Origin of the sequence: Corynebacterium drakensteinense, from assembly GCF_041224285.1 — a bacterium.
Lineage (GTDB): Bacteria > Actinomycetota > Actinomycetes > Mycobacteriales > Mycobacteriaceae > Corynebacterium.
The window spans coordinates 57,672-115,342 of the sequence record NZ_JAXOFP010000008.1 but is presented as its reverse complement, the minus strand read 5'-3'; the positions used below and the strand labels follow the sequence as shown (position 1 = coordinate 115,342).

51 protein-coding genes (2 of these 51 cut by a window edge) are annotated in these 57,671 nt (G+C 57.4%); 41 read left to right on the top strand and 10 right to left on the bottom strand.

Annotation, left to right across the window (positions count from 1 at the left end; genetic code table 11):
• From qcrA to U1140_RS06355, 10 genes are all read left to right on the top strand, one after another.
• Window positions 1-214, top strand: partial view of a cytochrome bc1 complex Rieske iron-sulfur subunit gene (qcrA, locus tag U1140_RS06400; RefSeq protein WP_369846701.1) — the final stretch only. 1,007 nt of this gene lie to the left of the window's left edge; 214 of the gene's 1,221 nt are visible here — the last part of the coding sequence; its start codon lies off the left edge, out of view; it ends in the stop codon at window positions 212-214.
• A complete protein-coding gene (gene qcrB / locus U1140_RS06395) occupies window positions 214-1,839 on the top strand; it encodes a cytochrome bc1 complex cytochrome b subunit (protein WP_369846700.1) in 1,626 nt (541 codons plus the stop codon). The genes qcrA and qcrB overlap by 1 nt, the downstream gene beginning before the upstream one ends.
• 687 nt (window positions 1,840-2,526) lie before the next feature.
• Window positions 2,527-3,132, top strand: coding sequence for a C40 family peptidase (locus U1140_RS06390; RefSeq protein WP_369846716.1), 606 nt, complete (start codon window positions 2,527-2,529; stop codon window positions 3,130-3,132).
• 86 nt (window positions 3,133-3,218) lie between these two features.
• Window positions 3,219-4,256 carry an NlpC/P60 family protein gene (locus tag U1140_RS06385; RefSeq protein WP_369846699.1) on the top strand — a complete coding sequence of 346 codons (1,038 nt, stop codon included), beginning with the start codon at window positions 3,219-3,221 and terminating at the stop codon, window positions 4,254-4,256.
• A 207-nt stretch (window positions 4,257-4,463) separates the two neighbouring features.
• Window positions 4,464-5,426, top strand: coding sequence for an ROK family protein (locus U1140_RS06380; protein WP_369846698.1), 963 nt, complete (start codon window positions 4,464-4,466; stop codon window positions 5,424-5,426).
• 42 nt (window positions 5,427-5,468) lie between these two features.
• On the top strand, window positions 5,469-6,209 hold the full coding sequence (locus tag U1140_RS06375) for a lysophospholipid acyltransferase family protein (RefSeq protein ID WP_369846715.1): 741 nt from the start codon (window positions 5,469-5,471) through the stop codon (window positions 6,207-6,209).
• A gap of 30 nt (window positions 6,210-6,239) precedes the next feature.
• Complete coding sequence (locus U1140_RS06370; RefSeq protein WP_369846697.1) at window positions 6,240-7,337, top strand: acyltransferase family protein; 1,098 nt, start codon at window positions 6,240-6,242, stop codon at window positions 7,335-7,337.
• A 46-nt stretch (window positions 7,338-7,383) separates the two neighbouring features.
• Window positions 7,384-7,542 carry a hypothetical protein gene (locus U1140_RS06365; protein ID WP_369846696.1) on the top strand — a complete coding sequence of 53 codons (159 nt, stop codon included), beginning with the start codon at window positions 7,384-7,386 and terminating at the stop codon, window positions 7,540-7,542.
• 54 nt (window positions 7,543-7,596) lie between these two features.
• On the top strand, window positions 7,597-8,112 hold the full coding sequence (locus tag U1140_RS06360; protein ID WP_369846694.1) for a polyadenylate-specific 3'-exoribonuclease AS: 516 nt from the start codon (window positions 7,597-7,599) through the stop codon (window positions 8,110-8,112).
• 32 nt (window positions 8,113-8,144) lie between these two features.
• Window positions 8,145-9,533 (top strand): class II 3-deoxy-7-phosphoheptulonate synthase, encoded by a 1,389-nt coding sequence (locus U1140_RS06355; protein WP_369846693.1) that lies wholly within the window; start codon window positions 8,145-8,147, stop codon window positions 9,531-9,533.
• Here U1140_RS06355 and U1140_RS06350 read toward each other — a convergent pair.
• On the bottom strand, window positions 9,530-10,837 hold the full coding sequence (locus tag U1140_RS06350) for a protein kinase domain-containing protein (protein WP_369846692.1): 1,308 nt from the start codon (window positions 10,835-10,837) through the stop codon (window positions 9,530-9,532). The two genes, U1140_RS06355 and U1140_RS06350, sit on opposite strands and share 4 nt — an antisense overlap.
• A gap of 83 nt (window positions 10,838-10,920) precedes the next feature.
• Here U1140_RS06350 and U1140_RS06345 point away from each other — a divergent pair, with 83 nt between their 5' ends.
• Entirely contained in the window at window positions 10,921-11,304 is a 384-nt protein-coding gene (locus tag U1140_RS06345) for an Rv2175c family DNA-binding protein (protein WP_369846691.1), read from the top strand.
• Here U1140_RS06345 and U1140_RS06340 read toward each other — a convergent pair.
• The 3 genes from U1140_RS06340 to U1140_RS06330 all read right to left on the bottom strand — a co-directional run bounded on the left by U1140_RS06340 (window position 11,273) and on the right by U1140_RS06330 (window position 14,762).
• The gene (locus tag U1140_RS06340; RefSeq protein WP_369846690.1) at window positions 11,273-12,925 is read right to left on the bottom strand and encodes an alpha-(1->6)-mannopyranosyltransferase A; all 1,653 of its coding nucleotides are present in this window, start codon (window positions 12,923-12,925) and stop codon (window positions 11,273-11,275) included. The genes U1140_RS06345 and U1140_RS06340 overlap by 32 nt on opposite strands.
• Entirely contained in the window at window positions 12,925-14,070 is a 1,146-nt protein-coding gene (locus U1140_RS06335; RefSeq protein ID WP_369846689.1) for a polyprenyl synthetase family protein, read from the bottom strand. The genes U1140_RS06340 and U1140_RS06335 overlap by 1 nt, the downstream gene beginning before the upstream one ends.
• Before the next feature lie 122 nt (window positions 14,071-14,192).
• On the bottom strand, window positions 14,193-14,762 hold the full coding sequence (locus U1140_RS06330) for a GNAT family N-acetyltransferase (protein ID WP_369846688.1): 570 nt from the start codon (window positions 14,760-14,762) through the stop codon (window positions 14,193-14,195).
• A 128-nt stretch (window positions 14,763-14,890) separates the two neighbouring features.
• Between U1140_RS06330 and U1140_RS06325 the strand changes: the two genes are divergently transcribed.
• The 20 genes from U1140_RS06325 to U1140_RS06230 all read left to right on the top strand — a co-directional run bounded on the left by U1140_RS06325 (window position 14,891) and on the right by U1140_RS06230 (window position 37,517).
• Window positions 14,891-15,400 carry an SAV_6107 family HEPN domain-containing protein gene (locus U1140_RS06325; protein ID WP_369846687.1) on the top strand — a complete coding sequence of 170 codons (510 nt, stop codon included), beginning with the start codon at window positions 14,891-14,893 and terminating at the stop codon, window positions 15,398-15,400.
• Window positions 15,401-15,660: 260 nt separating this feature from the next.
• Entirely contained in the window at window positions 15,661-16,116 is a 456-nt protein-coding gene (locus U1140_RS06320; RefSeq protein ID WP_369846686.1) for a DUF3040 domain-containing protein, read from the top strand.
• A 434-nt stretch (window positions 16,117-16,550) separates the two neighbouring features.
• Window positions 16,551-16,985, top strand: a complete 435-nt coding sequence (mraZ, locus tag U1140_RS06315) for a division/cell wall cluster transcriptional repressor MraZ (protein WP_018120494.1) — start codon at window positions 16,551-16,553, stop codon at window positions 16,983-16,985.
• 231 nt (window positions 16,986-17,216) lie between these two features.
• A complete protein-coding gene (gene rsmH, locus U1140_RS06310; RefSeq protein WP_369846714.1) occupies window positions 17,217-18,254 on the top strand; it encodes a 16S rRNA (cytosine(1402)-N(4))-methyltransferase RsmH in 1,038 nt (345 codons plus the stop codon).
• A gap of 2 nt (window positions 18,255-18,256) precedes the next feature.
• Window positions 18,257-19,195, top strand: a complete 939-nt coding sequence (gene ftsL, locus U1140_RS06305) for a cell division protein FtsL (protein ID WP_369846685.1) — start codon at window positions 18,257-18,259, stop codon at window positions 19,193-19,195.
• 106 nt (window positions 19,196-19,301) lie between these two features.
• Window positions 19,302-21,245, top strand: coding sequence for a peptidoglycan D,D-transpeptidase FtsI family protein (locus tag U1140_RS06300; protein ID WP_369846713.1), 1,944 nt, complete (start codon window positions 19,302-19,304; stop codon window positions 21,243-21,245).
• Between the two features lie 16 nt (window positions 21,246-21,261).
• Window positions 21,262-22,929 (top strand): UDP-N-acetylmuramoyl-L-alanyl-D-glutamate--2,6-diaminopimelate ligase, encoded by a 1,668-nt coding sequence (locus U1140_RS06295; protein ID WP_369846684.1) that lies wholly within the window; start codon window positions 21,262-21,264, stop codon window positions 22,927-22,929.
• Window positions 22,926-24,431 carry a UDP-N-acetylmuramoyl-tripeptide--D-alanyl-D-alanine ligase gene (locus U1140_RS06290; protein ID WP_369846683.1) on the top strand — a complete coding sequence of 502 codons (1,506 nt, stop codon included), beginning with the start codon at window positions 22,926-22,928 and terminating at the stop codon, window positions 24,429-24,431. The genes U1140_RS06295 and U1140_RS06290 overlap by 4 nt, the downstream gene beginning before the upstream one ends.
• Before the next feature lie 63 nt (window positions 24,432-24,494).
• On the top strand, window positions 24,495-25,592 hold the full coding sequence (gene mraY / locus U1140_RS06285) for a phospho-N-acetylmuramoyl-pentapeptide-transferase (protein WP_369846682.1): 1,098 nt from the start codon (window positions 24,495-24,497) through the stop codon (window positions 25,590-25,592).
• Between the two features lie 56 nt (window positions 25,593-25,648).
• Window positions 25,649-27,115, top strand: coding sequence for a UDP-N-acetylmuramoyl-L-alanine--D-glutamate ligase (gene murD / locus U1140_RS06280; protein ID WP_369846681.1), 1,467 nt, complete (start codon window positions 25,649-25,651; stop codon window positions 27,113-27,115).
• 2 nt (window positions 27,116-27,117) lie between these two features.
• Window positions 27,118-28,650 carry an FtsW/RodA/SpoVE family cell cycle protein gene (locus U1140_RS06275; RefSeq protein WP_369846680.1) on the top strand — a complete coding sequence of 511 codons (1,533 nt, stop codon included), beginning with the start codon at window positions 27,118-27,120 and terminating at the stop codon, window positions 28,648-28,650.
• A complete protein-coding gene (murG, locus tag U1140_RS06270) occupies window positions 28,623-29,738 on the top strand; it encodes an undecaprenyldiphospho-muramoylpentapeptide beta-N-acetylglucosaminyltransferase (protein WP_369846679.1) in 1,116 nt (371 codons plus the stop codon). The genes U1140_RS06275 and murG overlap by 28 nt, the downstream gene beginning before the upstream one ends.
• Window positions 29,739-29,909: 171 nt before the next feature.
• Window positions 29,910-31,421 (top strand): UDP-N-acetylmuramate--L-alanine ligase, encoded by a 1,512-nt coding sequence (murC, locus tag U1140_RS06265; RefSeq protein WP_369846712.1) that lies wholly within the window; start codon window positions 29,910-29,912, stop codon window positions 31,419-31,421.
• Between the two features lie 2 nt (window positions 31,422-31,423).
• Window positions 31,424-32,080: a cell division protein FtsQ/DivIB gene (locus U1140_RS06260; protein WP_369846678.1), complete on the top strand. Its 657-nt coding sequence runs from the start codon at window positions 31,424-31,426 to the stop codon at window positions 32,078-32,080.
• A gap of 314 nt (window positions 32,081-32,394) precedes the next feature.
• The gene (ftsZ, locus tag U1140_RS06255; RefSeq protein ID WP_369846677.1) at window positions 32,395-33,645 is read left to right on the top strand and encodes a cell division protein FtsZ; all 1,251 of its coding nucleotides are present in this window, start codon (window positions 32,395-32,397) and stop codon (window positions 33,643-33,645) included.
• 98 nt (window positions 33,646-33,743) lie between these two features.
• On the top strand, window positions 33,744-34,433 hold the full coding sequence (pgeF, locus tag U1140_RS06250; protein WP_369846711.1) for a peptidoglycan editing factor PgeF: 690 nt from the start codon (window positions 33,744-33,746) through the stop codon (window positions 34,431-34,433).
• Between the two features lie 56 nt (window positions 34,434-34,489).
• On the top strand, window positions 34,490-35,254 hold the full coding sequence (locus U1140_RS06245; RefSeq protein ID WP_369846710.1) for a YggS family pyridoxal phosphate-dependent enzyme: 765 nt from the start codon (window positions 34,490-34,492) through the stop codon (window positions 35,252-35,254).
• Window positions 35,255-35,359: 105 nt separating this feature from the next.
• A complete protein-coding gene (locus tag U1140_RS06240; RefSeq protein WP_369846676.1) occupies window positions 35,360-35,929 on the top strand; it encodes a cell division protein SepF in 570 nt (189 codons plus the stop codon).
• Window positions 35,930-35,996: 67 nt separating this feature from the next.
• Window positions 35,997-36,287, top strand: a complete 291-nt coding sequence (locus tag U1140_RS06235) for a YggT family protein (RefSeq protein WP_369846675.1) — start codon at window positions 35,997-35,999, stop codon at window positions 36,285-36,287.
• A 153-nt stretch (window positions 36,288-36,440) separates the two neighbouring features.
• Window positions 36,441-37,517, top strand: coding sequence for a DivIVA domain-containing protein (locus U1140_RS06230; RefSeq protein ID WP_369846674.1), 1,077 nt, complete (start codon window positions 36,441-36,443; stop codon window positions 37,515-37,517).
• 173 nt (window positions 37,518-37,690) lie between these two features.
• On the opposite strand, the gene U1140_RS06225 is transcribed toward U1140_RS06230, so the two are convergent.
• The 4 genes from U1140_RS06225 to U1140_RS06210 all read right to left on the bottom strand — a co-directional run bounded on the left by U1140_RS06225 (window position 37,691) and on the right by U1140_RS06210 (window position 42,270).
• Window positions 37,691-39,178, bottom strand: coding sequence for a sodium/glutamate symporter (locus U1140_RS06225; RefSeq protein WP_369846673.1), 1,488 nt, complete (start codon window positions 39,176-39,178; stop codon window positions 37,691-37,693).
• 178 nt (window positions 39,179-39,356) lie between these two features.
• Window positions 39,357-39,992 (bottom strand): LutC/YkgG family protein, encoded by a 636-nt coding sequence (locus tag U1140_RS06220; RefSeq protein WP_369846672.1) that lies wholly within the window; start codon window positions 39,990-39,992, stop codon window positions 39,357-39,359.
• Window positions 39,992-41,467 (bottom strand): LutB/LldF family L-lactate oxidation iron-sulfur protein, encoded by a 1,476-nt coding sequence (locus U1140_RS06215; RefSeq protein WP_369846671.1) that lies wholly within the window; start codon window positions 41,465-41,467, stop codon window positions 39,992-39,994. The genes U1140_RS06220 and U1140_RS06215 overlap by 1 nt, the downstream gene beginning before the upstream one ends.
• Window positions 41,467-42,270, bottom strand: coding sequence for a (Fe-S)-binding protein (locus U1140_RS06210; protein WP_369846670.1), 804 nt, complete (start codon window positions 42,268-42,270; stop codon window positions 41,467-41,469). The genes U1140_RS06215 and U1140_RS06210 overlap by 1 nt, the downstream gene beginning before the upstream one ends.
• A 247-nt stretch (window positions 42,271-42,517) precedes the next feature.
• On the opposite strand from U1140_RS06210, the gene U1140_RS06205 reads away from it, so the two are divergent.
• A complete protein-coding gene (locus U1140_RS06205; RefSeq protein WP_369846669.1) occupies window positions 42,518-42,670 on the top strand; it encodes a hypothetical protein in 153 nt (50 codons plus the stop codon).
• A 435-nt stretch (window positions 42,671-43,105) separates the two neighbouring features.
• Window positions 43,106-46,258, top strand: coding sequence for an isoleucine--tRNA ligase (gene ileS / locus U1140_RS06200; protein WP_369846709.1), 3,153 nt, complete (start codon window positions 43,106-43,108; stop codon window positions 46,256-46,258).
• Window positions 46,259-46,284: 26 nt separating this feature from the next.
• Here ileS and U1140_RS06195 read toward each other — a convergent pair whose 3' ends face one another.
• Both U1140_RS06195 and U1140_RS06190 read right to left on the bottom strand, forming a co-directional pair.
• On the bottom strand, window positions 46,285-47,655 hold the full coding sequence (locus U1140_RS06195) for a D-arabinono-1,4-lactone oxidase (protein ID WP_369846668.1): 1,371 nt from the start codon (window positions 47,653-47,655) through the stop codon (window positions 46,285-46,287).
• Complete coding sequence (locus tag U1140_RS06190; protein WP_369846667.1) at window positions 47,652-48,779, bottom strand: alanine racemase; 1,128 nt, start codon at window positions 48,777-48,779, stop codon at window positions 47,652-47,654. Before U1140_RS06190 ends, U1140_RS06195 begins: the two co-directional genes overlap by 4 nt.
• A gap of 75 nt (window positions 48,780-48,854) precedes the next feature.
• On the opposite strand from U1140_RS06190, the gene U1140_RS06185 reads away from it, so the two are divergent.
• From U1140_RS06185 to U1140_RS06150, 8 genes are all read left to right on the top strand, one after another.
• On the top strand, window positions 48,855-49,943 hold the full coding sequence (locus U1140_RS06185) for an alkene reductase (protein WP_369846708.1): 1,089 nt from the start codon (window positions 48,855-48,857) through the stop codon (window positions 49,941-49,943).
• 310 nt (window positions 49,944-50,253) lie between these two features.
• The gene (locus tag U1140_RS06180; RefSeq protein WP_369846666.1) at window positions 50,254-51,174 is read left to right on the top strand and encodes a hypothetical protein; all 921 of its coding nucleotides are present in this window, start codon (window positions 50,254-50,256) and stop codon (window positions 51,172-51,174) included.
• Between the two features lie 376 nt (window positions 51,175-51,550).
• Window positions 51,551-52,561 carry a hypothetical protein gene (locus tag U1140_RS06175; RefSeq protein WP_369846665.1) on the top strand — a complete coding sequence of 337 codons (1,011 nt, stop codon included), beginning with the start codon at window positions 51,551-51,553 and terminating at the stop codon, window positions 52,559-52,561.
• A gap of 301 nt (window positions 52,562-52,862) precedes the next feature.
• Window positions 52,863-53,801 carry a hypothetical protein gene (locus U1140_RS06170; protein ID WP_369846664.1) on the top strand — a complete coding sequence of 313 codons (939 nt, stop codon included), beginning with the start codon at window positions 52,863-52,865 and terminating at the stop codon, window positions 53,799-53,801.
• A gap of 370 nt (window positions 53,802-54,171) precedes the next feature.
• A complete protein-coding gene (locus tag U1140_RS06165; RefSeq protein WP_369846663.1) occupies window positions 54,172-55,191 on the top strand; it encodes a hypothetical protein in 1,020 nt (339 codons plus the stop codon).
• Window positions 55,192-55,223: 32 nt separating this feature from the next.
• On the top strand, window positions 55,224-55,856 hold the full coding sequence (locus U1140_RS06160; RefSeq protein ID WP_369846662.1) for a hypothetical protein: 633 nt from the start codon (window positions 55,224-55,226) through the stop codon (window positions 55,854-55,856).
• Window positions 55,857-56,733: 877 nt separating this feature from the next.
• Window positions 56,734-57,291 carry a hypothetical protein gene (locus U1140_RS06155; protein ID WP_369846661.1) on the top strand — a complete coding sequence of 186 codons (558 nt, stop codon included), beginning with the start codon at window positions 56,734-56,736 and terminating at the stop codon, window positions 57,289-57,291.
• Window positions 57,292-57,511: 220 nt separating this feature from the next.
• On the top strand, window positions 57,512-57,671 hold the 5' portion of the coding sequence (locus U1140_RS06150) for a hypothetical protein (RefSeq protein WP_369846660.1). It continues 8 nt past the right edge of the window; the window shows 160 of its 168 coding nt (coding positions 1-160); the start codon lies at window positions 57,512-57,514; the stop codon falls past the right edge of the window.

Here is a 57,671-nt window from a genome sequence, read left to right as displayed (position 1 = left end):
CCCGACCTCGCTTTTCGAAGCACAGACCAACCGTATCCTGTGCCCGTGCCACCAGTCGCAGTTCGACGCTATGCAATATGCAAAGCCAGTCTTCGGACCTGCGGCCCGTGCCTTGCCACAGTTGCCCATCACCGTTGACGAAGAGGGCTACCTCATCGCTCGCGGTAACTTCATCGAGCCAGTTGGCCCGGCTTTCTGGGAGCGTGAATCCTAATGAGCAATAAACTCGGACAAATAGCTGACAACGTTGATTCGCGCTATACCATCTCCGGGATGGTGCGCACCCAGATCAACAAAGTCTTTCCAACGCACTGGTCATTCATGCTGGGTGAGATCGCTCTCTACAGCTTCATCATTTTGCTGTTGACCGGCGTTTACCTCACCCTCTTCTTCGACCCATCGATTACTAAAGTGATTTATGACGGCGGTTACTTACCGCTGAACGGTGTCGAAATGTCGCGCGCGTATGCAACGGCACTCGATATCTCCTTTGAAGTACGCGGTGGACTTTTCGTTCGTCAGATGCACCACTGGGCTGCACTGATGTTCATGATGGCCATGGTCGCGCACATGCTGCGTGTTTTCTTCACCGGTGCATTCCGTCGCCCACGTGAGGCCAACTGGATCATTGGTTGTGCGTTGATCATGCTCGGCATGGTTGAGGGATTCATGGGCTACTCCCTGCCAGATGACCTTCTGTCTGGTGTCGGTCTGCGAATCATGTCGGCAATTATTCTGGGTGTTCCAATCCTGGGTACCTGGATCCACTGGGCGATCTTCGACGGTGACTTCCCATCTGAGTTGATGCTGGACCGTTTCTACATTCTGCACGTCCTGATCATTCCGGGAATTATCCTCGCATTGATCGCTGCCCACCTGATGCTCGTCTGGTACCAGAAGCACACCCAATTGCCTGGTCCGGGACGCACGGAGAACAACGTTGTCGGTGTGCGCATTATGCCGGTCTTTGCGACCAAGGCAATTGGTATGGGCTTGATCGTTGCCGGTGTGTTGGCCCTGATGGCTGGACTGCTGACCATTAACGGCTTCTGGACCATCGGCCCATACAACCCTTCACAGGTTTCTGCAGGTTCTCAGCCTGACGTATACATGCTGTGGACTGACGGCGTAGCACGTGTTATGCCTGCATGGGAGCTATACATTGGCGGAAAGACCATTCCATCGGCTTTCTGGGTTGCCCTAATGTGTGGTGTGATGGTTGTCCTGCTGTTCGCTTACCCATTCTTGGAAAAGAAGGCCACTGGCGACGATGCTCATCACAACTTGCTGCAGCGCCCACGTGACGTTCCTGCCCGTACTGCTATCGGCGCAATGGCCATTACATTCTTCCTGCTGGTCACCATCTCTGGCGGTAACGACCACGTTGCACACTTCTTCAACATTTCGTTGAACGCGATGACCTGGTTCGGACGCATTGGCTTGGTCATTCTGCCCGCACTGGTGTACTTCCTGACCTACCGCATCTGTGTATCGCTGCAGCGATCCGACCGCGAAGTCCTGGAACACGGCATTGAAACCGGTACGATCAAGCAGTTGCCAAATGGTGCTTTCATCGAGGTCCACCAGCCACTCGGTCCTGTCGACGAGCATGGCCACCCGATTCCGTTGGAATACGCTGGTGCAGCCGTACCTAAGCGCCTTAACCAGCTCGGTTATGCCGATCCGAATGCCTCCGGCGTCTTCAGCCCGGATCCAGAGGACGTCCAAGCGCGTAAGCGGAAGATTGAACATGACAATCACGACGAAGAAGCCGAAATGCTACGTCGTCTGAATGAAGCCAATCGTGAAGCCGATCGCCGTAGGGGGTACCTTGACTAAGGCCAATATGAGGCCACTATGAAATAGTGTGCGGGGTTTCCTGCCACTTTTTCTCAAGCCCGGTTCTAGATTATCTAGACCGGGCTTTTGTGTGTCTGTACAGTAATCCTCCTTAGCCACAATGCTCGGCTTATAGTTCATGGTTTCGTCGTCACGTTGGGCTAATACGTACACCGCTCGCCGCATTTCGCATGCTGTTGGTGTTGACGCCATTTGAAGTTTTATCTTCGAGAATGTAGCCAGGTGGTTTTTCTAGTTGGCCGCCTTTCAGTGTTCCGTGTGTGAATATTGAGGCAATTTCGCGGCGCCAAAACTGAGATGTGCTATATCTCACATCAGTGTATTTTTCGTCTTTTCACCTGGCTCTCGAAGGATTAGAAGTGAAGTGTTGGTGCTATGTTATGCCGTTCTTTTCTAGTTGTGACCTGCAGTTATAGTCTTTTAATTATGGTTGCTGTAGTTGCTGGCTGCAGGTGGGTTCAGTTCATGACTTTCTTGCAACGGCTAGATAACAAGACGGTAACGGCGTTTATTTTGCGAACTGATTCGACAACGTTTGTTGCCATTTCGTAACCTAGTCGAGACATTCAGTTGCGGCCGAGATATCGACCTGTCCCGGGCCGCCGTCCTGCAAGACAAACTACGAAAACTGTAGTGCATACCTCAACCGGATTCGGAGAAGATTTCGTGGCTAAACACCGTAAGCAGAACACGTCCACCAAGCGTCGCGTAGTTGCAGCATCTGCCGCTGTCATTGGATCGACAGCAATGGCGCCAGGCATGGCCTCTGCTGCTGAGTTCACCATCCCGAACACCAACTACACGGTTGACGTACCAGGTGTCGAAAACATTCCAGGTGCAGAGCAATTCATCAACGACCTGCAGGGCCACGCTCCGGCCCCAGCTCCACAGGCTAACCCGGTACAGGCAGCCCACAACGCCGTTGCGTCGAAGGGGCAGCAAATCGTCGACGCAGCGCGCTCTGCAGTGGGTAGCCCATACGCCTGGGGTGCTGCCGGCCCGAACTCCTTCGACTGCTCGGGTCTGACTAGCTGGGCCTACCAGCAGGCTGGCATCAACATTCCGCGCACTTCGCAAGCCCAGGCAGCCGGTGGCACTCGTGTTTCCCTCGATGCCCTGCAGCCAGGCGACATCATTGCCTACTACGGTGGCGCTTCTCACGTAGGTATCTACACGGGCCACGGCACCATTATCGATGCTTTGAACGCCGGCAGCCCGGTGGGCGAGCGCCCGCTGCACTTCCAGCCAATTCACTCGGCTGTTCGTTTCTAATTCTTAGGCAGGACTAGCCAAATGCCAGGGCGCAGCGCTAGTATTGCCGATGGTCTCATTGCTTTACCCAGAAAGTTTCACCACGCATGACTTCCAATGCTTTTCGGTCGCGCCAGCGCTTTCTTGCCATCGCTACCGCTAGCACCGTTCTTTTCGGCGGCGCTGTCTTCGCACCCTCTTTTGCTTCTGCTGACGACGTAGAAGTTGTCAAAGAACAAGTTGAGCAAACCGGTTTTGAGCTATCTCGTAAGCACGAGGAGCTCAAGAACCTGGAAGCTGATTTGGAAAAGCGTGAGGCGCAAGTCTCGAACCTCGATGAACTCTCTGCTTCTGCTAGCGATAAAGCAGTGCAGGCTGCTGGTGCCCGTGAGAAGTTGCAGGCTACCGTAGACCAGATTGCACAAGCGCAATACAACGGTACTGCCCTCGACAAGACGACCTCCGTCATCGCCTCGGGCAGCCCACAGGAAATGATCGATCGCCAGTCGTTCATGGGTGTGCTATCTCGTGATGCAGAACAGGAAATCGACCGTTTGCAGAGTGAGCTCAAGGACGCCGCGCGTGGAGCCAACAAGGCAAACGCTGCGTTGCAGGAAGCAATCTTTTATAAAAATCAACTCGAAAAGCAGCGTGGCAAACTTCGTCAAGAACGTGACGAGCTAGAAACGAAGATTGCTGAACTCGAAGCTCGTGTCGATGCACTCACTGATGAGGAACGTGATGCATTGGCGGGCGGCAACCCAGTTGATCTCGCCGCCGCGGGTGAGGCCTTGGCAAGCGTGGCTGGTTCTGGAGCTTCCGGGGCAGCGCTTACCCGCTTGGGTATGCCTTACAGCTGGGGTGCAGCTGGTCCAAGCTCCTTTGACTGCTCTGGCCTCATGCACTGGGCCTTCCAGCAGCAAGGTAAGAACATTCCTCGTACGTCTCAGGCGCAGCTTGCAGGCGGCACCCGTGTGTCGCTGAATGCGTTGGAACCAGGTGACATCATTGGTTACTACCCAGGCACCACTCACGTTGGCATGTACATCGGTGACGGCAAGGTAGTTCATGCCTCGACGTATGGCGTTCCCGTTCAGGTCGTGCCGTATGATTCTATGCCAATTACGGGAGCCGCTCGCTACTAATATTTGCGGACGCCTTCTGTAGCAATCTTCGCTACCTAACCCGCGACTGTTCCAGTCGCGGGTTTTGTCATTCCCAGATGGCCTAGGTTCGTAAGCCTTGAGGTCTCGCCTCGTCAAAGTTTGGTGAATCGTCGGTGCCACGGTTGACGCCGTCGCGCCGTCGGGTGAACGAGGACGAATTCCCGTATGGAGTATAGTTACACCGTTATGTCTATTGCCCTAAACGCCTTAACCATCGGTGTTGATATCGGTGGTACCAATATGCGTGCCGCAGTCGTCGATTCGAACGGTCAGATTCTTGATCGCGCGGCCACGCTAACTCCGAATACCGAGGACGTTCTCGTCGACAAGCTGGTAGCGCTCGTTGATACCCTGCGTGACCGTCATGAAATTCAAGCCGTGGGGCTCGCGGTTGCCGGTTTTCTTGATCCAGATTGCACCACGGTGCGTTTTGCCCCGCATTTGCCGTGGCGCAACGCGCCGGTGCGGGACATCATGACTGAGCGCCTTGGCATCCCAGTTAAATTGGAGCACGACGCGAACTCAGCTGCCTGGGGAGAATACATGTTTGGACAAGCCCGCGAAGCAGATACCTGGGTCTATTTTTCCGTGGGCACGGGTATCGGCGCGACTATTATGCACCACGGCGAAATTTTTCGTGGCTCTTTTGGGATCGCGCCGGAATTCGGGCACGTGACAGTGGTTCCGCAAGGTCGGCAGTGTTCCTGTGGCAAACGTGGCTGCCTGGAGCGTTACGCTTCAGGGACTGCACTTGCTGATACCGTGCTGGAGCTTGCCGACGCGCGCCCAGAGTATCGTCGTAGTCCTTTGCTGCATAATGCCTGCACCGGTGAACAGATCATGGCAGCAGCGCGGGAAGGAGATCCATTAGGGCAGGCGGTCGTCGCCGATTTTGCACAGTGGCTTGGCATCGGGCTGTCGTTCGTGGCCGATGTCATCGATCCGGAGCTCATCGTGGTTGGCGGTGGGGTAGTCGGCAACCACGACTTGTTTTTGCCGACGGCACAGAGAGTACTCGGAGAATCCATGGTCGCTGCCACTCACAGACCGCATCCGCAGGTTTCGATTGCGAAACTAGGTTCTGCAGCGGGTATGGTTGGTGTGGCGCATTTATCACGATACGCTGAAGATTCGGCAGAAATTAGCTAGGAAGGCTGGATACGAGCTGTGTCGAAGTCGAACGCTCAAGGGATGAATAACGGCTGGTACCATTTTTTCAAATATATTTTGATCGGTCCGTGGTTGCGGCTGTGGAACCGCCCAGTTACTGAGGGCATGCAGTACGTACCTAAGCAAGGTCCGGCGTTGTTCGTCTCGAACCATCAGGCGGTCATGGATTCGTTTTATCTCCCGCTTGTATGTCCGCGGCAGCTGACGTTTCCGGCCAAGAAAGAATACTTCACCGCTCCCGGCGTGGTAGGGGCAATCCAACGATTCTTTTTCACTTCGGTTGGGCAGGTTCCGATTGATCGGAAGTCTAAAGATGCAGGTGATGCCTTGATCAATACTGCAGAAGAAGTCTTCGCCCGCGAAGACATCATGGGCATTTATCCGGAGGGCACTCGCAGCCCGGATGGACGCGTCTATCGTGGGCGCACCGGCATGGCCCGCATTGCGATGTCTACGGATATCGCCGTGATTCCCGTGGCGATGATCGATACCGCGAAAGCGAACCCTATTGGCTCGTGGATTCCGCGGCCGGCAAAAGTTGGGGTTCGTTTCGGTGCACCGATTTCTCCACATCAGTGGGCGCAGGAGCGAGGCCTCGACCCAGAAGATCACGAGACCATGCGCGCGTTTACGGATTTCGTCATGAAGAATCTGGCAGAGCTTACGGGCACGGAATACGTCGATCGTTACGCTTCGGAGGTCAAGGAATCACTGGAGGCAGGCATGGGGTACCCGGAAGGCACCGAACCACAGCACGGATAAGCGGGCTCACGCAGAGATAGCAGGAAAATCGTGGCAAAACAGCGATTGAAATGGCCCGATATAGCCCGCGGGATATCTATTCTGGGCGTGATAATCCTGCATACATCGCTTGCAATTCCTGAGGCACGCGATACCTGGCTTTCACAAACAAATGATTTCTTAGACCCGCTGCGCATGCCGCTATTCTTTCTGGTCAGTGGGCTGTTTTCCGCGAAAATTTTCCGCTACAGCTTTGCGCAATTATTCACGAACCGCCTGTGGTTTTTGCTGGTCCCTTATGTTATCTGGGTTCCACTGGAACTAGCCGCGTATCAGGTCATCATAGTGAATGACTTCGATTCCCCGTGGCCACCGGCAAGCTATTATCTCCAGCAATTAGTCTTGGGCTCGACGATGATCTGGTTCTTATATGCGCTGGCGCTTTTTAATATCGTGTTGTGGCTGCTGCGTTCATTGCCGGGCTGGGCTGCTGTGCTTGCCGCATTTGCCTTACCTGCATTGGCGCTGCCTTTTCATGAACACTGGCACATGATCGCGAAGTCAGTGATTTATCTTCCGGTATTTGTTTTTGCCGCATTTTTTGCCGCGTACATTCACCGCTTTACAGCATATGCGAAGCGACTGCCCGTCGTGGTGGGGGCGTTTGCTGCATATCTCATTGGTTATGCCGGGGCACAATGGTGGGATGTCATTCGCGTTGCGGAGGTCTACTGGGATGGGCCGGGCGTGCTGGCGTTCGGTGACTTCGAATTAGATCTCGTGCTGCGCCTGCTGCAACACGCGTTCTCCCTGCCGGCGGCTATCGTATTCTCAATTCTGTTGACGACGTTGCCGAGAGTCAGCTCGGTATTGCTCAAACTGGGGCGTAACACACTGCCGCTTTACGTGGGGCACCACTTCGGCATTATGGCGATGTTCCATTATCAGCGCATCTGGTTTGTCGACGTCGAACTTGACGACATTAGCCGTTTCGGCAGATTCCCCTTCGAAAACACGCTTTTCTGGGGTTTCTGCGCGATTCTTGGAGCCCTGGCGGCAGGAGCTATTCTCAAGCACCTCACGCGTAACCCGAAAATGCGGTGGTTGCTGTATCCGCCCCCATTGTCGGCACTGCGTCGCCGCGAGTAATATCGGTGCGGAATGCGCAGCACGCTAACCAAGAAAGAAGTCTTTCGTGGATAAACTCACCATTTTCCGGCTGGTCGCGGTCACACTCACCATCATCGCTTACGTGGTCTTGGCATCGATCGGCGTAGATGCAACCGTCGTGGGCCCGGTTTCTGTGGTGCTAATTCTGCTGTTGCTGTTCGTGCCGCTCCGTCGCCGTCGTTAAGCAGGCCGTCGAACCGAAACGTCGAACCGGACTGAACAAGAAAGCAAACCATTCGTGCGCTATTTTTATGACACTGAATTTATCGAAGACGGCAATACTATCCAGCTAGTCTCCATCGGTATCGTCTCCGAACGGGGCGAGGAATATTACGCCGTGTCCACGGACTTTGATCCGCACCGGGCCAATTCCTGGGTGCGCAAAAACGTATTGCAGAAGCTTCCCCCGCGCAGCTCGCACCTGTGGAAGTCGAACGCACAGATCCGGCGAGAAGTACTGCGTTTTATCACTGCCGAAGGGCGCCCAGACCTGTGGGCATGGGTAGGCGCGTATGACCACGTGGTGCTGGTACAGCTGTGGGGCGATATGAGCGGGCTGCCACACAACATTCCGCGTTTTACCCATGAGCTGAAGCAACTCTGGGAAATGGCAGGAAGGCCGAAGTTGCCGGATGTGCCGAAGGGCAATCACGATGCGCTTGTCGACGCGCGGCATAATCTGGAAAAGTTTAAGGTCTGTCAGAGCCTCGTGCAGTTGGATCGCGAGAATCGCGCGCCAAGAATGTTATCTTAGCCGTTTTCAACTGAGTCTGCTTTAATGGAATTGTGAGTTGGACAGTAGATATTCCCAAAGACGTGCTCCCTGATCTTCCACCCCTGCCGGAGGGAATTCGTCAGCGATTTGAAGACGTAATCGCTCGTCCAGCCGATCAACAACCGACGTGGGATCGTGCGCAAGCCGATAACGTCCGCAAGATTCTCGAGTCAGTCCCGCCAATCGTTTTGCCGCCGGAGATTTATAGCTTGAAATCGCAGTTGGCACAGGTTGCCAATGGCGGTGCCTTTTTGCTGCAAGGTGGTGACTGTGCGGAATCATTTGAAACCAACACTGAGCCGCATATCCGCGGCAATATCAAAACCCTGTTGCAAATGGCGGTGGTGCTGACCTACGGCGCATCCACACCAGTGGTTAAGCTCGCGCGTATCGCCGGACAGTACGCGAAACCTCGGTCGGCAGACCGTGACGCGAATGGCCTGCTTAACTATCGTGGTGACATCGTGAATGGCGTCGAGCCGACAGAAGAGGCACGCCGCCACGACCCAGCCCGCATGATTCGCGCCTACGCTAACTCGTCTGCAGCGATGAACTTGGTGCGTTCGTTAACCTCGTCGGGTACAGCTGACCTGCACCGTTTGAACGAGTGGAACCGTGAATTCGTGGCAACCTCGTCTGCTGGTGCGCGTTACCAGGCGCTTGCGAATGAGATCTCCCGTGGTCTGCGCTTCATGGATGCCTGCGGCGTCAACGACGATGTGCTGAAAACAGCAGATATTTACTGCTCGCATGAGGCACTGCTCGTTGATTATGAGCGCGGCATGCTGCGTCTGGGCAAAGACGAAAATGACGAGACCAAGTTGTACGACTTGTCGGCACATCAAGTGTGGATTGGCGAGCGTACACGCGGTTTGGATGATTTCCACGTTAACTTCTGTGCCTTGATCGCCAACCCCATTGGGTTGAAGATTGGGCCGTCGATTACCCCGGAAGAAGCCGTGGCCTATGCCGAAAAACTGGATCCGAATAAGGAACCTGGTCGGCTGACTTTCGTCGCACGCATGGGATACGACAAGGTGCGCAGCGTGCTGCCTGGCGTCATCAAAGCCGTGGAAGAAGCTGGACACAAAGTCGTATGGCAGTCCGACCCGATGCACGGCAACACGTTTACCTCATCGAACGGCTACAAGACGCGTCACTTCGACAAAATCATTGATGAAGTCCAAGGCTTCTTCGAGGTTCACCGTGCCTTGGGCACGCACCCCGGCGGAATTCATATTGAGTTGACCGGTGAGGATGTCACTGAATGCTTGGGTGGTGCCGAGGACATCACGGATGTCGACCTGCCTGGTCGCTATGAATCCAAGGTAGATCCGCGTTTGAACACCCGGCAATCGCTTGAGCTGGCGTTCTTGGTCGCAGAGATGTTGCGTAACTAGCGCCATAGCTCCGGCATATAGCCGTAGCCTCCGGAGCCGAACCACCAGCTAGCCACGGCCACCGCTCCGGTGGTCACAGCCATCGTTATAACCACCAGCAACAGCTTCACGATGGAGCGGTTGCTGAGTGGTTTTTCTTTTGGCGCATGGCTTGCCGCAGCCGGTGGTTGTGGCGGATTTGGTTGCATTTCACCCGCAGCTGACTGCGGGTGATACGGGCCTTCTAAGCGGGTTTCGTTCGGTCCCGGGGCAGGTACGGGAGAGGAGATATCTTCGCCAGCGTATTCGCCGTCACCTGTGTCGGTGTGCGTTGCCTCTGCGTCTGGGCTGGAGCCCTCACGTGGACTCGGTTCAGCATCATCCAGCGGCAATTGGGCGGTCGCTTCGGGCAGCGGAGAATCCGCGAATGGAGTATCCACCGCCGCGCGGTGAGCAGCCGCATTTTCCGGGACGGGCACTGCGACATGCGGCAGGTGCAGCTCGTTGGCGACGTCGTCAAGCGCATCTAAAAACTCGCGGGCATCGCGGAAACGCTCGTCCGGGTTGCGGGTCGTGGCGGAAGCGACCAACGCATCAAACAGTGGGGGAATGCCGTCAATCAGGTCGGAGGGCGCAGGCACGTCGTTATGCAAGCGGGCCAGAGCACGACCCAGCGAAGTCTCGCCGACGAAGGGAACCTTGCCGGTGAGCAACTCGAAGAGCACGATGCCGGCGGAATACACGTCGGTGGCTGGGGTGATGCGGGTGCCGTCGACTTGCTCCGGGGAAATATAGGACACAGTGCCGACGATTTGGTTCGAGGTTTTCTGCGGATTATTCATTGCACGCACCAGACCGAAATCGGCGAGCTTGATGCTGCCGTCGGCGTCGATAAGCACATTGTGCGGCTTAATATCGCGGTGCACCAGGCCCTTGTCGTGGGCAACCGCCAATCCCTGCAGCACGGATCGCAGCATGACCGACGCTGTTGCTGCATCGAGGGGGCCGGTTTCGGCCAGCAGTTCGCCCAGCGTTCCTCCTGTGATCAGTTCGGTGATCAAAAAGATGTGTTCACCAGCGGAGGAAAAATCATAGACGCTGAGCACATTCGGGTGCCGCAACTGTGCCATGGCGCGGGCTTCGCGGGTGAAGCGGTCGCGCGAGATTGGATCGTCGAGATAATCGCCGTCCATGACTTTCGCTGCGACTGCCCGTCCCAACCGCAGATCAAGGCAACGATAGACCGTGGACATCCCACCGCGTGCGATTGCGCGGTCGATGCGGTAACGGGATTCGAGTATCTCGCCGTGAGCCAGCCTAGTCATGGTCTCCAGTATGACTGATAAGCCGCAGCAAGTGTGTATAGCGTGCAGGCTGCCGTGATGGCGTGGGTAGTAGAGTAGTGGTCGTGAAAGATAACGAGAACCAGTCGCGTGAACAATCGCTTGCCCACTTGCTTGCCGACGAAAAACTGCTGAGTTTGCCAGAAGTTGCTGACAAGCTCGGTCTGCGGATTACCCGCGTGCACGATCTGCTGTCGGCCAAGCGCGTGATTGCTGTGGAGCTCGGCGGTAAACGGTACGTGCCCGCGGCCTTTTTCAACGATAAAGACGCGATTAACAAGCACGTCGCTGGCGTGATCACGGTGCTTTCCGACGGCGGCTTCAGCAACGACGAGATTTTCCACCACCTGTTTACCGTTGATGAGACGCTGCCGGGGCGCCCGATTGACGGGCTGCACGGTCACCTCGCGCGGGAGGTTATTCGTCGCGCCCAGGCGCTGGCTTTGTAGAGTCGGCCTCCGCCGCGGCAACAGCGCTGTTAGCGGCGGCTACGTGCTCGCTGGTATTTTCTGCCGGATACGGCACGCGCGCACTCAGCGGAAACACCAGCACGGTCAGAGCCCAGGCCACGGCTGCCGTCGCGAGTACCCACACCAGGTTGTAGAACTGGTGGTTACCGCCCGCGGCAAAGCCCACTGCGATAAAAACCGAGGCGCCGGTGGCGAATTTCCACACCCACATCGGCGGCCGCGCCACACCGACTAACGAAACTAGCGATGCGTAGTACCATGGCAAGGTCACGGAATTCGCGACGAAAGCGACCGAATAGGCGGCAACAATCCCGTGGACAGCTGCGCGCTGGTGTTTCCGGAACACCAACCAGGCGATAACCAACCCGGCGAGCATGAGCAGTGAGCCTGCGCTTCGCGTGAGGGTCAGCACCTGGTTGTAGGTCAAAGAAATATCCGCCAGCCCCAGTACACCACCGACTAGGAAGTCGGTGACCAGCGTTGGCAGTGCTAAAGGGTTGACGACCTTTGAGTTACCAGTTATCTCAGTCAGCCAACCCCACGATGAACCTGAAGCCAGCGTGACCGCTGCGATAACGGCGATGGTTTCTGCTACTGCCACGGCACCGGTAACACCCAGTCCAAGGATGCGTTTGGCTAGCGGATCATGCCGTGCGGTGTAGTGCCGCAGCATCATCCATACGACGAACGGCAGGGCAATACCTGCGGTTGCTTTCAGCGATACCGCGACGGCGATCAAGGCGATGCCGAGCAGAAAACGTTTCCGCAACGCCAGCAAAAGGCCCAACGAGACTAACCCGACCATGACAGACTCGTTATGCATGCCGCCGATCAAATGCAGAATCATCACCGGGTTGGCCGCACCCATCCACAACGCTAGCGCGGGGTTGCCACCCAAAATCTGCGCGATGCGTGGGATGGCATAGACGATGCCAGCGAAGCCGAGCACCGACAACAACTTATAGGCGATGATGCCTGCGGTGACGTTGTCGCCAACAATGCTGGTGATGATCTCGCCTGTCCACAAATGCAGCGGGCCATACGGCGTGGTGGTGTTGCGCCAATCGTGCGAGACCTCCAATAGGTACGGCCCGGGGTTGACAGCGGCGCCATCGTTATACGGGTCGAAACCGTCGCGCAGCATCGCACCCTGCATCAGGTACGAATACACATCGCGCGACGCGAGCGGACCCGCTAATAAGAGCGGAGCCACCCACGCCAGAATGTGAGTGCGCACGCGTCGAGTCTCTGCGCGGGTGTCAACGGACGCTTGTTTGTCAGCGCGGGTGCGCTTGACGACGAGTTGCCGGCCCAACAGTGCCCACGCAAACACCAAAAGGAACAGCGCCACCCAATACACCACGCTGGCGATACCGCGCGCGTGCCCGAAGCTGAGAAAACTCCACCCGAGTGCCTCCAGAATGCCTCCGCGGTTGCGCGCGGCACCTGCACCGAATGACGACAACGTCAGCAGCACAGTCGCGGCTAGTCCAAGCCACAATGGGTGTGGGATGCGAATGCGCGTGGTGGGGTGCTCGTCGTCTGGTTTTGCCGATGGTTTCTGGCGGGGCCGCGTTGCGTCATCGTCGACTATCGTCATTAGCTTTTACGCCTCGTCGCCTTGATTGCTAGCGCTTCCAAATTGTTGCGGACGTCGTCGGCAAGCTCCACCTGGCGCAGATACGCCAAACCAGAATCACGTAGCCGACTGATATGAGATTCAATCTCGTCCACTGCACCGGAGTTGGTGATGATCTCGCGCATGCGGTTAATATCTGCGGTATCTGCGGTGTTACCCAGCATGCGGCGTAGCTCATTGGCGGCGGCGGGATCAGTAGCATCAGCCCTGGTCAGGGTAAGTGCTACGAGCTCGGTGCGTTTGCCTTCACGCAAATCGTCTCCGGCCGGCTTACCAGTGACATCTGGGTCGCCGAAGACGCCAAGCAAGTCATCGCGCAGCTGGAAAGCGATCCCGATATCGCGGCCATACCCACGGAAGGCGGCAATGAGCTCGTCAGATCCGCCTCCGATCGCGGCACCCAAATGCAATGGGCGCTCGATGGTGTAGGCGGCCGTTTTAAAGCGATTCACATTCGCCGCCAGACTGCGGGATTCGTCGGCGCGCGCCTCTAAAGAAATATCGAGCATCTGTCCGCCGATGACTTCTTGCCGCATCCCGTGCCAGGGCTGTTGCGCGCGCAGCAACGCTTGCGGGCTAATCCCGGCCCCGTGGAAGAGGTCGTCTGCCCACGCCAGAGCCATATCTCCCAGCAAAATGGCGATAGAGACCCCAAAATGACTGGAATCGCCTTCCAAATCGAGATCCCCGTGGGTATGAGCGATTTGGCGGTGTACCGCTGGTTTACCCCGCCGGGTTTCGGAGGCATCCAGGATATCGTCGTGGATGAGCGCGCACGCCTGGATGAGTTCGAGCGCAGCGGCAGCCCGGATCACGGCAGCGTGGTCTTCGGTGCCGTCATTTTGGGTGCTCTCGCGTGCGGCTGTGGCGTCGTTTTGTGCGGCTGCAGCCCAAAAACCGGCCCAAAGATAAAGCGGACGGATGCGCTTGCCGCCATCGAGCACGAAACGTTCTAAGTACTCGATCGCTTGGACAACTGGCTCGCCGATACTGTCGAGTTCCCGGCGGCGTTGTGCAAAAAAGCTTTCTAGCGCTCGTTGTACAGCGGCGGGAAGCTCGTCGAGAGCGAGAAACGGCTCACTATGGGCGCGCGATTCGAATACCACGGATTGTCCTTGCGGGGATGGTTGGGGCACACGGCAACAGGCAGCAGGCAACACGTGTGGCGCGTTGCTCAACGTAGTTCGTGCCTGGTTACCGCAATTCTAGTTAACTACTACCAGTGAGCCTACTGGCTGGCAGACGCCGCAAGCGGCAGCGGGGCAGCCAAAATCGCGTATGGCCGCCGGTCACCTGGATAGTGCACGTGCCTGGCGACGTCGCCAAAGCCCAACGAACGGTACAAGCCAAATGCCCGATTGGCTTCGTTGGCGACCTCTGGGGTGGACAGCAAGAGGTACTGTGCCGGAAGATTCCACGCCAGTTGTAAAAGCAGCTGCTTGCCGACGCCATGGCCCTGCATTTGTGGCAAGACATGTAGTTCTGCCAATTCGACGTAACTGGCGAGTTTCTCGCGGTGTTTTTCGGTGCTGCCTGCCCTGGCTAAAAACGCACGAAGGTGGTTATCCCACCAATAACCGCGGTAGCCGAGGAATCCATAGGCCACTCCGATGATGGTGTCGCCGACGGTTGCGATGATTGCGGTGAACCCGGGGTGGAAGATATCACGGCGCCAGGCGTTCACGCGGCTGCTGGCAATGGTTCGTGGATAGTCCATTGCGTCGAGGTAGATGCTCACCAAATCCGGCGCCAGCAGGGAAAATTCCTGGGGGCTTAAACGGCGGTATTCAATCTTCATGCGAGAAATGAGCAATCTTTCGAACAAATATTTGGATCGGCGTGGGTGAGTGTGAGTATCGGTTCATAGTCTTATGTGCAACAGATTGACAGCACCGAAAACTATGAGCTTGAGCGAGGTTGGTGACCATGGCACACGTAATTTCTGCGACGACTAAATTTAACCATACTGGCGGTGTGGCGCGGGCGAAATCGCGTGCAGCAAAAAAGCCTGTAGGTCGGGTTGCTGCTGCCTTGCGCGTAGACGGTGCTGCGATTGGGCGTTACTACAAACTCCTGGAGGCTGCAGCGTCGTTGGTTGTCGAAGCGCGCAACAAACTACGCAGTGGCGATGCACAGCAGGCGCTCGAGTTTGCCTATTGGGCCGGGCTTCGGTTGGCAGGAGCGCGGGTGGCGGTTTCTCCGGTGGATAAACGTCGACGCAAACCCGCCAGCGCTTGGGAGCAGCTAGCTTTGGTGAACAAATCCGGCGAGCAGTGGGCGCAACTTTTTCAGCCATATTCACGTTTAAGTCGGGAAATCGGTTTGGGATTCAACCCCGAGGTTTCGCAGTTGCAAGTCCATGCCCTGCTGAAATTAGTAGAAGAATTACGCGCGGAAGTCTCCGTTGCGGTGCCAGAGCAGTACGATGCGGCTTAGTCTGCTGGCAGCACCTAGAGCTCGAGCGTAGGAAATAGGGCCGAGTGCAAGAAAAGTAGCAATTGCGGGAACTTTAGCGATAGTCTGGGCGTTAACTAGTTAGAAAGCCGAAAAGGAAAGTCAAGATATTGCAGACGGCCGGGGCCAGTAAGGTCTGGCTGTTCGGTGATGGACAGACCGATTCGTGCTGGAACTAAACGTCCCTGTGTCTTGCCGCTAAGCCGCAGGGAATGTCAACCGCCCAACCAGGAGGGACCACCGTGGCGCTGTCAGAACAAGAACAGCAAGCACTCCGTGAAATTGAGGAGTCATTGCTCGCTGAGGATCCAAAATTTGGTTCCTCTGTGTCTGAAGAGGACTCATCCTTTACTGGTTTTGGTGAGGGCGGGGGAATAACACTCCGCGGTGTAGCGCTAGCAGTTGTTGGCTTGGTTGCCGTCATCGGCGGCGCGGCGGCAGCACAATTCAGCCTGTGGTACATAGCCATCAGCATCGTTGGTTTCTTGATCATGTTTGGCGCCGGAGTGTGGATGCTGCGCGGTGGGAACAAAACCGGCAGCCAACTTTCTGCCGCTTCGCTGTCTAATGCTGCTTCCTCATCGTCCGCATCAAAATCCGCAACATCGAAGAATTCGACGGCCTCGCGCAACAATGGAAAGCGGACGTTGGGCGATAAGATGGAAGAACGCTTCCGTTCCCGCTTCGACGAGAAATAGAGCTATCTGCGCTTAGCTTCGCCCCATGGTGATCAAGAAGATCGCCATGGGGCTTTCTGTTGCCCGCACTCGGTCTCCACGCCTCTACGCGGTCTCCACGCCTCTACGTGGCCTGTTGTCCCCACTTTGCCCCACGCTGCTGCATAATGCTGGTGTTCTGCATGCGGTGCGCTCTTGTGGGCGTGCAGTTTCCGGTGGTGACCAGCAATGACGGGATGTGCAAGAGCTTGCTGTATGAAGAATTTAGGGAATTTTCCCCACCGATTTTCTGGCCATCTACCTGCGTAAATGGTTTTTATGTCTAATCGATATGGAAAATGGTGCGATGTTTAAGGTTGATTGTGGGGGAAAGTGGGGTAGAGTGGGTCTAGCCGAACCAACGGCATGAGAAAAACCGTGTACCGGAGGCGTTGAGCGACAGGAGGTCACCGAGAATGTTTCTCGGCACGTACACTCCCAAGCTCGATGACAAAGGGCGTCTGACGCTACCGGCGAAATTCCGCGACGAATTAGCTGGTGGGCTGATGGTGACGAAGGGGCAAGACCACTCTTTGGCGGTTTATCCCCGGGAAGAGTTCGCTGCTCGCGCACGTAAAGCGGCAACGGTCTCACGCACCAACCCGGAGGCTCGCGCGTTTATTCGTAACTTGGCAGCAAGTGCGGATGAGCAGCGTCCCGACGGAAATGGTCGTATCACGCTGTCAGCAGCGCACCGCGAGTACGCAAACCTGTCGAAGGAATGCGTGGTTGTCGGTTCCGTGGATTTTCTCGAAATCTGGGACAAAGAGTCCTGGGCCGCATACCAAGAACAGACCGAGGCTGCCTACTCTGCAGCCGACGCTGACGAAGTGCTGGCTGGCCTTCTCTAAGGCGGCGCACGGAGTGCGTATAAGGACTCTGTTTGAGGCGGATGCCTCTGGTGTACTTCCCCGACATCAGAAACCTGCCTCAAACAGAGCCCTATATGCACCCCACCATCACGAAACTTTTCGCGCGAGGGGAGGATACTAGCCATGGCGAACCCAACCGGACCTGCAGAAACAGATACCACTGCAGATGAATCAACTCCAGAGGCAGTTCGCCACGGACACGTCCCCGTGATGCGCGAGCGGATGGCAGAACTTCTCGCCCCAGCTGTTGCAGCTTCGGGCGGGACCGGAATCTTGGTCGACGGCACCCTCGGGGCGGGCGGACACACCGAGTATTTTTTGCAGCAGTTCCCACAAGTACGGGTGATTGGGGTAGATCGAGATCCCGCTGCACTGCAATCCGCAACTCAGCGCCTTGCGCCATACGCAGACCGCTTTTGCGCGGTGCAATGCCGCTTCGATGAATTAGCAAACATACTCTCGGCAGATACTGCAGATACCGTGGACGTGCCTGCATCTGCTGCCGCATACGCAGGCAACGCAGAAATCCTTGACGACGCATCTGCTCACGGCGTTTCCGGCGCCTTGTTTGATCTTGGTGTGTCATCGATGCAGCTTGATCAGTTGGACCGCGGCTTCGCCTACCGGGCTGACGCGCCACTGGATATGCGCATGGACACCACAGGGCCAATCACGGCGGCAGATATTCTCAACACCTATTCGCATGGCGATCTCGCACGTGTGCTGAAAATGTATGGAGATGAGAAATTTGCCGGCAAAATCGCTTCTGCCGTCCTGCGCGAGCGCGATAAACAACCATTCAGTACGTCGCAGCGTCTCGTCGACTTGCTCTATAACACGATCCCAGCGCCAGCTCGGCGCAGCGGGGGACACCCAGCAAAGCGCACTTTTCAGGCGCTGCGCATTGAGGTGAACCAGGAGCTAGCAGCGATAGACAGCGCGCTGCCCATGATCACCGGCATGCTGCGTGATGGCGGGCGAGCGGTATTCATGAGTTATCAGTCCTTGGAAGATCGCCTGGTGAAAAAACACTTCCGCGATATTTCGCAGTCCACAACGCCGGCGGGCCTGCCGATGGATCTACCCGGCACCGCCGCGGAGTTTCGGGTGATAACTCGCGGGGCTGAACAAGCCAGTGAAGAAGAAATCGCGGAGAATCCGCGAGCCGCGTCGGTGCGGGTGCGTGCCGTGGAAAAGCTGCAAGATCAACAGACCGCCGGTGCGGTCGACCGGGAAGGTCGTGACTAGAGATGTACACCAGCACTGAAGAACGTCAGCGCGGTGCAAGCCGGACTGCTACAGCGAATGCCACTGCCACGATGCCGCGACGCGCGGAATACACCAGGGCTACTCGCGGGGCTGCCAGCCGCAGCCGAGTTGGTGCTGCGGGCAGCTCTGCAGCACAGAATTATCGCGGCGCTAATTATGCCCAGCCGGCAGATCCAGCAACCCGGCAAAAATCCACCCAGGCAGGACGCGGCCCGCGTCGTCTCGGCTCGCAACAAGTTGTGAGCGTGCGTGGCCGTCGGGTCAACCCAGTCAAGCGCGTCACCACGCGCGCACGCTTGTCGATCGTGGCAATAGTCATGATGATCGGCGGTATTGTGTTTGCGATCTGGCTTTCTGGTGTCGCCACGCAACAAACGTTCCGTGTGCAAGCGCTCACCGCAGAAGAAAGTCAGCTCAACAACGAGTTGGAAACGTTGCACCGGGACCTGGAAAACGTGCGCTCTGCAGCAGAGATTGCAGGCCATGCGGTGGAAGAAGGTCTAGAAATTCCGGCGAACCCGGGAATTTTGCGTCGGGAAGAAAATGGCGACATTGTCGAAGATCGCCCGGCTTCGGCAGAAACTCGTCCTATTATTGATGTCAACGGTGAACCTGTTCGTCCGGGGCAAGCTTCTAGTGACCCTGATGGCATCGGTGAGCTGCGTGAGCGGCTGGAATCGATTCCGGAAGGTCGTCGCGGCATCCCATATCCGCAAGCCGGAGCTCCGCAATCGCCAGAGAGCGCTGCCGCAGAAGTCGGTGAAGGCGCACAACCTGGTGCCGGAGCCGCTGCTGGCGCCGACGCTGGTGCCGGTGAGCACGACGCGAACCCGGAGCGCAACACTGAGCCCGAACAGCCGGGCGCGCCAAATAACGACGAGGCTTCACTACAGGCGCCGTACCAGCCCAATTTACGCTAGCTAGGAAGGTGACATCTCCACCGTGACATCTTCTGCACCGCGCGATCCCCATGGTTCGGCGCGCCCGAAGTCTCCACGCACCCCGCATCAGGCCCAACGCTTTCTTATGCACAAGCGTTTGCGCTTGATCGCGGCATTACTGCTGGTTTTTTCCCTGGCTTTGGTAGGCCGCCTGGCATGGGTGCAGGTCGTTTGGGGGCCGGATCTTTCTGCGCGCGCCGAAGATCAGCGCGCCCGCATCTATGTTGATCCGGCGCGCCGTGGTGCGGTGTTAGACCGCGAAGGCAAACAGATTGCCTACACCATGCAAGCTCGGTCGTTGACAGTCTCACCGACGACTCTGCGCAAAGAACTTCGGGAACAGGCGCAGTTGGAAGCCGACGAACGCTTGAGCGACGAAGAAAAAGACGAGTACGTGGCCGCGACCTTAAAAGAAATGTCGCGGGAAATCCCGAAGATGATTGAGGATGCCACGGACGACGAGACAGATCTGAAATCGAAGGATCTGCTGGATAAACTGCGCGCCGATACCCAATATGAGGTGCTGGTGCGCAACGTTGACCCGGATGTTGCCGCCGAAATCTCGGAGCGTTTCCATGGGGTTGCAGCAGACCACCAAGACATTCGCCAGTATCCGAACGGGTCGATCGCAGAAAACGTCGTCGGCCGCGTGTCGATGGATGGCAGCGGACAGTTTGGTTTAGAAGCCTCGCGAGATTCTCAACTATCCGGTATTAACGGCCGGTCTACGGAAGATGTCTCCACCAATGGTCAGGTCATCCCCGGTACTTTGCGCGACGAGACTCCCGCTGTCGATGGCAAAAATATTGAGCTGACTCTCGATCTCGACCTGCAGACCTTCGTACAACAGCAACTGGAACAAGCCAAGCGAAATTCGTTGGCGGAATCGGCAGAAGCCGTCGTCCTGGATGCCACCACCGGCGAAGTTTTGGCGATGGCAAATACCGATACCATCGACCCGAATGGCGATATCGCGCAACAGCTCGAAGATGGCAAGCACTTTGACAACCGGTCGATTTCGTTCCCTTATGAGCCAGGTTCCGTCGCCAAGATCATCACCGCTGCTGCAGCGCTGGAAGAGGGCATCACCACCCCGGATGAGGTACACACGGTGCCGGCTTCCATCCAGGTCGCAGATGTCACCGTGAACGATGCGTGGCCACACGGGCCGTTGCCGTATACCACCGCCGGTATCTTCGGTAAGTCATCGAACGTCGGCACGCTGCAGCTCGCAGACAAATTGGGCCAGGATAAATTCGACGAGTACCTCAACAAATTCGGCATCGGCGATACCACTGGCATCGAGCTGCCGAATGAATCCTCCGGTTTGCGCCCGCCGCGTGAGCAATGGTCGGGATCGACCTTCGCCAACCTACCGATCGGGCAGGGCATGTCCTGGACGACGCTGCAGATGGCCTCAGTTTTCCAGACTCTGGCCAACGGCGGCGAGCGGGTGGAACCGCGCATTATCAAGCGTGACGACGACGGACGTGACAGTAGCGCTGGCGATAAGGGCAGCGACACTGCAGATAACGCTGATGCTAATTCTGCGGACTATGCTGATTCCAACGGCGACGGATCCGGTGAGAACGGCACCAGCACCAGCGGCGATGGAACTCCCGAAAAAACTCGGGTGGTCAGCAAAGAAACCGCAGCTCAGGTCGTCGACATGTTCCGGGCAACTGTGCAAGCTGATCCGGCAGGCATCAATAACGGTACGGCACCAGATGCGGATATCGAGGGCTACAACATCAGCGCGAAAACCGGCACGGCACAGAAAGTTGATCCCAACACCGGTGCGTATTCGAACTCTGCGTATTGGATCACGTTCGCCGGAATCGCACCCGTGGACGACCCACGGTTTGTCGTTGCCATCATGTTGGATGAGCCAAATCGCGGAGTCCTCGAAGGCGGCGGGGGTGGCGGTAGCGCCGGGCCGCTGTTCCACCAGATCGCATCGTGGTTGCTGGACCGCGACAACGTTCCGCCGTCTCCGGCGGCCCCTCAGCTGACACTACAAGCGCCGTAGCACGAAGGAGTATTCCATGAGCACGACTTTGGCAGCATTAATCGAAAAATTCGGTGGCAGGCTTGCCGACGGCACGCAGGCATCAGCAACTGGCGCTGAGCACACAGTCCTTGGCATTGGGCTGGACTCGACGAAGATTGCTCCCCGCGAAATTTTTGCAGCGCTTCCGGGCACGCGCACTCATGGAGCGGAATATGCGGCCGATACGGCAGCCGCAGCCATCTTGACGGATGCTGCCGGTGCGGAGATTCTGCAAACCCGCGACGAAAACCGCCCAGTGTGGGTCGTCGAGAACGTGCGCGCAGTACTTGGTCACATCGCCGCGGAAATTTACGGGCACCCTTCCGAGAAAATGACGGTCATCGGCATCACCGGAACGTCAGGCAAGACGACGACCAGCTATATTCTCGAAGCTGGTTTGCGCGCAGCCGGGGCGAAAGTCGGAATCATCGGCACGACCGGCACGCGCATCAACGGGAGCAAAGTCCCCACGAGCCTGACCACACCCGAAGCCCCGAAGTTGCAGCGGTTGTTCGCCATGATGCTGGAACAAGGCGTAACCCACGTCGTCATGGAAGTTTCTTCCCATGCGCTGGAGCTCGGCCGGGTAGCTGGCACCACCTTCGCTGTTGCTGGCTTTAGCAATCTTTCCCAGGATCACCTGGATTTTCACCCCACGATGGAAGACTACTTTCAGGCCAAGGCCCGGTTGTTCAGTGGTGCGCAGGCAGCGCAGAAAGCTGCCATCGTCACAGACGAGCACTGGGGGCAACAAATGGCGCAGATCGCCGAGCAACACGCCGCATCATGCTGGCGGGTGCAGACGAACCTCACAGAGCACAGTGCCGCTAGTGCAGATGGTGCGGCTGGTGCACCCCGTGCAGACGTCGCGGTGCTCGCCGCTGATCTCGCAGCCAGTGGCACGCAAAAGGTACAGCTGCGCCTGGCCGACGAGACCGTCGAACTGGATCTCCCGTTGCCGGGCAGCTTCAACGTCGCCAATGCCGCGCTGGCGTGTGCCTTGGCCAAACTTGCCGACGCCGGCATGTCTGCGTTTTTGCACGGCGTCGAAAACGTCGCGGTGCCGGGGCGTATGGAATCTCTGGCAGCAGGCCAGGACTTCGTCGCAGTCGTAGACTATGCGCACAAACCTGGGGCGCTGGAAGCCGTACTAGCCACCTTGCGTGGTCAAGTGACCGGACGCGTCGGCGTGGTAGTTGGCTGTGGTGGCGATCGGGACTCGTCGAAACGCGAGATCATGGGGCGCATTGCCGCCCAGCAAGCAGACTACGTCGTGGTCACTGATGACAACCCACGAACGGAAGACCCTGCCCCGATTCGCGCGGCGATCATGGCCGGTGCACGCGAAGCGCTGCAGGTAGCAGGGCGCGCACCTGCAGAGCATGTGGTCGAAGAAGGCGATCGTGCGCGCGCCATCGAATTGTTGGTGGACTGGGCACAGCCTGGTGATGCGATCGTGGTGGCTGGAAAAGGTCATGAAACCGGCCAGATTGTGGGCGATACCGTGCACGAATTTGATGACCGCACGGTCCTGGCCGCAGCCCTGGAGGCGGCTGGATATAGCGCCGCTGGCGATAGTGCCGTTAGTGGCAACGGCGGTAATGGACGTGCAGATGATGCAGGTGAAACAGACGATGCAGGCGAAACAGAGGCGAAACGATGATCCCATTAACTATTGCGCGAATTGCAGACATCGTTGGCGGCCGGTTGGATAACGTGACCGACCCGCAGGCGGTGGTTACTGGGCCGGTCGAATTTGACTCTCGCAAAATCGTTCCCGGCGGGCTGTTTCTGGCACTGCCCGGTGCCAAAGTCGACGGCCATGATTTTGCAGGCATTGCGCACGAAGCTGGGGCAGTGGTGACACTGGCCGCACGCCCGGTCGGCAGCCCGGCGATCATTGTGCCGCGTATCGATACCGATTCCGCTACCAGTGCATCTAACAGTGCCTCGCAAGCCTATGTTTTCACACACGACAGCGATGGTTCGATGCGCGCTTTGTTGCGCGCTCTGGCGCAGCTCGCCCGCGTCGTGGTGACCGAATTAACCGATACGGGTAGTTTGAGCGTGGTGGGCGTGACTGGTTCTGCCGGGAAAACGTCCACCAAAGACATGCTCGCGGCGATCTTGTCGACGTCCGGGCCGACGATCGCTCCGCCAGGCTCATTCAACAACGAAATTGGCCACCCCTATACCGCGTTGCGTTGTCAGGCAGATACAGAATTTCTCGTCGCCGAACTTTCGGCGCGCGGGGTAGGCCACATCGCACAATTGGCAGACATTGCCCCGCCGCGAATCGGAGTGGTGCTCAACGTCGGCAGCGCGCACTTGGGTGAGTTTGGCTCGAAAGACACCATCGCGCAGGCTAAGGGCGAACTGATTGAAGCTGTACCTCCCGCTGCGGAAGGTGGGGTCGCCGTGCTTAATGCTGATGATCCCGCGGTGGCAAACATGGCTTCGCGCACACGCGGAAAAGTCGTGACTTTCAGCGCCGCAGGCGATGCGACCGCGGATTATTACGCCAGTGAACTCCGACTGGACGAATGTGCCCGGGCGCGCTTCCAGCTGAATAGCCCGCACGCGGAACCGGTCGAAATCCGCCTGCAAGTAATGGGTAATCACCAGGTCAGCAACGCTTTGGCGGCAGCTGCCGTGAGCGCAGAAGCGGGGGTGCCACTCGAGCAGATCGCCGTGGCGCTCAACGACTATGTTGCGGTATCAGCACACCGGATGGACGTGCGTGAACGCCCTGACAACGTCACCATCATCAACGATGCCTATAACGCGAACCCAGAATCGATGCACGCAGGCCTAGCAGCGCTAGCCTCGGCAGCCGCGCATCCAGCGCAAGCAATCGCTGTGCTCGGTGAAATGAGCGAGCTGGGTGATAACGCCCGCGAGGTGCACCACGATTTGGGCACGCAGCTGGCTGCATATTCCGTCGATACGCTGGTGGCCGTCGGCGAGACCGACAATATTGCTGCACTGGTCGACGGCGCGCGCCAGGCTGGCATAAACACTCGCCATGTTGCAGATGTGAATGGTGGGACGCGTACAGTGGAAGAGATCCTCCGCTCGGCACAACACCGCGACGTGGTTTTAGTGAAAGCCTCGAATGCGTGGGGTTTGTGGCGGGTCGCTGAGCAACTTGCAGGCACCGCCTAGCTGGCAGAGCCTAGATATAAGCATCGAGCAAAGCATTGAGCAAAGCATAAGGAATAGTAACCAGTGACTCAGATTATTCTCTCCGGCGTTATCAGCTTCCTGGTCGCAATTTTTACGACTCCGGTGCTGATCCGCTACTTCACTAACGTAGGCCGGGGCCAAGAGATTCGGGAAGATGGGCCACGTTCGCACATCCGGAAGCGGGGCACACCCACCATGGGTGGAATTGCGATCGTTCTGGGCATCACCGTCGCCTACGTGCTGGTAAATATATATGGTTTGCTCACCAACGCCGGCTCGTTTACCGCATCAGGTTTGCTGGTACTCGGTCTGATGCTCGGGCTAGCCGCGGTCGGGTTCGCCGATGACGGCATCAAATTATTCAAGTCGCGGAACCTGGGGTTGAACAAAACCGGCAAACTTGTCGGCCAACTCGTGCTGGCAATCGCGTTTGCGATCTTGGTGCTGCAATTTCCTAACGACGAAGGCCTGACACCAGGCTCAACCAACTTGTCATTCCTCCGCGATATCGACACCTTCGATATCGCCGTTGGCGGGGCAATCATCGGCTCGATCATTTTTGTCATCTTCATGTACATCTTGATCTCTGCCTGGTCGAATGCCGTGAACTTCACCGATGGCCTAGACGGCCTGGCAGCCGGCTCCACGGCGCTGGTGATGGGAGGCTATACGCTGATCACGTTCTGGCAGTTCCGCAATTCGTGCGCGCAGGCCGTTGACGCCGCGTGTTACCAGGTGCGTGACCCGCTGGATATCGCAATTCTGGCCTCTGCGGGGCTTGGCGCGAGCCTGGGCTTCTTGTGGTGGAACGCCGCCCCGGCGAAAATCTTCATGGGCGATACTGGCTCACTCGCACTCGGTGGTTTGGTGGCCGGTATTTCCGTGACCACCCGCACCGAACTGCTGATGATCATCATCGGTTCCATCTTCGTCGTCGAAGCGGCTTCGGTGGTCATCCAGATCCTGGTCTTCCGTACCAGCGGAAAACGCTTCTTCCGGATGGCGCCGATTCACCATCACTTCGAAAACGGCGGCTGGGCAGAAACCACGGTGGTCATCCGTTTCTGGCTGCTTTCTGCCATGGCGGTAATTTTCGGTACCTCGCTGTTCTACGGCGAATGGCTGCTGCTAACCGGCTAGCGGTCTGATTCTTCGCTGCAGCCCCGACGGACCAAGCACAGACTGGAGACAAATCGATGACGCACGATGCACCCACAAAGCAGCATGGCGCTGCGAGTCCCACGGAATCTGCCGCGGCTGCCCGTTTAGAATTTTCGCGCGTACTCGTTGCCGGTGCCGGGGTTTCCGGCGCTGGTTGCGTCGCGGCACTTGCTGCGCTCGGCGTCGACGTCGTTATCGCGGATAATAACCTTCCCGCTGCGCAAGCTTTGGCAGACAAGCAGCAAGCAGCAGATGCTCGAATCACCGCGGTGCACGCAGCCGAGGTAGATTTTCGGGCCGCAGAATTCGCTTGCCTTGATCTTGTGGTTACCAGCCCTGGCTGGCCGCCGCACGCGCCGCTGTTGGTGGCAGCGAGCGAGGCCGGACTCGAGGTCATCGGTGATGTCGAACTTGGGTATCGCCTGGACCGCGCCGGAGTCTATGGTGAGTCCCGTGATTGGCTCGTGATCACCGGAACGAACGGCAAAACCACCACGACGGGAATGTTGGCCTCCATCATGGATGTGCATGCAGCCGCCGTCGGCAAGCGAGCGATGGCAACCGGCAATATCGGTGCTTCGGTGTTTGACGCTCTCGCAGCGAGCCCACGGGTGGATATTGTGGTGCTGGAGGCATCGAGTTTCCAATTGCATTGGGCACCGACGTTGACTCCGGATATCGGTGTATTGCTTAATATCGCTGCCGATCACATCGATTGGCACGGTAGTTTTGCTGCTTATGCCCGTGATAAGGCCGCGGTATTGCGCGCGCCAAAACAAGTAGTGGGGCTTGACGACGCCGAGGCCGCGCGGCTTGCGGCGGAGAACAACTGTCGCGGATTCACCCAATACGAGCCACATGACGGCCAAGTTGGCGTGCGCGCGGGCATGCTGGTGGTTGGCGATGCGGCATCCGATGTTGAGCTAGCACCGACCGCAGGCCTGCAGCCTCCCGGGGCCGCCGGAATTCTTGATGCAGCAGCGGCAGCCGCGGCTGCCTATGACTACGGTGTCGCTCCCGCCGAGATTGCCGCCGGGCTTAAGCGCTACCGCGTGGCGGCCCACCGTGGGGCAGTGGTTGCAACCATCGATGGGGCTGACTACATCGACAACTCGAAGGCCACCAATCCGCACGCCGCGCAGGCTGCGATGGCGGGCTTGGAATCCATCGTCTGGATCGCAGGCGGTCAGCTGAAAGGCGCCAGCGTCGAAGAGCTGGTGCGCGAGGAAGCTCACCGCATGCGGGCGGCGGTGCTGGTGGGCGTCGACAAGCAGATTATTGCCGAGACCCTCCGTGCATGCGCGCCACAGGTGCCCGTCGAAATTATTACGAGCGACGAGCCACGGGAGTGCATGCGCCACGCCGTCGCTGCAGCGCACCGGCACGCACGCGCTGGCGATACCGTCTTGCTCGCACCGGCGGCGGCGTCTCTCGATATGTTTTCTGGCATGGCCCAGCGTGGCGATCTGTTCGCTGACGCCACATCCGACTACTCTGGTTAACCATGGCCACACAGACCCCGCAAAACAGTCGGCGCACCTGGCGTAACTGGAAGCTCAACATGCCCAGTCACCCAGGCTTGGACTATTTGATGCTCCGTATCTCCATTTTTGTGTTGGTTGGAATCGGCGTGGTCATGGCGTTTTCTGCGACCATGACCTGGTCTGTCATCGAAGGCAACACGGTATGGGCACAAGCTGCACGCCAGACTGCCTATGTGCTCCTTGGCCTCCTAGCGTTCTGGGCCGCGTTGCGCACCCCCTTTAGTACGGTCAAAAAAATCACTCCGTGGTTTCTTGCGCTTGCGGCGGTATTGACCGTCCTGGTATTCGTCCCAGGGATTGGCGTTGGCCGCAATGAGGTTGGTTCGCAGTCCTGGATCGTGTTGGGGCCGTTGCGTCTGCAACCTTCGGAGATTGCACGCATTGCCGTGGCGATGTTCGGTGCGCTTAGCCTGGCAAACAAGCGCCCGCCGCGCTCGTGGAGTGAGGTTAAACTCACGAACCCATTCGTGGTGTATATCGCCATCTCCGTGGTGTTTTTCAGCTCGATGATTGCCGAAGGCAACCTGGGTGTGGCGATGACTTTCGCCGTTGTCGTCGGCTTTGCTCTGTTCTTTGCAGGGATCAACTGGCGCGTGATCGCTTTGGCCATCGGTGGCCTGGTGATCAGCTTGGTGTACGTCTTCTTAAGCGGTGGCTACCGCAGTGATCGCTTTACGACGTTCTTCGGTGCGTTTACCGGTAACTTCACTGATACGCGTGGTTCCGCCTTCCAGACTTACCAGGGCTTTTTATCTCTTGCCGACGGCTCCGTGACCGGCGTGGGCATTGGCCAGTCACGCGCGAAATGGTTCTACCTGCCGGAAGCGAAAAACGACTTTGTTTTCGCCATCATCGGTGAAGAACTTGGCCTTTTCGGCGGCGTGCTGGTTGTGGGGATGTTCGTGATCCTCGGTATCTTCGGTTTGCGCACTGCAATGCGCGCACAAAACCAGTTCCAGTCGCTGTTGGCGGCCACCTTGACGGCAACCGTGGTTTCGCAGGCGTTTTATAATATTTCCTACGTCATCGGCCTGATGCCCATGACTGGTGTGCAGCTGCCGTTGATTTCTTCCGGCGGTACCTCCACCGTCGTCACGCTTGCCGCGATGGGGCTGTTAGCGTCAGTGGCACGGCACGAACCGGAAGCGGTCTCGCATATGCAAAGCTATGGGCGCCCATTGTTTGATCGTTTGCTGATGATCCCAGAACCTACCGTTGCAGTGGCTTCCTCGCGCACGGCCGCTGGAAGCCAGCGTGGTCGTGGGCGTGCAGGTAGCCGACAGCCGGCGCGTCGCTCCGGGCAGTCCCGTCCAGAGCACCGTCGCAGCGAACAGCGCTTCGGTACCGCGGTCACGGCTCGCTCACGTTCGCAGCACACCAGCCGGGGACCAATCAGCGGGGCACATTCCCGCACCGCAGAAACAACTCCGCATTCGCACCCGAACCAGAAAGGACGTCCAGCAACATGGCGTCAACGAACGATTCGGCACTAACCGTCGTCCTCGCCGGAGGGGGCACCGCCGGGCATATCGAGCCTGCGCTTGCGGTCGGGGAAGTGTTGCGTACCCGCTATAAGGCCGAGGTCTTAGCGTTGGGTACTGCACGTGGACTGGAAAGCGACATCGTTCCCGCCCGCGGGTTCACACTCGAGTTAATCACTCCGGTCCCCGTGCCACGGCGCATCAACGGCGAGCTTTTTGCCTTGCCGTTCAAAGTCTTGCGCTCGATTCGGCAGGCGCGCAAAATTCTGCGGAAAAACCGCGCCGATGCTGTTTTCGGCACCGGTGGTTACGTGTCGGCATCGGCCTATCTGGCGGCAAAAACCCTGGGGATCCCGTTTTACGTGCTGGAAACCAATGCGCTGGCGGGCATGGCTAATAAGATGGGTGTGCGCCTAGGCGGGACTGGCTTCAACGCGATCGAGAGCTCGGGTATGTCCGGCGATGTCGTTGGTATTCCGGTACGCCCGCAGCTGGCTGGGGGAGACCCAAGTGGAGAAAAGGCCGCCCGTGGCCGGGAATTGTTTGGTCTTGCCGACGACCGCCCAACCATCTTGGTTACTGGCGGATCGCAGGGAGCAATCTCCATCAACACCGCGGTCGCTGGCAGCATCGACCGGCTGGTCGCCGACGGCTATCAAGTGTTGCACGCCTATGGGAAGAAAAACGATCCCCCGGAAGAAAAAGCCCATTATGTCTCGCTGCCGTATATCGACGACATGGCCGCAGCCCTGGCAGTGGCCGATCTGGTGGTGTGCCGTTCTGGTGCGATGACGGTCGCAGAAGTCTCAGCGTGCGGGTTGCCGGCGATCTATGTTCCTCTGCCGCACGGTAACGGCGAGCAGGGCCTGAATTGTGAGTCCGTGGTGGCCGAAGGCGCTGCGCGTAAAATTGATGATGCAAAATTCTCACCCGATGTTATGTATGAGGCAGTGGATGCCATTTTGGGCAATGAGGATAATTACCAGCAGATGCGCACCGCCGCGGCGGCGTCCCGGCAAGGTGATGCTGCTTGGCGCTTAGCTGAGCGGATCGTATTTGATAATTCGACTACTCAATCCACCCGCGAGTCCATGAGCTAGGAGACACCCGTGGCAGAAAACAACTCTGCAGACAACAACACTGCAGACAACGACGCTGCAGCGAACAGTACTGCGGACAACAGCACTGCAGAACACAGCCCTGTACAAGCCGACTCTGCAGCGCAAATCGATCTTTCCCGTGTCCACCTTGTGGGCATCGGGGGCGCCGGTATGTCCGGGGTTGCTCGCATTTTGCTCTCGCGTGAAGCGACGGTGTCTGGTTCCGACGTGAAAGATTCTCGTCCGGTTCGTGCGCTGCGTTCGATGGGGGCGGATATCGCGATTGGTCACCGTGCCGAAAACTTGGAACTCGCCGGCGGCTTGCCGACGGTGGTGGTCACCTCGTTTGCGGCGATCCCGCAGGACAATCCCGAGCTGCAAGCGGCAGCAGACAATGGTATTCCGGTTATTCGTCGTTCCGATCTTCTCGCAGAGCTGATGGATGGCTATACCCAGCTGTTGATAGCCGGAACCCATGGCAAAACCTCGACTACGTCGATGGCAGTCACCGCATTGCAGGCGGCGGGCACGGATCCGTCGTTCGCGATTGGTGGCCAGCTCAACCGCGCCGGCACCAATGCCCACCACGGCACTGGTGATGTTTTCGTCGCCGAGGCTGATGAATCCGATGCGTCGTTATTGCGCTATCGTCCGTCGATTGCGGTGGTAACCAATATTGAGCCGGATCATCTGGATTATTTCGGTACCGCGGACAATTATTTCCAGGTTTTCCGGGACTTTGCTGAGTTGCTCAGCGACGACGGCGTGTTGGTTGCCTGTCTGGATGACGCCCACACTGCGGAACTCGCGGTGGCGTGTGCCCAGCGCGGAATCACGGTATTGGGCTACGGCACTTCCTCGGATGCCCGCCCGGCTGAGGTGGAAGAACTGTTGGTGGCAGAAATTACTGCCACTGAGGTCTTGGCATCGGGCACACGGGTGTGGCTGAAGTTGCGGCTGCCGCAGGGAAGTGGCCTTGCTGGGGCTAATTCTGGTGCAACTACTGGCGAGCAGACCGAGCAGCCCCGGGAGATCTCGGTGGATTATCTCGTGCAGATTCCGGGCTATCACATGGTGTTGAATTCCGTCGCGGCAGTCTTAGCTGGCGTGGCAGCTGGCGTCGATGCAGAAAAGCTGGCGGAAGGCGTGGCCAGTTTCGCAGGTGTGCGGCGCCGCTTTGAATACCACGGTGAGGTTGCCGACGGGCGGTTTGCCGGGGTCAAGGTTTATGACGATTATGCGCATCACCCAACCGAGGTCATGGCAGTGTTGACAGCAGCGCGCGAGCAGGTGCTTGCCGAGGGGAAAGGCGGCAAAGTTGTCGCGTGTTTCCAGCCGCATTTGTACTCACGCACCAAAGAGTTCTACCGCGAATTCGCCCAAGCGCTTTCGCTTGCCGACGCCTGCGTGGTGCTCGATATTTTTGGGGCCCGAGAAACCCCGGTCGAAGGCCTGACTTCCCGGATAATCACCAATGCGATGGAAGAATCCGTCGCCGTGCGCTATGAACCCGATATGTCGGCTGCTCCTGCCACGGTCGCTTCACTGGCGGGACCACATGATCTCGTCCTGACCATGGGAGCGGGATCGGTCACCGTCTTGGCTCCGGAGATTGTGCAGTACTTGCGTGCCGACGGCGCCGATGATGATGCTGTAGCCGAGACTAACGAGGCCGGTCGCTAGCCGTGCGGAAAAAAACCATTACTCTGAGCATCGTTGCGGTCATCGTGATCGCGGCGGTGGCGGGTGCCGTTTTCTGGATCTTTCCGGTGCTGCGAGTGAATTCTATCGAGGTCACGGGCAATGAGCGCGTGAGTGTAGAAGACGTCATCGAAGACAGTGGCGTGGCGGAAGGCGATAATTTGCTGCGCATCGATGCCTCGGGAGCAGCGCGCCGCATTGCGCAACAGTCGTGGGTCCGTGGTGTGACGGTCTCGCGTCATTTCCCGTCGACGGTGGACATTGCAGTCACCGAACGAGAGGTCGTTGGCTACATCGAACACGATGACGGTGCGCACCTGATAGATCACCAAGGCCATGCATTTTTGATTGATACCCCGCCCGAAGAGGCGGTGGAAATTATCGGTGCAGTCGATGATGAAGATGCGGTCAATGCCGCGGTCGCCGCCATCGCGACGGTACCCAACGAAATTCGGCGCGAGATCGCTGCGTTGGACGTGAATCAGTCACATGCCATGGAGCTGCGTTTGCATGATGGGCGCACGATTTACTGGGGCGTGGATGATGTCAACGAGCAAAAATCCGCTGCCTTAGAGCATGTCATTCATCGCGAGGGGCAGCACTGGGATATTTCCAACCCGAGCCTGGTTACGGTTCAATAGAACAGACCCTTTTTGGGCGCGCGACGAGCGGTATTTCGGGGGTGATCGCAGGGGGTGATCGCCCCCGTTTTTCGTCGAAAAGCCCAGTTCAGTACCCTAAAGTAAAGGTTTAGGTGTTCGACACGCGTGCTAATATACGACAAAATTACAGAAGTGTCACTCAAGATAGTCACGTAGCTAACTCGCGAAAGATTATTTGGTGCAGTCTGTGCTGCACGGCTGAGCTGTCTCAGTGATCTCGAGTGAGAACAACAGCCCATATTTCAATGCCCGCGAAGACGAAAAGCAGAACCTGAAAGGCCGGAAAACCTCTTATGACCTCACCTAACAATAACCTTGCTGACATCAAGGTCGTTGGCGTTGGCGGCGGCGGCGTGAACGCCGTCAACCGCATGATCGAAGAGGGCCTCAAGGGGGTCCAATTCGTTGCTATCAACACGGACTCGCAGGCATTGCTGTTTTCGGATGCCGACGTCAAACATGACATCGGCCGGGAAGCAACCCGTGGCTTAGGCGCAGGCGCAAACCCGGAGGTAGGCCGCAGCTCTGCCGAGGATTCGAAGTCTGAGTTGGAAGAAACCCTGCGCGGTGCCGACATGGTTTTCGTTACCGCAGGAGAAGGCGGTGGTACCGGTACCGGCGCTGCTCCTGTCGTGGCTAATATCGCCAGAAAGATGGGTGCGCTGACCGTCGGTGTCGTCACTCGTCCATTCAAGTTCGAGGGTGCACGCCGTTCCCGCCAGGCCGAGGCCGGAATCGCGGAACTGCGTGAAGTGTGCGACACCCTGATCGTCATTCCGAACGATCGCTTGCTGCAATTGGGTGATGCCAACCTGTCCATGATGGAAGCCTTCCGCGCCGCCGACGAGGTTCTGCATAACGGTGTGCAAGGTATTACCAACTTGATCACCATTCCGGGCATGATCAACGTCGACTTCGCCGATGTGCGCTCCGTCATGGCTGAGGCCGGCTCTGCGCTGATGGGTGTGGGTTCGGCCCGCGGCGATGACCGGGTGATGACGGCTGCCGAACACGCTATTAACTCTCCACTGCTGGAATCCACCATGGAAGGTGCCAAGGGCGTTCTGCTCTCGATCGCCGGCGGCTCTGACCTGGGACTGCAAGAGGTTTACCAGGCATCGACCATGGTCGAAGAAAAAGCGGACCCAGATGCCAACATCATCTTCGGTACCATCATCGACGACAACCTGGGTGATGAAGTCCGCGTGACCATCATCGCCACCGGTTTCGATGCAGAAGCGAATCTCCAGGATGAATACGGCTCGCACGCTGCCGTGCGGGAGGTCAGTGCGCAAACCGGTTCGCAGGCGCAGCGTGGACCAGCTGCTGATAGCGCAGAACGCGCGCAGACTTCCGAGCCGCGCGCGCCACGTCCAGAACGTGGCTCACTGTTTAGTGATCGCGAAAAACCACGCCCGCAATCCAGTCGCTCGGGCGGGCTGTTTACCTCCTCCGAACGATTCCACGAGGCACCGGAACCACGTCAGCCACAGCGCGATGTGGATCCAGATGATGATCTGGACGTTCCAGACTTCATGCGCTAACCGGCGAAGGCAACTCTATGGATGCAACTGATCCTGGCGCTATGAACAACTCTCACGCCCACTCCGCGAACGCTCCGGTGGAAAGTCGTCCGGTGCGCATGGTCTTTACGACGCGTCACGGCGGGGTTTCCGAACCGCCCTATGGTTCGTTTAACCTGGCCGACCACGTCGGTGACGACGCCGCGGCTGTGGCTGCGAACCGGCTGCGTTTAGCGCGTGTGCTGGGCTTAGAAGAAATCCAGTGGATGGAACAGTTGCACACCAATACCGTCAGCGTGGTCACCGAATTGAGTTCCGAACCGGTGGCGACGACCGATGCTTTGGTGACCACGGTGCCGAATCTGGCGTTGGGCGTGCTCGTTGCCGACTGCGTCCCGGTGTTATTGGCGGACCCACAAGCGGGCGTGTGCGCAGCTGTGCATGCCGGTCGATTGGGAGCACGCAACGGGATCGTGGAGCGCACCGTTGAGACAATGCGTGACATCGGCGCCGAGCCGGGCAATATGCAGGCGCTGTTGGGCCCGGCTGCTAGCGGAGACAATTATGAGGTGCCCGCTGCGATGGCCGCAGATGTGGAGGCACGATTGCCTGGCTCACGCGCACGAACGAAGCAGGGTACAGCCGGGCTGGATATCCGCGCCGGATTGGTGCGCCAATTGCTTTCTCTGGGAATTACCGCCATTGAAGCCGATCCGCGTTGCACCATTGCGAACAAAGAATTTTTCTCGTATCGACGCGAAGGCACCACTGGACGCCAAGCCGGGGTGATTTGGTTGACGGGTAAATAACTGTCACCGGCACGGCAGCAGGCTTAAGCGACGCGGAACTAACGGGAGAAGTGATGATGTCTGGCAATGATGACGCTGGCAACAACGACGTTGGAAACAACGACACCGCAGAAGCTCGCCAACGGCGGCTGCACGACAACCTCGCGCAGACCAAAGCTCGCATCGCGCAGGCTGCACAGGAAGCTGGTCGCGATGCAGAAGAGATCACGCTGCTACCGGTCACCAAGTTCCACCCGGCCGAAGCAATTGCTGCGTTGGCTGGCCTCGGTGAAACCGACGTCGCGGAGAATCGGGAACAGGAAGCACGGAGCAAGGCAGAACAGCTGCCCGATGTGCGTTTCCACATGATTGGCCAGGTGCAGACCAAAAAGGCTAATTCTGTGGCGCGCTGGGCCTACAGTGTGCATTCGGTAGATTCAGCCAAGCTTGCCGACGCACTCGACCGCGGCGTGGGCTTGGCAATTGAACGTGAGCAACGTCCAGCCGATTTTGTCCTCCCGGTCTTTCTGCAATTGTCTGTCGACGGAGATGCCTCCCGTGGTGGTCTGCCCGCAGACGAGTTGTCAGAGTTGGCTGATCACGTCGTCAAGCTAGAACATCTCGAATTGGCTGGGGTGATGGTGGTACCACCGCTGGAAGCAGATGCTGCTGCGGTGTTCCGTGCTGCTCGTGGTTTGTGCGATGATCTCGCAACCCGGGTTGGGCGTCGCCTGCGCTTGTCTGCGGGGATGTCAGCTGACCTGAATGAAGCCATCGCTGCAGGTAGCGACATCGTGCGTGTCGGTACTGGCATCATGGGCAAGCGGCCAGTAGCTTTTTAAGCAATGAATGCGGCAACCACCTGACGCAAGGGCATAAAGACACCACACCGAAGATTTAGTCACCGCACAAACATCAACGTTTATTAATTAACAAGGGGAAAGCCAATGTCGATCATGCGCTTCGCCAAAGAATTTTTCTACGGCCCAGAAGACGACGCTTATTACGAATACGATGAAGCCGCGGACTATGACCGTCGCGACGGATACCGGGACGCATCGCCGCGGGAAGACTCCCGTGAAGCTGCTTACCGCGACGTGCCACCGCGCCGCGAAGTTGCCGGTGCCCGCGACTACGGCTATGAACGCGACTCTTTGCGCGAGCCTGCTGCTGCGCGCCCGCGCGGTTACGACGACTACCAAGCTGCTGTAAGGCCTGCACCTGCTGTCGCAGCAGAACCATCCGTTGTCGCGTTGTCTCTGGTGAGCTATGACGAGGCCCGCAAGATGGGCGAAGCATTTCGTGACGGTGACATCGTGGTATTTGAGATCACCGACGCAGAACGCGGTGTTGCTAAGCGCATCATCGATTTCTCTGCGGGACTCTGCTTTGCCTTGCGTGGACAGATGAAAAACATCACGGCAAAGCTGGAGACTGACCGGAAGATTTTTGCGATTATCCCGGAGCAAGCACAGGTCACCAACATCGATCTGGAGCGGGCTGCTGGCTTGCGCTAAACCAGCGGCGCTGCCGTGTGCGCCAGCCGATATAGAACACGCGAGTGATCAGGTAGACTAGACCGTCGTGAGTATGCTCGGAGTTATTCTTCTCGTTGCCATTCGCCTGTACACCCTGGTCTTGGTGGGGCGCATCATTATCGAGATGATTCAGTCGTTCGGTCGGACGTTCCAACCGCCGCGGTGGTTTATTTTGATCGCCGAAGTGCTGTTCATGCTGACCGACCCACCAGTCAAAGCGTTGCGTCGCTTGATTCCACCGCTGCGTACCAACGGTGTGGCGCTTGATTTGTCGGTTTTGGTGCTGTTCTTGCTGCTCATGGTCGCTAGCATGGTCGTGCGAGCAGTGCTTTTATAGCGGCGCCAGGCGTTACCACCTGCGGCGTAGGATTGATCGAAGCCTGCAAGTCAGATAAATTTAATATCGTTAATATAACGCATGAGATTTTCGTAACTAACAGGTCTCGTCCGCATTCGCGGGGCCGTCACTTGAGTAAGAAGGGGAGTGCCAATGCCACTTTCACCAGCAGACGTCCACAACGTCGCGTTTAACAAGCCACCCATTGGCAAGCGAGGCTACAACGAGGACGAGGTGGATCAGTTCCTCGATTTAGTCGAAGACACCCTTGCTCAGCTGCAGGATGAAAATGATGAGCTGCGCACGCTTCTGGATGAAGCAGACTCCAAGCCCTCCGCGAGTGCTACTGGTGCGGCGTCCTCGCAGGCTTCGTCTGCGGTGGATGAGTCCAAACTGCGTTCCGAGATTGAGTCTGAACTGCGCTCGAAGATCGAAAAGGAAATCCGCGCACAATACGACGAGAAGCTGAACGAATCCCGCAAGGCTGCTGGTCAGGCACAGAGCGAGGCTAACCAAGCGAAGGCCGAGCACGAGGCCACTAAGAAGGAACTGGCACAGGCACGTCAGTCCGCAGAAGCTGCTGCGAAGCGCTCGGAGTCTGACTCCAGCAAGGCTGCGGGTGTCACTGCGCAGAAGCCGGCACCGGCTGCTGATGCTCCAGCACAAGCAACCGCTGATGCCAGCGGTATGGCTACCCCTGCCACCCACATGCAGGCGGCGAAGGTTTTGGGCTTGGCACAGGAGATGGCAGACCGCCTCACCGCAGATGCACAAGCAGAATCGAAGGCGATGCTGGACGATGCTCGTTCCAGCTCGGAAAAGCAGCTGTCTGATGCACAGGCAGAGGCGAAGCGTTTGGTTGACGATGCAGAGCAGAAGTCGTCCAAGCAGTTGAACGACGCTGAGACCCGTTCGCGCACGATGATCCAGGATGCGGAGAAGAAGGCCGCGCAGACCACCTCCGATGCTGAATCCCGTGCGGAAGCACAGCTGCGCCAGGCCAACGAGAAGGCTGCGTCGCTGCGTGCGGATGCGGAGAAGAAGCACACCGAAGTAATGAACACCGTCAAGCAGCAGCAGACCGCTTTGGAATCCCGCATTGAGGATCTGCGCACCTACGAGCGCGAGTACCGCACTCGTCTGCGCACCTTGTTGGAATCGCAGCTGGAAGAGCTCGAGGCACGCGGTTCGGCTGCTCCGTCCGGCGACATCAAGGGCAGCAACAACTAATCTCCCGCGCGCCAGCCATGGCCTGAGCGCTCCAGCTTAGGTCTTGTGCACGGCACGAGGCCGGTGCACAATACTAAAACTAATGCGCCTGCAGTTCATTTGATCTGCAGGCGCTTTATTCATGTCTGTCTATTCATGTTTATGTCGGCAAGCGCTAAGCTTTCCGACGATTGCTAAGCTTTCTGGTTCTGCAGCTCTTCGACCGCAGGGTCAGACCACTTGCCTTTGGCGACACCGTTTTTGTACACGATGCCGGAGACCAGGGCGATGACGAAGATGATGGCCATCGGAACCAGAATGACGTAAACGTTGCCCACGGCAAACATCACCGGGATACACAGCGCGGTGACGAGGCCACCGCCGAAGAACGGCTCGAACGCCAGCTGCTTATAGCCGAAGGCTTCCAGTGCGGGTGACTTTTCGTCCGGGTCAGCCACGCGCAACAGGGCCAGACCAGTTGCGGTAACACCCATGGATTGTCCGAAGTCTCCAACACCACGTTCTACCCAGAATTCTGGAATCACTCGTGGCGTGAAGAACCACAGGATGATCACGTTGAAAGCAATGCCCGCGATGGACAGCAAAACGAATGCCTGCCAGTAATCGGCAATAACGGTCAGCGAGATCGTTGCCAAAGCTGCTGCGATCAGTAGGTCCAAGCCCAAGCCCTGGATGCGCTTCATCATCTCGTGGTCTACGAGGTCGGTGCGTCCGGTCTTGTCCAGGAAGATCTGAACGATCACGCCGCCGATCATCGCCAGCGGGAACAATGGGATATAGCCCAGCAGAGTGGTTCCCTCACCCTCAGAGACGAACAGCGAATCTGGCTGTCCCCACAGCAGGTTTTCGATCCAGGTAATGAGCTCAAGCAGCAACCAACCGATGATGATCGCGACACCGACGACAGCCATGTGCAGCGTCAACGGCTCGATCGAGTTGGGGCGAGCGGTCTGGCGACCAGCAGAAACCTGCTCTTCGGAGGTGTAGAGACCTTGCAGCTCGGATTCGGACTGCTCGTTGACGTTTTTGATTACTTCCGTTTTGCCCTTGCGCACGGCCCAGTTCAAAAAGCCCATGCCGACGATGATGCCGGCAACCAAGCCGACGGTAGCCATCGCCAGTGCCAAGTCGGTTGCTTCTGGCATTCCGACGTCTTCGAAAGCTGGCTGCATGCCGGCCGCGGTGCCGTGGCCACCTTCGAAGGCGATCTCGATCAGTGCGCCGAATTTCTCATCCACATTGAACAGCGGCGCCAGAATCAGCACCGCAAGCAATAAACCGACGACATACTGGCCGGAGCCATAAGCCACACCGATTGACAGCTGTGGACCTGCGAGTTTGAGGACGCGGCCCGGCTTCGGAATCTTTGAGCCTAAAAACAGCGTCGCGAAGACGACGGAAATCAATAGTCCGGGAAGGCTGGACCAGACGGTGTAGATGTCTTCGGTGAACAGGCCGCCGTCGGCAAGCCAATCCCAATTGATAACGTCAGCGAGCCTGCCGACGACTTGCTCACCAGCCACCAGCGCCAACAATCCGGCGATGATGCTGCTGGGCAGCAGTAGTTTTTGTAAGAATTTCAGCTTCACGCGAAGGTATTTACCGGCGAGCATGATTGCTACCAGCAAGATCAGCGCAAAGCCCACTGTTCCTGCACTCATGTTGCACTCTCTTCTCTATTCAGTCTTTCAGCGGTGCTGGTCTTCTTGCATGGTTTGGGCATACAAAAAGGGTTAGGCGGTCGTGTTATCTGCACTGCATGCAGATTACATACCAGCCTAACCCACAGTAAAAATTCGCTGTGAAGCGGCTAATAGTTGCGTGGCAACTACTCGGCAACTACTCAGCAACGATGATGATGTCCAGGCGACGCGGCCCGTGTACACCTTCCACGCGTTCCAACTCAATATCGGAGGTGGCCGACGGGCCAGAGATCATGGTGATCGGCCGGGTGCCTTCGATCGCTTCCAGGGCCTGCGGCACCAAATCGACGACGTCTTTTTCGAAGACCACGCACACATGGTGATCCGGCACCAAGGTGATCGCACGACGGCCCTCATCGGGGCGTGCGGATAAGAAAATGGTGCCCGTATCGGCGCAGGAGACGGTAGAACCGGTGAGCACCGCAGCGATGGAATCGAGGTCATCGATGGTTAGCGGTTGTTCTTCGGTATCGACGATGAAGTCGCGATCTGGCAGCCAGTTTTCCGGCAGGCCGGAAGGGATAACGCAGGTGCGATCTTCCAGCAGCTCCGCGATGCGCTCGGGCAGCGAGGACATATCTTCGCGGTAGACGTTGGCCTTGTAATCGATCAGTCGGTCGATAAGCACCTCGACGACTTCCGCACCTTCGCGTTCGCCCACCCGGCGGTATTCCCGCGGCACCGGTGGTGGGGTGGGGTGGTCGCTGAGCGAATTACGCAAACGCGCAAAGATCTCGGTTTTCGCGTCGTCGTACTGATATTTCTGATCCATTAGGAATCCGCCTCCGTTGTGTTGCCGCGGTTTTTCGCCCACCAGTGGCGGAAGGCCTGCTTTGGCGGCTTCGGAATATCGCGCTGCGAGGTCCAGCCACCCGCGATGCCCGGCAACCAGCCAATCGATCCGGAGCGGCCGGCGACGATGCGACTGAGCGGTAATCCGCGTTCGACGAGTTTCATTACCTGGCCAGAGCCCATGACGAAGCTGGCGGCTTTCATCAGCGCAGCCATCTGTGATGGGCCGGATTGCTCGTCGACAGCCTTGGAACGCAGGTGCACCAGAATGTCCGGGATGTTGATCTTGACCGGGCAGACGTCGTAACAGGCGTTGCACAATGATGAGGCAAACGGCAGGGTGGCGTTTTGCTCCGAGGTGATGCCAGTCAGCTGTGGTGAAAGAATCGCACCGATCGGGCCCGGGTAGACCGAACCATAGGAGTGGCCGCCGGCTTGCTCGTAGACCGGGCAAACGTTCAAACATGCCGAGCAGCGGATGCAGTGCAGCGCGGAGCGGCCGTCTTCGTCGTCAAGCACCGCGGAACGGCCGTTATCCAACAGCACCACGTGCACGTTTTGCGGGCCATCGCCGTCGAAAGAACCCGTCCACAGCGAGGTGTAGGGGTTCATGCGCTCTCCGGTGGACGAGCGCGGCAGTAGCTGCAGGAAAACCTCGAGGTCAGAAAACGTCGGGATGAGCTTTTCGATGCCCATCACGGTGATCAGCGTTTCCGGCAGGCTCAGGCACATGCGGCCGTTGCCCTCGGATTCGACGACCGACAGCGTACCGGTATCGGCGACGCCAAAGTTTGCTCCAGAGACCGCGACCTTGCGCGACAAGAAGCGCTTGCGCAGGTGTCGGCGGGCAGCCTCGGCGAGCACGGCGGGCTCGGAGGTCAGGTCATCGCCGGCTTCGGGCATCTTGTCTTTGAAGATCTCGCGGATCTCGTCGCGGTTGCGGTGGATCGCCGGAACCAGAATGTGGGAGGGTTTATCCTCGCCGAGCTGCACGATCAGTTCGGCCAAGTCGGTTTCGGTGGCGGTGATGCCGCGCTCTTCCAGGTAATCGTCCAGGCCGATTTCCTGGGTCGCCATCGACTTGATCTTGTTGACTTCCGTCTCGCCGGTCTCGCGGATCAGCTCGGTGACGATCTTGTTGGCTTCCTTCGCATCACGTGCCCAGTGCACGTGGCCACCGGCGGCCTCGAAGTTGGTGGCGAACTGCTCCAGCAGGTCCGGCAAGTTGGCCATGACGTTGGATTTGATCGCCGAACCGGCGTTGCGCAGCTGCTCCCAGTCTGGGACCTCGCCGACGACGTTGTTGCGCTTCGCGCGAATCGCGTGCGTGGCGTGGTGGATGTTTTTCCGCATCTGCGTGTTCTGCATCTGGTGTTTGGCAGAAGCGGGGAAGGGGGTCGAGAGGTTGATGTTGCCTTGCCCGTAGGCAGGCATGCCCAAAGCCACGGTGCTCATTATTTCGCCTCCTGCGGGATGGAAAGTTCGTCGGCGGTCTCTGGGTTCCACGGGTTTTCGTGGGTGGAAGCCAAAATTTCTGCCAGGTGTAGTGTGCGGGTCGGAGAGCCCTTGCGGTGCAAGATGCCGCCGAGGTGCATCAGGCAGGATGCGTCGCCGCCGGTGCACATTTCGGCACCGGTGGATTCGATATTGCGCACTTTCTGCTCACCCATCGCGCCGGAAACGCCGGGGTCTTTGATGGAGAACGTGCCACCGAAACCGCAGCATTCTTCTTTGTCCGGCAGCTCTACTAGGTCGATGCCAGCCACAGTCTCCAGCAAATCTGGCTGGCGCGAGCCTAGGCGCAGCAAACGCATGCCGTGGCAGGACGGGTGGTAGGTCACCGTGTGTGGGAAATAAGAGCCGAGCTGTTCTCCAGCATTGGTGATGCCTTCGACATCCCGCAGGAATTGTGCCAGCTCGTAGGTGTATCCGGCGATATCACTGGCGCGTTCGGCGAGTTTCGGGTCACCATTTTTGCGGGCGACCATGGGTTGCTGGTGGCGCAGCGAGGCCACGCACGAACCGGATGGGGCGACGGCGACATCGTAGTCTGCGGAGCTGAAAGCCTTGACGTGGTTGCGCACCACCGGCAGGGCGTCTTTCAGGTAGCCGCTGTTGACGTGCATCTGTGAACAGCAGGCCTGGCCTTCGGGGAAGATGACCTCGTGGCCAAGCCTTTCGAGGATGTTTGCCGTCGCCAGAGCCACCCGTGGGTACATCGCGTCGACGATGCAGGTAGCAAATAATGCGATTTTCATGGGAATTGTCCTTTGTGACGCAGTGACAGTGACACAGAGATGCGGTGACACAACAATGGGGTCTGTCAAAAATTATCCGACTACGCTAACCGTTTCTGCAAAACGGCTGGAGTAATGGAAAACTCTATAATGACTCACGTGTGATCTAACCGTGCCACATCACCCCGCCGGTGGCATAATAAAACTATTGCTAAAAAAATCACACAGGTTATGCTTAGCAAGCAGGAAGGACGCGTGCAGGGAAAACATGATGCTCACCGTGTTGGTATTGGCCTTCATTGCCTTCCTGGCCCTCGTGCTGTTCTTGGCGACGGGCGCCACCGCGTGGTTAATCGCGCTTTTTGGCAGCGCCGGGGTGGCATTGGTGTTGCTCATTGTCGATGCGGTCCGTAAGAAATAAGCCGCACCTGCCGTTGACAGCACAGCAAATAGTCAGCAAATAGTTTTTGTAGGCATTTGCTAGTAAACTACGGTGACGTTGCGATGATCCGGCCATCACCGGGGAGCTTTCCGGAAGAACGGCATGTCGGCCGTCCGCAGTTGCTGTGGCTAGTAGCTTTATCTACTCGCATGAGCTGGAGGCGTCGACAAGCTCATTAGAACCGGGCTACAAGGTGAAAACCTTCACCACAACGAAGTGGGAACCAGGCCGCGTGCTCGCGCACGGTTTGGCTCCAAGCAGGGTGGTACCGCGCTGACATAGCGTCCCTGCATCACGAAAATTCGTGTGTGAAGGAGACTAACCGTGGCTGCAGATAAGCAGAAAGCAGATAACGCCAGCCCAGCGAAGCCAGCCGATAATCAGGCTGTGGGTGGTGTGTACCCGAAGGTCGATATGACCGACGGCACCAACAACTTTCCGGCGATGGAAGCGATCGTCCAAGAATATTGGGATAACGATCAGACCTTCCAGGCTTCTTTGGATCAGCGCAAAGACGCGCCAGAATACATCTTTTATGACGGCCCGCCGTTCGCGAACGGCCTGCCGCACTATGGCCACCTGCTCACCGGCTACGTCAAAGACATCGTTCCGCGTTACCGCACCATGGCCGGTAACTACGTCCCCCGCGTGTTCGGGTGGGATTGCCACGGCCTGCCTGCTGAGCTTGAGGCCGAAAAGCAGCTCGGCATCAACCAGCGCCACGAGATCGAAGAGATGGGCCTGGAGAAATTCAACGAGGTTTGCGCTACTTCGGTGCTGAAATACGCCGACGAGTGGGAAGCTTACGTCAACCGCCAGGCACGCTGGGTGGATTTTGAAAACGGCTACAAGACCATGGACATCGAGTTCATGGAATCGGTCATGTGGGCGTTCAAGGAGTTGTATGACAAGGGCCTGATCTACCAGGGCTTCCGTGTGCTGCCGTATTCCTGGGCTGAGCACACCTCCTTGTCGAACCAGGAGACGCGCCTGGATGATTCCTATAAGGAACGCCAGGATCCTTCGCTGACGGTCTCGTTCCCGCTGACTGGCACCCGTGCTGGTTCTGCAGCGGAAAAGACGCTGGCAGAAAACCCGATCTTTAACGACGTCGAAGCCGTAGCCTGGACGACGACGCCGTGGACGCTGCCGTCGAACGCGGCTCTGGCGGTGAACCCGAAGGTCACCTACGCCGTGGTTCGCGTTGGCGAAGATGGCGCGGATGGTTTCGCGGGCAAGCTGTTGTTGCTTGCCGACGAGCTCCGCGGCGCGTATGCCAAGGAATTGGGCAAAGAACACGAGGTTGTGCTGACCCTGCCGGGCGCGGATCTGGTGGGCTTTACATACGCGCCGATCTTCGGTTATTTCCCGGACCTGAAAAACGCCTACCAAATCTTGCAGGCAGACTACGTCACCACCGACGGTGGTACTGGTGTCGTCCACCAGGCACCGGCTTTTGGTGAAGACGATATGCTCACCTGCCAGGAAGCCGACGTTGAGCTGGTTATCCCGGTGGATGCCGACGGCGAGTTCACCGCGGATGTGCCGGATTACCAGGGCCAGCTGGTCTTTGATGCGAACAAGAACATCATCCGTGACCTCAAGCAGACCGGCCGCGTGCTGCGCCACCAGGTCATCGTCCACTCTTACCCACACTCCTGGCGCTCCGGCCAGCCGCTGATCTACCGCGCGATGCCGGCTTGGTTCGTCGCTGTGACCAAGATCCGCGAACGTATGGTGGAACTCAACCACAACGAGATCGAGTGGATCCCGGAGCACATCCGCGATGGCCAATTCGGCAAGTGGCTGGAAGGTGCCCGTGACTGGAATATCTCGCGTTCGCGTTACTGGGGTGCACCAATCCCGGTGTGGATTTCTGATAACGAGGAATACCCACGCATCGACGTCTACGGCTCGCTCGATGAGCTTGAGCGCGATTTCGGAGTGCGCCCAGAATCGCTACACCGCCCAGACATCGATGAGCTGACTCGCCCGAACCCGGATGATCCAACCGGCAAGTCCACCATGCGTCGCGTGCCAGACGTGCTGGACTGCTGGTTCGAATCCGGCTCCATGCCGTTTGCGCAAAAGCACTACCCATTCGAGAACAAGGAATGGTTTGAGTCGCACAACCCGGCGGATTTCATCGTCGAATACTCCGGCCAGACCCGCGGTTGGTTCTACCTGCTGCACGTGCTGTCTACGGCGTTGTTTGACCGCCCGGCATTCAAGAAGGTGGTTGCCCACGGCATCGTGCTGGGCGACGACGGGCTGAAGATGTCGAAGTCCAAGGGTAACTACCCGGACGTCAACGAGGTCTTCGACCGCGACGGCTCGGATGCGATGCGCTGGTTCTTGATGTCCAGCCCGATCCTGCGCGGCGGCAACTTGATTGTCACCGAGCAAGGTATCCGCGATGGCGTGCGCCAGGCGATCTTGCCGATCTGGAACGCGTATACCTTCCTGCAGCTGTATTCCAGCAAGCCGGCGCAGTGGTCGGTGGACTCGCAGGATGTGCGTGATCGCTACATCTTGGCTAAGACTCACGATCTGGTCGATGCCGTCGATACCGCGTTGGCGAATACCAATATCGCCGACGCCACCGAGGCCGTGCGCGTGTACGCGGATGCGCTGACCAACTGGTATGTGCGCCGTTCGCGTGATCGTTTCTGGGAGGGCGACGAGGCCAACCCGGAGGCCTTTAATACCTTGTATACGGTTTTGGAGATCGTCTCCCGCACCGTCGCGCCGCTGTTGCCGCATGTCGCCGAGGTGATCTACCGCGGGCTGACCGGCGAGCGTTCTGTGCACCTGGCTGATTTCCCGGCCGCCAGCGATTTGCCTGCCGACGACGAGCTGGTGCACGCCATGGACTACACCCGCGCGGTGTGCTCGGCGGCGTCGTCTGTGCGCAAGGCCAATAAGCTGCGTAACCGCTTGCCGTTGCCGAAGCTCCTGGTGGCGATGCCGGATTCGGCGCAGCTAGCAGATTTCGCCGACATCATCCGTGATGAGGTCAACGTCAATGAGGTAGAGCTGACTGACGACGTGGATGCGGTCGGCCGTTTCGAGGTCGTCGTTAACGCGAAGGTGGCTGGTCCACGCCTGGGTAAGGATGTGCAGCGCGCGATCAAGGCCGTGAAGGCCGGTAACTACGAGCGCTCCGGTGAGCTTGTGCTTGCCGACGGTGTCGAGCTGCGCGAAGGCGAATACACCGAGCGCCTGGTTGCTGCGGACCCGGATTCCACCGCGCAGATCACCGGCCGCGAAGGCCTGGTGGTGTTGGATATGACGGTGACCGAGGAGCTCGAAGCCAAGGGCTGGGCTGCCGACGTAATCCGCGGTATCCAAGATGCGCGTAAGGCTGCTGATTTCGCAGTCAGCGACCGCATTACCGCCACGCTGTCGGTTCCGGCAGACAAGGAAGAGTGGGCCAACCGCCACCGCGAGCACATCGCGGGCGAGGTTTTGGCCACCGACCTGCAGGTAGTCACTGCGCCGCAGGATGGCGACAATGTCTACCGAGTGCTCGATGGAGTCAGCGTCGCGGTGGCATTGGCGCACTAGCAAACGCGCACGCAGCTAGCTACACGCTAGGCTCCGAAAACCGCGCGCAAGTGATCGTTCAAGAACACGCCGTCGGGGTCTAGTTGTGTGCGCAGGCTGGCGACGTCGTCGAAAAGCGGGTAGCGCTCACGCAACTCCGGTGCGCCTAAGGTGTGCAACTTGCCCCAGTGTGGGCGGCCACCGGCCTCGCGCAGGATCGGTTCCAGCGAGGCGAAAAATTCCTGGTAAGGCTCACGGTGGTAGCGGTGAATCGCGATATAGCACGACTCGCGTTGGTACGCGGTGGACAGGGCGACGTCGTCGGCTGCAGTGGCACGTACCTCGATGGGAAAACTCACCTGCGGGTCGATGTGGGCGGCGATCTCTGCCAACACCGCGGGAGCATCGTCGAGGGCGATGGCGTATTCCATCTCGGTAAAACGCACCCGCCGGGAACTCACGAACACCTTGTGTGCTTGTTCCACCCAGCTTCGCGAACCAAAGGTCGCCGAGGCAATGCGGTTTAATTGCGGCACCCACTTCGGCTGCATGCGCCCGATTTCACACATGGCGTGCAGGGCAGTGTTGTCGATGACCTCCCGGGAAAACCAGCGCCCGAAGTTCCCCCGGCTGCGATAGCCGACATCTGGCAATCGCTTGTGCTCTTTGAGCAACACCTTCTTTGTGCCCGGAAACCAGAAGAATTCCAGGTGATCGGTGGCTCGCGAACGCTCGGGAAACTCTGCGGCGATGTGTGCAAAGTCCTCGGCGGAATGCTGCGCGTAAATACAGAACTTGTCGACGACATCCAGCTCGATCTCGGTGATAACGCCGAAAGCCCCCAAGCCCAGTCGCGACAAGCGGAAGAGTTCACCGGCGGCACCGGGGGCTTTTGCGTGGCAGTCGTGGATGGTGCCGTCGGCGGTGATGATCCGGAAGCTGCGCACCATGCCCGCGAAACCAGTAAACCCAGTGCCGGTGCCGTGCGTGCCGGTAGAAACCGCACCGGCCAGTGACTGCGGATCGACATCACCTTGGTTCGCCAGCGCTTTCCCATGCGGTGCTAGCAACCCCGGGATATCGTGCAAACGCGTGCCAGCATGGAACGTTGCTGTAGTCTCCGTACAGTTGATCAGCCCCCGCAGGTTATCTAGCTGAATGTGGGCACCGCCGTTACCGTCCGTGGTTGCCAGCGCACTAAACGAGTGGCCTGCTCCAAGCGGGCGCAGCGGGAGGCCACTTTGCGCACTGCGGTGGATGATCGCGGCGAGTTCGTCAGCACTTTCAGGTTGGTACAACGCAGCGTGGGCGGTTTGCGTCCCGGACCAGTTCGTCCACCGATACTCCTTCGATTGGTGATCCTTCGATTGTTGGCCCTTCGATTGGTGACTGCTCTGAGAATTGTGTGGGGAACTCATAGGTAACACCGTCCTAATCCGCGGTATGTGGGCCAGTGGTCGACGACGTCGCCGCCACGAATGATGGTGACAAGCTCTGCGTGTTCGGCACCCTCGCCGGCTTTGGCGTGGCGGAAGCGCACGGCGTCGCCAAGCTCGTAATCTTTGGCACTGCGCCCTTTGAGTGGAGTTTGTACCTCGCCGGCGCCCTCGGTGCCCAGGTAGCGCAATCCGGCCGGTGGTTGTGGCAGCCGATTCGGGTTGGCCGGCCCCGATGCGATGCGCCCACCACCAGCCACAGTGATGATATTTTTCGCCGGTTTGCGCACCACCGGAACCGCAAACCACAGGGCCGGGGCGGCCGGAGAATCGCGTAGACAGTCGTAATCGTCAAATAAGGTCGGCATGACAATGCCCGAACCTGCCCCGGCTTCCGTTACCGCATCTTCTGCACAGGTTGATTCCAGCGAACCCGTGCCGCCGCCATTGACAAATTCCAGCTGACCACCAGCGCTTACTGCTTTCACTACCCGCGCGCGTCGTCGTGCCAGGGCGCGGCGGGCTCGGCGCTTCATAATCTTGACCGGCCACGATGAATCCGGCACACCGGCGATGTGGCCTTCGTACATCATGATGCCGACGAGTTCGGTGTTCGGGTGGGCGCGAATCTGCTTGGCGACGCGCGCTGCCTGCTTCGGTCGGTAGATCGGTGAGCGCCGCGTGCCAATGTGAATACCGGGCAATGGCTTGTACGAGGCATCGACGTCGAGGCAGACCCGAAAGGGCAGGGTGCCGGTGAAGCGTGCAGGCAAGAAATCGAGGTGCTCTAGGCAATCCACCATGATGGTGATCGCGCGACGCAAAGATTCGTCGGCACCTAAAGCAGCGAATGCCGCACGGTCGGTGCTGGGATAGGCGACCAGGATGTCGTCGCTGATGCCGTCGCGGACCAGGTCGATGGCCTCGGCGAGGCTATAGGCGAGGATGCCGGAAAACCCTGGTTTGTCTAGCACGTAGCGCATGAGTTCCGGGATGCGGATGGATTTCGAAGCCAAGCGGATTGGTGTGCCATGAGCGCGCGAGACCATGTCGGCGGCGTTGGTGTCTACTTGGTCGAGGTCACAAATCAGGCCCGGAGGTTTCATGACTAAACATTATCAGGTGAAAGGGTGCGTCGAGCGGATTGGAATAAAGCTATGATGCATGCTGTTGTAGTTGTCATGGCAACTTTATTTAGTCCTTTGGAACTTGGTCGTTACACCCTGAAAAACCGCGTGACCATGGCGCCGTTGACCCGTCAGCGGGCAGGCCACAGCGGTGTGCCGAGTGAACTGCACAAGAAGTACTATTCCCAGCGAGCCAGCGCCGGTCTCGTGGTCACGGAGGGGACTTTCCCTGCGTGGACGAATCGCGCGTTCCCGGGCCAGGCCGGCATCGTCGATGATGAGCAGGCAGCCGGTTGGCGCGAAGTGGCCAATGAGGTGCACGCAGCTGACGGCGTTTTGTTCATGCAGATCATGCACGGTGGACGCACGAGCCATCCGGATCTTATCGACAGCGCCCAGCCAGAAGCTCCAAGTGCGCTGGATTGGGGCGGTGACGTCCGTGGTTTTTCCGGCAAGATGGACGCACCGATCCCACGTGCGTTGGAGGCTGAAGAACTCCCACGCATCGTCGAAGAATTCCGTGCCGCTGCGCGCCGGGCTATCGACGCGGGCGTTGACGGTGTCGAGATCCACAATGCCAACGGATACCTGTTGCACGAGTTCATGGCTCCGAATGCCAACCAGCGTGACGACGAATTTGGTGGCAGCCCAGAAAACCGGTGGCGCCTGCCAGAGATGGTTATCCGTGCCGTGGTTGATGAAATTGGTGCCGACCGCGTAGGCGTTCGTTTCTCACCTGCGCACGTGGTGCAGGGAATTGTGGAAGACGACGAGGCTGACATGGTCGCCACGTATGGCGGTCTTTTGGATGCGATCGCTCCATTGAACCTGGCGTATGTGTCCTTTTTGCATGCGGAGCCAGAAGGTGAGCTGATTTCTGCTTTGGCGAACAAGGCCCGCGCCAACGGTGTAACCAAGGTGCTGATGAACGACGGTTTTGGCAGCGTCACCACAAAAGAAGACGCAGAGCGTGAGCTGGAACTGGAGCATGTGGATGCCGTCGTGGTCGGTCGGCAGCTTATTGCGAACCCAGATTTGGTTCGCCGGTGGGAAGAAGGTCTGGAGTTGAATCAGCCAGATGAGTCCACCTTCTACGTCGGCGGTGAGCGCGGCTATATCGACTACAAAACCTACGAGGGCTAATAGCTAGCCGGATAACCGGTAGCCCGCAGCAGGGGTTTGAAGTTGCGGGCCCTGCGGGGACGGGTCGTGCGCTTGCTGCCTGCAGGTCGACAGATGGGGGGTGGGTGGTTCGAAGTTTCGTTATAAAATATTGACTTTCGTCTAGGGGGGGGGATAGCCTGAGCGCAGGCTGGAAATTTCATTGGAACAAACTTAGCGCATTGTGTTGCGTGCCAGTGCGTTTCTGCAGCTTATTGGGCTGTAGAAGGGGTTTGCTCTCAAGGATAACCAGTCCTAGTGTTCTTGGTTTTTTGTTTCGGAAGGTTTCTTTATGAACTTCAACAAGCGTGTTTTTGCCGCTGCCGCGTTGTCTGTATCTCTCGTTGTTCCTACTGTCGCACCGGTTGCACAGGCTGCTGAGCACCTGGGATGTGAGCAGGCATTCCAGACGAAGCTGGATTTTGATGGTACTGCTTCGATCGTTGTTGCACAGCACTTGCGTAAAAACTGTGGTTTGTCTGCTGGCCAGATTTCGGAATTGAGTGTTGCTGAGCTGAAGAAGGTCGCTCAAGAACTCAAGGACAAAGATGGCAAACCGCTTTCTGAAGAAAAGATCAATGGCATTAATAAAGCGGAAGTGAGTGGTGCCGCGAAAGATGCCGCCGAGAGAGATGAGAAGGAAGCCGCTAGCCAAAACACTGAGGTTGAAGCCGAGCAGCTTACCGTTGCACCTCAGGTGAATGACATCAAAGCCGGTGACAAAGAGGTCACCGGAACGGTTCGCCTATACCCAAGCGAGAAGAACTACGAGTTTGCTGCTACTTTCCCAGGTGGTGCAGTTGAAAAGATCGCCGTAGAGGCACCGGCTGAGGATGCCACGGTCGACTTCAAGATCGCAGTGCCAAAAGGTGTTGAGCTGAAGGCTGGCGACGAAGTCTTCGTTACTCCTGTACCGAACACGGTCAACCCACAAACCGGTGAGGGAACTGGGCAGAACATTGTTGTGAAGCCAGCTGACGTAGCTGACAACGGCCAAGGTAACAACGACGACGAAGACAAGAAGAAACCAGGTAACGATCTGTCTTCCAAGGGCAGCTCGGATGCTGGCAAAGCGATTGCCGCTTTTGCTGGTTTGGGTGGCTTGGCTGCGTTGGTAGCTGGCGTCGCGCATTTGGTAAACCAGAACTTGGGTGGCGTCCCATTCTTGCAGCCAATCCGTGAATTCTTGGCGCAGTTCAACATACACATCTAAGAATCAGCGCAGTAGCGTAAGCCAAAGGCGGTCACTGCCGTTTGTCAGCGACCGTGTAATTCGACCGGGGCACCTCGATTTGTGAGGGCCCCGGTTTTGTCTATTACCCCGTTTTGTTGCCAGCAGGTTCCGTGTTGGCTTCCTATAAAAGGACAGGATTGCCAGAATATTTTTATATAGAAAACTACAGCTAGATAGGTGTTTTTGACAACCAAATAAACTGCGCACTAAGTTTCTGCAATCGATCATTCAAGTGCTTGGATGAAATAACCGGCTGGCAGAATCCTAGGAATGTAAGCGCCCAGGCGAATACCTACGGCATCTGTTCACGAATGATCAGCCCAATTCCGTTGTATTGCCTTGAAAGGTGCCAATCATGATCAATAAACGTGCCGTAGCTGCTGCCGTTTTGTCTCTGTCTATCGTCATTCCCGGTGCTAGCTCGGTAGCGCAAGCGACAACAGCGCCGAAACACCTCGGTTGCGACAAGACAGTGGCTGAAGACGCTGGCTTTCGGGGAACCTCTTCGATTGTCGTCGCCAAGCATTTGAAAGTTTCGTGTGGGTTAGCGGTCGCTGAGATTTCTCAATTGTCGGATTCCGAACTCACTCAAGTTATTGAAGAACTAGGTATCTCCAAGGAAGGATTCAACCCGGCTTTAGTGCGAGCCGCAGCCAGGACCATTGACCAAAACACTGATAAGTCAGGAAACGGTGGAGGAGCTGGCGACCATGATCGTGACAACCAGACCGGTGTGAGCGTAGACCGCATCAAAGCTGGAGCCCGGACCGTGACCGGTACGGTGTATCTCCAAGCAGATCAGGACGAGCAGAAAGTTAGCGCAGCGCTTCCAGGTCGTAACTTTGTCACGGTTACTGCGAAGAAGAAAAACCCGGGAAAGGCGGAAACTGTGAAATTCGAAATCCCGGTTCCGGAAGGTCTACAGCTACGGGAGCATCATCAGGTGTTTGTGTACACGGGGGAGGGAGCGCCGACACCACAGCGCATTCGTAACGGTGGTGCTATGTTGCTGGTTGAAGCGGAAGGCTCAGGTGGCGAGGAAGGTAGCGCGGATAGCGCAGATAATGGTGCACAAGCGCAGCAGACGCAGATTCTTGTCGACGATATCGTCGTTGGAGCTCAGGCAATAACCGGGAAAGTGAAACTGCCCGAGGGTGTTTCGGAGCAGAAGATTGCAGCCTTTTTCCCACGCTCGCTATTCGGTGAAGTTATTGTCAGTAAGTCTGAGGCAGATGCAGCAGGAGTAGTGGCCTTCGAAATTGCCGTGCCGGAATCATTGAATTTACGGGTAGGAGATCAGGTCAAGATTGGCCCAGTTGGAAGCCCTGCAGAGATTCAGTCGGTCACAGTGAAGTCTGCTTCCTAGTAACCACGGCGGGTAGTTGCTGACGTTAGGGCCGTGTACATGGAATTTCGTGTGACGAGCGTTATCACAAAAGTCATGTACTTGGCCTAATGCAGCTTTTAAGCTGAATATTTGACCATTGTGCTTGACCGCAAACAAGGATTGTGGCTTACTTTGTTTTAGGATTGAATGGTACGTAAATGAATCCTAATTCAATGTGCTACTGCTTGGGGTTCGCTAGCGGTGTAATAAAAATTATTTGTTTTAGGCGTCGGGATCGTTCATCTCAATTTCTACTGGTCTGTCCTGAAAGGTTTCTCGAATGCTTAATAAGCGTGTGGTTGCGGCTGCTATTGTCTCCGCCTCCCTCATTGCTCCTGTTGTATCCCCGGCTGCCCATGCGCAGAACGGCACGATGCAAGCAGGGGAATCTCAACAGTCGCAGCTGTTTGTTCTGCAAATCGACCCTGTGAAAGAGGGGGCGACGAAGATTACTGGCCGAGTTGGGCTGCAGGCGCCTGAGGAAACGGTGACAATTAGCGCGCTGCTTATGCGGCAAGTGCATTTGCTTAGCACCTCGGTATCAAAGAGTAGTTCTGATGTGCCTGAACTTGTTGAGTTTGTGATCATGATCCCGAGTACGCATTTGCCGATGGCTGGTGATCAAATCCGAATTGGTCCTGAGGGTGAGCCAACAAAGCAGCAGGTGATTACCGTTTTAGCATCGGATTCAGCCGAGCAGCAAACACCTGCGCCGCAGCCTCTGCCTATGCCGAACCCGGCACCGAATACGCCAGCTCCAGGCGAGGGCAACTCAAAGCCAGAGGCCGACCAAAAACCGGACAATGGCCAGCAGGATTCGAAACCAGAATCAGGGCAGAAACCTGAAGATGACCAGCCGAAGCCGGAAGACGAAAAGCCTAAGCCAGAAGGTGGTCAGCAGGAATCTAAGCCAGAAGGTGAGCAAAAGCCAGAAGGCGAAAATCCTGGCGCAGGCAAGAAACCAGAAGCTCCAAAGGATCCAGAAAATACCCCGAAGGATCCAAAATTACCCGGTGATAATGAAAAGAAGCCTGAGATCGATAAAGATATGCTGCAAGGCAGCTCCACAGTCGGCGACCTTTTCAAAATCCTGGCAGCTCTCGGTGGTGTGGCCGGACTAATCTCTGGCGTCGTTAAGCTTTTGACCCTGGGGTCGGGCAGTGCGAACTTCCTGCAGCCGATTCGTGACTTCTTCGCGAAGTTTAACATTAAGTTCTAATGAGCTGTCGCGGCGTCACGTGAGTTCGTCGTAAAGCATGTCTTGCAAGGTTCGGATCGGTGAGGCCTAACTGACCGGCGTGTCCTTATTAAGGGCGCGCCGGTTTTGTTATATCAGTGTTATCGCATGTCAAGGGGGCGATTTTCCCAGGATTATCAGGTTGTTTTTTAGGGGTAAAACTGCAGCTAGATCAATGCTTTTGACAAATAAATCTTTTGCTGAGTAGTTTTTTGCAACCGACCGCAGAGACTTTTGGAAGAACTTTCTACCTGGCAAAACCCTAAGAATGACATTTCGACGCCAGTGAAAGAGTTAGCCAAGGATGATGCAGTCCGAACGGTTCATTGTTTTCCTGAAAGGTAACCCCCGCATGCTTAATAAACGTGTGCTTGCCAGTGCAGTTTTGTCGGTTTCGATCGCAGCTCCCTTGGTGACTCCTACTGCTCAGGCTGCTGACACGCATCTGGGGTGTGCGCAGCTCCAAAGAGACAGCGATTTCGATACTCGCAATATTGAGGGTCACTTGGATGAGCACTTGCGTCGCGCCTGCAAACTCAGCACTGAACAAGTCAAGGCACTTTCGCTTGATGATCTCAATAAAGTCGCTGAAGAACTCGGCTACGTGAATCAAGCAATCAATATCGGTTTGCTGCATGCATATGCCTCGGCAGGCGAGCCCGCGCAAGCCAGTGACGATCGTGCTGCAGGAGACTCTGCGAGGACGAGTCTTGACAACATCTACGTGCACCCCGTGAAAGCTGGTGACACCGCGGTCACAGGACAAGCGTGGTTGCACACCCCTGGGCAAACCCGCACTGTTTCTGCCTTTTTCGAGGCCCAGGCGACGTCAGGGCAGACGACGGTTACGAACAAACATACGGACCGGCCAGAGATCATTGATTTCACTATCCAGATCCCTGGGCCATATGTGCCGAAAGCGGGAGATGTGATCATCGTAGGATTTGAAGGTGATACATCGTCGCAAAAACACGTCACCGTCGATGCAGCGCCTTCATTAGAAGAAGAAACCCCTGCACCAAAGCCTTCTCCAGCCCCGGAAGCACCGGCACCGCACAATCCAGTACCGGAGAAGAAACCAGAAGACAAGCAACCTGAGCAGAAAACCCCAGAGCAAAAGACCCCTGAAAAACCAGGGAACCCCAAGACTCCAACCCCGAAGGTACCTGGAGATACCAAGAACCCAGGGATCGACAAAGACGGCGTACAGGGAAGCTCGAGCGTTGGGGATCTGTTTAAGACGCTGGCCGCAATCGGCGGAGTGATTGGGTTGATCACGGGCGTCGGCAAGATTCTGTTCCAGGGCACAAACGGGCTGGACTTCCTGCAGCCGCTTCGTGGATTCCTCTCCCAATTCAATATTCGATTCTAATTTCACCTCTATTTTCCAGAAAGGAAAACCTCATGATCACAGCACGCATGGTGGCAGCCGGAGTCTTGGCCGCCGCGATCGTCATTCCAACTATCGCACCTGTCGCACAAGCTCAGGATTCGACAGCTACCGCAACCACTGACAACACGACTATGACGAACGCACAGTCTGAAGTTGTGGTAAACCCTATCAACGTTGGTGATAAGACAATTTCTGGCAAGCTCCTTTTGCGCAAAGGGGAATCGAGCCGCAACGTGGCTATTCGTTTTGATCGACGTAACCACCAGGAGACGGTCACCGTCGCACGTGAGGCAGCGCTGGGCGACGATCTTGTCGCTTTCGAATACCCAATTCCAACCTTGTTTAATTTGAAAGATGGTGAGCCAATCACCGTCGGTGTGCCTGGGCAGCCGCAGACGTTCAAGCAGGTGTTTGTGGGGGACACCAACGCACCAGATACCCAGGTGCCTGCGCCAGGAAATTCTCCTGGGCAGAAGCCAGATGGAGACAATCAGCCAGGTCAAAAGCCAGGTAATGGCGAGCCGGGAGTTGTGCCGCAACCACCCCAAAACCCTGGCGCGACTCCGAAACCACCACAGCGCCCAGGTGGAGGCAACGGTGGCATGATGCTGGGAAGTTCGGGTTCGTCGAACCTGTTCGGCTAGGTCTGAAGACGGTTGCCAGTGGAATGCTCCGGTTTTGCTCCGAATCTTCGTTAACGAGTGTCGACCCAATTAAGGCCGGAGCTACAACGATCACCGGGTGAATTGGTCTACGCAACCCCGGTGAAACAGTCAAAATTACCGCGTTATTGATGAACCAGGTTCATATAGAAACCACGACTGAGTCAAAAAGTACCTCTGAGGTTCCTGAACTCGTAGAGTTTTGATTAAGGCTCCTAATTTCCGTGTTTTAAAGGACGGTGACAAGGTAAAGATTGGGCCCGAGGGTGAGCCGTCACGTCAAGTTGTGGCGACCGTGCAGCCAGCTAGTACTCAAAGAGATGGAAATCCCGCATCGGTACCATCGCTCAGTTCAACAGCAAATTTTAACTGCTAGCGCGAGAGAGGATTTGCAGCTTTTCTCGTGCCATATAGCGTTGCCTAACGAACCGGGGAGCCTGCTACGGACTCACCGGATTTTTCGTGTGTCAGCACCCCCGCATGTTAATCATATGAAAATCCAATGATTAACAGGTTATTTTTATATAGAAAACTACAGCTAAATGCATGTTTTTGACAATAAGCTCGGCATGTGAGTATTTTTCTTGAACCGAGTGCACAGCCTTGTGGAAAGCGTCGTAAGCTGGCAAAACTCTGGGAATGAAGTCTCCAGGAGCATACGGGAGATCTAACGAATCCCGGGGCGATGCTCGAGGTAATCGCAGTTCTCGGTGGCGCAGCCCGGCTGGTGGCAGACGTCGTCAAGCTTATTAGCTAGGGGATAGCTGCAGCGGGGTTCTTACAGGTGTTGTGTGTCTTCCTCGATCAGTTCAATATCAAGTTCTAAATTTTGTCCGTAATTTCCCGAAAGGAATAGCTCATGCTTAACAAACGTGCATTTGCGGCAGCAGTAATCTCGCTGTCTCTTGCAATTCCAACGGTGGCTTCGCAAGCCACTGGAGCGCAGGCTCAACCTGCTGCGGTCGCGCAAAAGCAGGTCAATGATGCTGCTAATCAGGTGGTCGTGAACCCGGTCAAAGTTGGGGACACCGCGATCACCGGCAAGGTCTTACTTGAGGCTGGACGTAAGTCGCAAACTGTCGCGATCCTATTCGACGCGCGTGCCCATCAACAGACCGCCGTAGCATCGCGCGACGAAAGTTCTGGGGATGATTTGGTCTCCTTTGAGTCCCCGATTCCTTCTCTCTATAGTCTACAGCCGGGTGAAACCATCACGGTAGGGATTGCTGGTAAACCGGACACATTCAAGAAAGTGGTGGTCGAAGCGGCTAAAACGCCAGGAGAGGAGCTTAAACCAGGCGGGGACAACAATCCCGGCCAAAATCCTGGCGCGACTCCGAAACCACCACAGCGCCCAGGTGCGGGTAATGGTGGGATGATGCTGGGAAGCTCGGGTTCGTCGAACCTGTTCGGCTAAAACTGGCCAATCTTGACCGTATAGCCCGGTGCAACCTGTAATACAAGGCTGACATTTTGGGACAACTCTCCGTGCCGGAGCAAGTCACCGCCACATGCTGCCGGCCACCTGGAGCTGTCGAAAGAATCGGTCATGGCCGAAGACCTGGACTTGAGTATCGGCCAGAGTGGGACTGTGAATCCAGAAACCACCACCGAGCCTGCACTCCGACCAGGGCGGCGTGAAAGAAGGCGTCACCAGCCTGGCTGGCGCAGAAACCATCACAGCGGTGAAAGAAGACAAGATTCTGCCGATGCTGCTGGCTTTCGCTGAGCCGCCATCACCACTGGCAATCGACGGTGTTGAGCAGCTGAAGAAGTTTTTGTCTGAAAAACTAACCC

Bases quoted from the DNA above. Each gene is read 5' to 3' on its own strand.
- U1140_RS06170 (WP_369846664.1), top strand. From the start codon at position 52,863: ATGCTTAATAAGCGTGTGGTTGCGGCTGCTATTGTCTCCGCCTCCCTC.
- U1140_RS06215 (WP_369846671.1), bottom strand. From the start codon at position 41,467: ATGAGCACCGTGGCTTTGGGCATGCCTGCCTACGGGCAAGGCAACATC.
- murD (WP_369846681.1), top strand. From the start codon at position 25,649: ATGACGCACGATGCACCCACAAAGCAGCATGGCGCTGCGAGTCCCACG.
- U1140_RS06230 (WP_369846674.1), top strand. From the start codon at position 36,441: ATGCCACTTTCACCAGCAGACGTCCACAACGTCGCGTTTAACAAGCCA.
- U1140_RS06385 (WP_369846699.1), top strand. From the start codon at position 3,219: ATGACTTCCAATGCTTTTCGGTCGCGCCAGCGCTTTCTTGCCATCGCT.
- U1140_RS06330 (WP_369846688.1), bottom strand. From the start codon at position 14,762: ATGAAGATTGAATACCGCCGTTTAAGCCCCCAGGAATTTTCCCTGCTG.
- U1140_RS06175 (WP_369846665.1), top strand. From the start codon at position 51,551: ATGATCAATAAACGTGCCGTAGCTGCTGCCGTTTTGTCTCTGTCTATC.
- U1140_RS06275 (WP_369846680.1), top strand. From the start codon at position 27,118: ATGGCCACACAGACCCCGCAAAACAGTCGGCGCACCTGGCGTAACTGG.
- U1140_RS06190 (WP_369846667.1), bottom strand. From the start codon at position 48,779: ATGAAACCTCCGGGCCTGATTTGTGACCTCGACCAAGTAGACACCAAC.
- ileS (WP_369846709.1), top strand. From the start codon at position 43,106: ATGACCGACGGCACCAACAACTTTCCGGCGATGGAAGCGATCGTCCAA.
- U1140_RS06160 (WP_369846662.1), top strand. From the start codon at position 55,224: ATGATCACAGCACGCATGGTGGCAGCCGGAGTCTTGGCCGCCGCGATC.
- rsmH (WP_369846714.1), top strand. From the start codon at position 17,217: ATGCGCGAGCGGATGGCAGAACTTCTCGCCCCAGCTGTTGCAGCTTCG.
- murC (WP_369846712.1), top strand. From the start codon at position 29,910: ATGTCCGGGGTTGCTCGCATTTTGCTCTCGCGTGAAGCGACGGTGTCT.
- U1140_RS06240 (WP_369846676.1), top strand. From the start codon at position 35,360: ATGTCGATCATGCGCTTCGCCAAAGAATTTTTCTACGGCCCAGAAGAC.
- qcrB (WP_369846700.1), top strand. From the start codon at position 214: ATGAGCAATAAACTCGGACAAATAGCTGACAACGTTGATTCGCGCTAT.
- ftsL (WP_369846685.1), top strand. From the start codon at position 18,257: ATGTACACCAGCACTGAAGAACGTCAGCGCGGTGCAAGCCGGACTGCT.
- U1140_RS06210 (WP_369846670.1), bottom strand. From the start codon at position 42,270: ATGAAAATCGCATTATTTGCTACCTGCATCGTCGACGCGATGTACCCA.
- U1140_RS06375 (WP_369846715.1), top strand. From the start codon at position 5,469: ATGAATAACGGCTGGTACCATTTTTTCAAATATATTTTGATCGGTCCG.
- U1140_RS06205 (WP_369846669.1), top strand. From the start codon at position 42,518: ATGATGCTCACCGTGTTGGTATTGGCCTTCATTGCCTTCCTGGCCCTC.
- U1140_RS06220 (WP_369846672.1), bottom strand. From the start codon at position 39,992: ATGGATCAGAAATATCAGTACGACGACGCGAAAACCGAGATCTTTGCG.
- U1140_RS06225 (WP_369846673.1), bottom strand. From the start codon at position 39,178: ATGAGTGCAGGAACAGTGGGCTTTGCGCTGATCTTGCTGGTAGCAATC.
- pgeF (WP_369846711.1), top strand. From the start codon at position 33,744: ATGGTCTTTACGACGCGTCACGGCGGGGTTTCCGAACCGCCCTATGGT.
- U1140_RS06195 (WP_369846668.1), bottom strand. From the start codon at position 47,655: ATGAGTTCCCCACACAATTCTCAGAGCAGTCACCAATCGAAGGGCCAA.
- U1140_RS06155 (WP_369846661.1), top strand. From the start codon at position 56,734: ATGCTTAACAAACGTGCATTTGCGGCAGCAGTAATCTCGCTGTCTCTT.
- mraZ (WP_018120494.1), top strand. From the start codon at position 16,551: ATGTTTCTCGGCACGTACACTCCCAAGCTCGATGACAAAGGGCGTCTG.
- ftsZ (WP_369846677.1), top strand. From the start codon at position 32,395: ATGACCTCACCTAACAATAACCTTGCTGACATCAAGGTCGTTGGCGTT.
- U1140_RS06180 (WP_369846666.1), top strand. From the start codon at position 50,254: ATGAACTTCAACAAGCGTGTTTTTGCCGCTGCCGCGTTGTCTGTATCT.
- murG (WP_369846679.1), top strand. From the start codon at position 28,623: ATGGCGTCAACGAACGATTCGGCACTAACCGTCGTCCTCGCCGGAGGG.
- U1140_RS06300 (WP_369846713.1), top strand. From the start codon at position 19,302: ATGCACAAGCGTTTGCGCTTGATCGCGGCATTACTGCTGGTTTTTTCC.
- U1140_RS06185 (WP_369846708.1), top strand. From the start codon at position 48,855: ATGGCAACTTTATTTAGTCCTTTGGAACTTGGTCGTTACACCCTGAAA.
- U1140_RS06165 (WP_369846663.1), top strand. From the start codon at position 54,172: ATGCTTAATAAACGTGTGCTTGCCAGTGCAGTTTTGTCGGTTTCGATC.
- U1140_RS06245 (WP_369846710.1), top strand. From the start codon at position 34,490: ATGTCTGGCAATGATGACGCTGGCAACAACGACGTTGGAAACAACGAC.
- U1140_RS06350 (WP_369846692.1), bottom strand. From the start codon at position 10,837: ATGACTAGGCTGGCTCACGGCGAGATACTCGAATCCCGTTACCGCATC.
- U1140_RS06295 (WP_369846684.1), top strand. From the start codon at position 21,262: ATGAGCACGACTTTGGCAGCATTAATCGAAAAATTCGGTGGCAGGCTT.
- U1140_RS06380 (WP_369846698.1), top strand. From the start codon at position 4,464: ATGTCTATTGCCCTAAACGCCTTAACCATCGGTGTTGATATCGGTGGT.
- U1140_RS06290 (WP_369846683.1), top strand. From the start codon at position 22,926: ATGATCCCATTAACTATTGCGCGAATTGCAGACATCGTTGGCGGCCGG.
- U1140_RS06325 (WP_369846687.1), top strand. From the start codon at position 14,891: ATGGCACACGTAATTTCTGCGACGACTAAATTTAACCATACTGGCGGT.
- U1140_RS06340 (WP_369846690.1), bottom strand. From the start codon at position 12,925: ATGACGATAGTCGACGATGACGCAACGCGGCCCCGCCAGAAACCATCG.